The organism is Amycolatopsis sp. NPDC001319 (assembly GCF_042896185.1).
In the GTDB taxonomy this organism is placed as follows: Bacteria; Actinomycetota; Actinomycetes; order Mycobacteriales; family Pseudonocardiaceae; genus Amycolatopsis.
On record NZ_JBIAWY010000004.1, the window covers coordinates 1 to 55,096 of the forward strand.

General features: G+C 71.1%; 62 protein-coding genes (1 of these 62 cut by a window edge). 32 read left to right on the forward strand and 30 right to left on the reverse strand.

The genetic code is table 11. The features are described 5' to 3' along the window. Together ACFY1H_RS15060 and ACFY1H_RS15065 are read right to left on the reverse strand one after the other, a co-directional pair. Nucleotides 1-272 (reverse strand): hypothetical protein (locus ACFY1H_RS15060; RefSeq protein WP_386946909.1); only part of this gene is annotated, 272 nt, incomplete at its 3' end. Between the two features lie 1,009 nt (nt 273-1,281). After that, entirely contained in the window at nt 1,282-1,767 is a 486-nt protein-coding gene (locus ACFY1H_RS15065; RefSeq protein ID WP_386946910.1) for an Lrp/AsnC family transcriptional regulator, read from the reverse strand. A 60-nt stretch (nt 1,768-1,827) separates the two neighbouring features. Between ACFY1H_RS15065 and ACFY1H_RS15070 the strand changes: the two genes are divergently transcribed. Then, a complete protein-coding gene (locus tag ACFY1H_RS15070) occupies nt 1,828-2,940 on the forward strand; it encodes a trans-sulfuration enzyme family protein (RefSeq protein WP_386946912.1) in 1,113 nt (370 codons plus the stop codon). A gap of 3 nt (nt 2,941-2,943) precedes the next feature. Here ACFY1H_RS15070 and ACFY1H_RS15075 read toward each other — a convergent pair whose 3' ends face one another. Next, nucleotides 2,944-3,147, reverse strand: a complete 204-nt coding sequence (locus ACFY1H_RS15075) for a zinc ribbon domain-containing protein (protein ID WP_285972878.1) — start codon at nt 3,145-3,147, stop codon at nt 2,944-2,946. 44 nt (nt 3,148-3,191) lie between these two features. Between ACFY1H_RS15075 and ACFY1H_RS15080 the strand changes: the two genes are divergently transcribed. Then, nucleotides 3,192-4,313, forward strand: a complete 1,122-nt coding sequence (locus tag ACFY1H_RS15080) for a nucleotide pyrophosphatase/phosphodiesterase family protein (protein WP_366587614.1) — start codon at nt 3,192-3,194, stop codon at nt 4,311-4,313. 445 nt (nt 4,314-4,758) lie between these two features. Beyond that, a complete protein-coding gene (locus tag ACFY1H_RS15085; protein WP_366587616.1) occupies nt 4,759-5,064 on the forward strand; it encodes a hypothetical protein in 306 nt (101 codons plus the stop codon). Nucleotides 5,065-5,466: 402 nt separating this feature from the next. On the opposite strand, the gene ACFY1H_RS15090 is transcribed toward ACFY1H_RS15085, so the two are convergent. Continuing rightward, nucleotides 5,467-6,006, reverse strand: a complete 540-nt coding sequence (locus ACFY1H_RS15090; protein ID WP_366587618.1) for a GNAT family N-acetyltransferase — start codon at nt 6,004-6,006, stop codon at nt 5,467-5,469. On the opposite strand from ACFY1H_RS15090, the gene ACFY1H_RS15095 reads away from it, so the two are divergent. After that, on the forward strand, nt 6,005-6,733 hold the full coding sequence (locus ACFY1H_RS15095; RefSeq protein WP_386946916.1) for an alpha/beta fold hydrolase: 729 nt from the start codon (nt 6,005-6,007) through the stop codon (nt 6,731-6,733). The genes ACFY1H_RS15090 and ACFY1H_RS15095 overlap by 2 nt on opposite strands. Here ACFY1H_RS15095 and ACFY1H_RS15100 read toward each other — a convergent pair. After that, entirely contained in the window at nt 6,730-7,557 is an 828-nt protein-coding gene (locus tag ACFY1H_RS15100; protein ID WP_386946918.1) for a phosphotransferase, read from the reverse strand. The two genes, ACFY1H_RS15095 and ACFY1H_RS15100, sit on opposite strands and share 4 nt — an antisense overlap. 136 nt (nt 7,558-7,693) lie before the next feature. Between ACFY1H_RS15100 and ctaD the strand changes: the two genes are divergently transcribed. Further along, nucleotides 7,694-9,466: a cytochrome c oxidase subunit I gene (gene ctaD / locus ACFY1H_RS15105; RefSeq protein WP_360594725.1), complete on the forward strand. Its 1,773-nt coding sequence runs from the start codon at nt 7,694-7,696 to the stop codon at nt 9,464-9,466. A gap of 80 nt (nt 9,467-9,546) precedes the next feature. Here the strand turns inward: ctaD and ACFY1H_RS15110 are convergent, their stop codons facing one another. After that, nucleotides 9,547-9,930 carry a hypothetical protein gene (locus ACFY1H_RS15110; RefSeq protein WP_366587624.1) on the reverse strand — a complete coding sequence of 128 codons (384 nt, stop codon included), beginning with the start codon at nt 9,928-9,930 and terminating at the stop codon, nt 9,547-9,549. A gap of 274 nt (nt 9,931-10,204) precedes the next feature. On the opposite strand from ACFY1H_RS15110, the gene serB reads away from it, so the two are divergent. The 3 genes from serB (at nt 10,205) to ACFY1H_RS15125 (ending at nt 12,678) form a co-directional block, all read left to right on the forward strand. Further along, the gene (gene serB, locus ACFY1H_RS15115) at nt 10,205-11,434 is read left to right on the forward strand and encodes a phosphoserine phosphatase SerB (RefSeq protein WP_366587626.1); all 1,230 of its coding nucleotides are present in this window, start codon (nt 10,205-10,207) and stop codon (nt 11,432-11,434) included. Beyond that, complete coding sequence (locus ACFY1H_RS15120; RefSeq protein ID WP_366587628.1) at nt 11,431-12,195, forward strand: peptidyl-tRNA hydrolase; 765 nt, start codon at nt 11,431-11,433, stop codon at nt 12,193-12,195. Before serB ends, ACFY1H_RS15120 begins: the two co-directional genes overlap by 4 nt. A 78-nt stretch (nt 12,196-12,273) precedes the next feature. Next, the gene (locus ACFY1H_RS15125) at nt 12,274-12,678 is read left to right on the forward strand and encodes an OsmC family protein (protein ID WP_366587631.1); all 405 of its coding nucleotides are present in this window, start codon (nt 12,274-12,276) and stop codon (nt 12,676-12,678) included. A 57-nt stretch (nt 12,679-12,735) separates the two neighbouring features. Here the strand turns inward: ACFY1H_RS15125 and ACFY1H_RS15130 are convergent, their stop codons facing one another. From ACFY1H_RS15130 to ACFY1H_RS15140, 3 genes are all read right to left on the reverse strand, one after another. Then, a complete protein-coding gene (locus ACFY1H_RS15130) occupies nt 12,736-13,068 on the reverse strand; it encodes a hypothetical protein (protein ID WP_285972889.1) in 333 nt (110 codons plus the stop codon). A 58-nt stretch (nt 13,069-13,126) separates the two neighbouring features. Beyond that, complete coding sequence (locus ACFY1H_RS15135; protein WP_386946921.1) at nt 13,127-15,178, reverse strand: ATP-dependent DNA helicase; 2,052 nt, start codon at nt 15,176-15,178, stop codon at nt 13,127-13,129. Nucleotides 15,179-15,258: 80 nt separating this feature from the next. Next, entirely contained in the window at nt 15,259-15,849 is a 591-nt protein-coding gene (locus tag ACFY1H_RS15140) for a biotin transporter BioY (RefSeq protein WP_386946923.1), read from the reverse strand. 178 nt (nt 15,850-16,027) lie between these two features. On the opposite strand from ACFY1H_RS15140, the gene ACFY1H_RS15145 reads away from it, so the two are divergent. Next, complete coding sequence (locus ACFY1H_RS15145) at nt 16,028-16,687, forward strand: hypothetical protein (RefSeq protein ID WP_386946925.1); 660 nt, start codon at nt 16,028-16,030, stop codon at nt 16,685-16,687. A 52-nt stretch (nt 16,688-16,739) separates the two neighbouring features. Here the strand turns inward: ACFY1H_RS15145 and ACFY1H_RS15150 are convergent, their stop codons facing one another. Further along, complete coding sequence (locus ACFY1H_RS15150; RefSeq protein ID WP_386946927.1) at nt 16,740-17,324, reverse strand: isochorismatase family protein; 585 nt, start codon at nt 17,322-17,324, stop codon at nt 16,740-16,742. A gap of 13 nt (nt 17,325-17,337) precedes the next feature. Next, complete coding sequence (locus ACFY1H_RS15155; protein WP_366587642.1) at nt 17,338-18,642, reverse strand: nicotinate phosphoribosyltransferase; 1,305 nt, start codon at nt 18,640-18,642, stop codon at nt 17,338-17,340. Between the two features lie 74 nt (nt 18,643-18,716). On the opposite strand from ACFY1H_RS15155, the gene clpS reads away from it, so the two are divergent. Genes clpS through ACFY1H_RS15170 form a run of 3 tightly spaced genes read left to right on the forward strand, consistent with a single transcriptional unit; the run spans nt 18,717 to nt 20,559 of the window. Next, nucleotides 18,717-19,016 (forward strand): ATP-dependent Clp protease adapter ClpS, encoded by a 300-nt coding sequence (clpS, locus tag ACFY1H_RS15160; RefSeq protein WP_220243765.1) that lies wholly within the window; start codon nt 18,717-18,719, stop codon nt 19,014-19,016. Beyond that, entirely contained in the window at nt 19,013-19,570 is a 558-nt protein-coding gene (locus tag ACFY1H_RS15165) for a DUF2017 domain-containing protein (protein WP_285972895.1), read from the forward strand. The genes clpS and ACFY1H_RS15165 overlap by 4 nt, the downstream gene beginning before the upstream one ends. After that, complete coding sequence (locus tag ACFY1H_RS15170; RefSeq protein ID WP_366587644.1) at nt 19,567-20,559, forward strand: P1 family peptidase; 993 nt, start codon at nt 19,567-19,569, stop codon at nt 20,557-20,559. The genes ACFY1H_RS15165 and ACFY1H_RS15170 overlap by 4 nt, the downstream gene beginning before the upstream one ends. On the opposite strand, the gene ACFY1H_RS15175 is transcribed toward ACFY1H_RS15170, so the two are convergent. Further along, nucleotides 20,556-20,936, reverse strand: a complete 381-nt coding sequence (locus tag ACFY1H_RS15175; protein ID WP_386946930.1) for a hypothetical protein — start codon at nt 20,934-20,936, stop codon at nt 20,556-20,558. The two genes, ACFY1H_RS15170 and ACFY1H_RS15175, sit on opposite strands and share 4 nt — an antisense overlap. 83 nt (nt 20,937-21,019) lie before the next feature. Between ACFY1H_RS15175 and ACFY1H_RS15180 the strand changes: the two genes are divergently transcribed. From ACFY1H_RS15180 to rdgB, 11 genes are all read left to right on the forward strand, one after another. Continuing rightward, on the forward strand, nt 21,020-21,427 hold the full coding sequence (locus ACFY1H_RS15180; protein ID WP_366587650.1) for a M67 family metallopeptidase: 408 nt from the start codon (nt 21,020-21,022) through the stop codon (nt 21,425-21,427). A 66-nt stretch (nt 21,428-21,493) separates the two neighbouring features. Next, a complete protein-coding gene (locus tag ACFY1H_RS15185) occupies nt 21,494-21,772 on the forward strand; it encodes a MoaD/ThiS family protein (protein ID WP_386946932.1) in 279 nt (92 codons plus the stop codon). 4 nt (nt 21,773-21,776) lie between these two features. Continuing rightward, nucleotides 21,777-22,727: a PLP-dependent cysteine synthase family protein gene (locus tag ACFY1H_RS15190; protein WP_386946933.1), complete on the forward strand. Its 951-nt coding sequence runs from the start codon at nt 21,777-21,779 to the stop codon at nt 22,725-22,727. Beyond that, the gene (locus ACFY1H_RS15195) at nt 22,724-23,434 is read left to right on the forward strand and encodes an aspartate/glutamate racemase family protein (RefSeq protein ID WP_386946935.1); all 711 of its coding nucleotides are present in this window, start codon (nt 22,724-22,726) and stop codon (nt 23,432-23,434) included. The genes ACFY1H_RS15190 and ACFY1H_RS15195 overlap by 4 nt, the downstream gene beginning before the upstream one ends. Nucleotides 23,435-23,564: 130 nt before the next feature. Then, nucleotides 23,565-24,725, forward strand: a complete 1,161-nt coding sequence (locus ACFY1H_RS15200; RefSeq protein ID WP_386946937.1) for an FAD-dependent oxidoreductase — start codon at nt 23,565-23,567, stop codon at nt 24,723-24,725. A 10-nt stretch (nt 24,726-24,735) separates the two neighbouring features. Beyond that, a complete protein-coding gene (locus ACFY1H_RS15205; protein ID WP_386946938.1) occupies nt 24,736-25,074 on the forward strand; it encodes a HEAT repeat domain-containing protein in 339 nt (112 codons plus the stop codon). Nucleotides 25,075-25,531: 457 nt separating this feature from the next. Beyond that, entirely contained in the window at nt 25,532-26,188 is a 657-nt protein-coding gene (locus ACFY1H_RS15210) for a rhomboid family intramembrane serine protease (protein WP_386947900.1), read from the forward strand. Beyond that, complete coding sequence (gene murI / locus ACFY1H_RS15215; protein WP_386946940.1) at nt 26,185-26,991, forward strand: glutamate racemase; 807 nt, start codon at nt 26,185-26,187, stop codon at nt 26,989-26,991. Before ACFY1H_RS15210 ends, murI begins: the two co-directional genes overlap by 4 nt. A gap of 29 nt (nt 26,992-27,020) precedes the next feature. Next, nucleotides 27,021-27,788 (forward strand): MBL fold metallo-hydrolase, encoded by a 768-nt coding sequence (locus tag ACFY1H_RS15220; protein ID WP_386946942.1) that lies wholly within the window; start codon nt 27,021-27,023, stop codon nt 27,786-27,788. Nucleotides 27,789-27,880: 92 nt separating this feature from the next. After that, nucleotides 27,881-28,657 carry a ribonuclease PH gene (gene rph, locus ACFY1H_RS15225; RefSeq protein WP_285972903.1) on the forward strand — a complete coding sequence of 259 codons (777 nt, stop codon included), beginning with the start codon at nt 27,881-27,883 and terminating at the stop codon, nt 28,655-28,657. Continuing rightward, the gene (gene rdgB / locus ACFY1H_RS15230) at nt 28,654-29,262 is read left to right on the forward strand and encodes an RdgB/HAM1 family non-canonical purine NTP pyrophosphatase (RefSeq protein ID WP_386946944.1); all 609 of its coding nucleotides are present in this window, start codon (nt 28,654-28,656) and stop codon (nt 29,260-29,262) included. Before rph ends, rdgB begins: the two co-directional genes overlap by 4 nt. A gap of 107 nt (nt 29,263-29,369) precedes the next feature. On the opposite strand, the gene ACFY1H_RS15235 is transcribed toward rdgB, so the two are convergent. From ACFY1H_RS15235 to ACFY1H_RS15250, 4 genes are read right to left on the reverse strand one after another with little or no spacing between them, the layout of a single operon-like run. After that, nucleotides 29,370-29,912, reverse strand: coding sequence for a hypothetical protein (locus ACFY1H_RS15235; RefSeq protein ID WP_386946946.1), 543 nt, complete (start codon nt 29,910-29,912; stop codon nt 29,370-29,372). An 11-nt stretch (nt 29,913-29,923) separates the two neighbouring features. Next, a complete protein-coding gene (locus tag ACFY1H_RS15240; RefSeq protein ID WP_364056278.1) occupies nt 29,924-31,135 on the reverse strand; it encodes an ABC transporter permease in 1,212 nt (403 codons plus the stop codon). Further along, on the reverse strand, nt 31,132-31,815 hold the full coding sequence (locus ACFY1H_RS15245; protein WP_366588150.1) for an ABC transporter ATP-binding protein: 684 nt from the start codon (nt 31,813-31,815) through the stop codon (nt 31,132-31,134). The genes ACFY1H_RS15240 and ACFY1H_RS15245 overlap by 4 nt, the downstream gene beginning before the upstream one ends. Continuing rightward, on the reverse strand, nt 31,812-32,888 hold the full coding sequence (locus tag ACFY1H_RS15250; RefSeq protein WP_386946948.1) for a peptidoglycan-binding protein: 1,077 nt from the start codon (nt 32,886-32,888) through the stop codon (nt 31,812-31,814). Before ACFY1H_RS15250 ends, ACFY1H_RS15245 begins: the two co-directional genes overlap by 4 nt. Nucleotides 32,889-33,070: 182 nt before the next feature. Between ACFY1H_RS15250 and ACFY1H_RS15255 the strand changes: the two genes are divergently transcribed. Then, on the forward strand, nt 33,071-33,769 hold the full coding sequence (locus tag ACFY1H_RS15255) for a response regulator transcription factor (RefSeq protein ID WP_386946950.1): 699 nt from the start codon (nt 33,071-33,073) through the stop codon (nt 33,767-33,769). Continuing rightward, nucleotides 33,759-35,525, forward strand: coding sequence for a sensor histidine kinase (locus tag ACFY1H_RS15260; protein ID WP_386946952.1), 1,767 nt, complete (start codon nt 33,759-33,761; stop codon nt 35,523-35,525). Before ACFY1H_RS15255 ends, ACFY1H_RS15260 begins: the two co-directional genes overlap by 11 nt. 36 nt (nt 35,526-35,561) lie before the next feature. Here ACFY1H_RS15260 and bcp read toward each other — a convergent pair whose 3' ends face one another. From bcp to ACFY1H_RS15275, 3 genes are all read right to left on the reverse strand, one after another. After that, nucleotides 35,562-36,038, reverse strand: a complete 477-nt coding sequence (gene bcp / locus ACFY1H_RS15265; protein ID WP_366588161.1) for a thioredoxin-dependent thiol peroxidase — start codon at nt 36,036-36,038, stop codon at nt 35,562-35,564. 115 nt (nt 36,039-36,153) lie between these two features. Then, the gene (locus ACFY1H_RS15270) at nt 36,154-36,690 is read right to left on the reverse strand and encodes a hypothetical protein (RefSeq protein ID WP_366588164.1); all 537 of its coding nucleotides are present in this window, start codon (nt 36,688-36,690) and stop codon (nt 36,154-36,156) included. Between the two features lie 180 nt (nt 36,691-36,870). Next, nucleotides 36,871-37,053, reverse strand: a complete 183-nt coding sequence (locus tag ACFY1H_RS15275; protein WP_285972913.1) for a hypothetical protein — start codon at nt 37,051-37,053, stop codon at nt 36,871-36,873. A 75-nt stretch (nt 37,054-37,128) separates the two neighbouring features. Between ACFY1H_RS15275 and ACFY1H_RS15280 the strand changes: the two genes are divergently transcribed. Further along, nucleotides 37,129-38,454, forward strand: a complete 1,326-nt coding sequence (locus ACFY1H_RS15280; RefSeq protein ID WP_366588167.1) for a DUF3089 domain-containing protein — start codon at nt 37,129-37,131, stop codon at nt 38,452-38,454. A gap of 113 nt (nt 38,455-38,567) precedes the next feature. Here the strand turns inward: ACFY1H_RS15280 and ACFY1H_RS15285 are convergent, their stop codons facing one another. The 4 genes from ACFY1H_RS15285 to ACFY1H_RS15300 form a co-directional block, all read right to left on the reverse strand. Further along, nucleotides 38,568-38,942: a Fic family protein gene (locus ACFY1H_RS15285; RefSeq protein WP_366588170.1), complete on the reverse strand. Its 375-nt coding sequence runs from the start codon at nt 38,940-38,942 to the stop codon at nt 38,568-38,570. Then, the gene (locus ACFY1H_RS15290) at nt 38,939-39,142 is read right to left on the reverse strand and encodes a hypothetical protein (protein WP_366588172.1); all 204 of its coding nucleotides are present in this window, start codon (nt 39,140-39,142) and stop codon (nt 38,939-38,941) included. Before ACFY1H_RS15290 ends, ACFY1H_RS15285 begins: the two co-directional genes overlap by 4 nt. Nucleotides 39,143-39,209: 67 nt before the next feature. After that, the gene (locus ACFY1H_RS15295; RefSeq protein ID WP_386946955.1) at nt 39,210-40,205 is read right to left on the reverse strand and encodes a hypothetical protein; all 996 of its coding nucleotides are present in this window, start codon (nt 40,203-40,205) and stop codon (nt 39,210-39,212) included. 232 nt (nt 40,206-40,437) lie between these two features. Next, nucleotides 40,438-41,343 (reverse strand): LysR family transcriptional regulator, encoded by a 906-nt coding sequence (locus tag ACFY1H_RS15300; protein WP_366588178.1) that lies wholly within the window; start codon nt 41,341-41,343, stop codon nt 40,438-40,440. A gap of 107 nt (nt 41,344-41,450) precedes the next feature. On the opposite strand from ACFY1H_RS15300, the gene ACFY1H_RS15305 reads away from it, so the two are divergent. Beyond that, nucleotides 41,451-42,194 carry an SDR family oxidoreductase gene (locus ACFY1H_RS15305; protein ID WP_366588180.1) on the forward strand — a complete coding sequence of 248 codons (744 nt, stop codon included), beginning with the start codon at nt 41,451-41,453 and terminating at the stop codon, nt 42,192-42,194. Nucleotides 42,195-42,217: 23 nt separating this feature from the next. Continuing rightward, the gene (locus ACFY1H_RS15310) at nt 42,218-43,228 is read left to right on the forward strand and encodes an alcohol dehydrogenase catalytic domain-containing protein (RefSeq protein ID WP_366588183.1); all 1,011 of its coding nucleotides are present in this window, start codon (nt 42,218-42,220) and stop codon (nt 43,226-43,228) included. A gap of 51 nt (nt 43,229-43,279) precedes the next feature. Here the strand turns inward: ACFY1H_RS15310 and ACFY1H_RS15315 are convergent, their stop codons facing one another. Continuing rightward, entirely contained in the window at nt 43,280-44,221 is a 942-nt protein-coding gene (locus ACFY1H_RS15315) for a TetR/AcrR family transcriptional regulator C-terminal domain-containing protein (RefSeq protein WP_366588186.1), read from the reverse strand. Nucleotides 44,222-44,305: 84 nt separating this feature from the next. Between ACFY1H_RS15315 and ACFY1H_RS15320 the strand changes: the two genes are divergently transcribed. From ACFY1H_RS15320 to ACFY1H_RS15335, 4 genes are all read left to right on the forward strand, one after another. Next, nucleotides 44,306-45,409, forward strand: a complete 1,104-nt coding sequence (locus ACFY1H_RS15320; protein WP_386946958.1) for an FAD-dependent monooxygenase — start codon at nt 44,306-44,308, stop codon at nt 45,407-45,409. A 119-nt stretch (nt 45,410-45,528) separates the two neighbouring features. Further along, the gene (locus tag ACFY1H_RS15325) at nt 45,529-47,706 is read left to right on the forward strand and encodes a PQQ-binding-like beta-propeller repeat protein (protein WP_366588193.1); all 2,178 of its coding nucleotides are present in this window, start codon (nt 45,529-45,531) and stop codon (nt 47,704-47,706) included. 60 nt (nt 47,707-47,766) lie between these two features. Then, nucleotides 47,767-50,226, forward strand: coding sequence for a CehA/McbA family metallohydrolase (locus ACFY1H_RS15330; RefSeq protein WP_386946959.1), 2,460 nt, complete (start codon nt 47,767-47,769; stop codon nt 50,224-50,226). Between the two features lie 432 nt (nt 50,227-50,658). Beyond that, on the forward strand, nt 50,659-50,856 hold the full coding sequence (locus tag ACFY1H_RS15335; protein ID WP_386946961.1) for a hypothetical protein: 198 nt from the start codon (nt 50,659-50,661) through the stop codon (nt 50,854-50,856). On the opposite strand, the gene ACFY1H_RS15340 is transcribed toward ACFY1H_RS15335, so the two are convergent. The 6 genes from ACFY1H_RS15340 to ACFY1H_RS15365 form a co-directional block, all read right to left on the reverse strand. Further along, nucleotides 50,851-51,273 (reverse strand): hypothetical protein, encoded by a 423-nt coding sequence (locus ACFY1H_RS15340; protein ID WP_386946962.1) that lies wholly within the window; start codon nt 51,271-51,273, stop codon nt 50,851-50,853. The two genes, ACFY1H_RS15335 and ACFY1H_RS15340, sit on opposite strands and share 6 nt — an antisense overlap. Nucleotides 51,274-51,595: 322 nt before the next feature. Continuing rightward, entirely contained in the window at nt 51,596-51,889 is a 294-nt protein-coding gene (locus ACFY1H_RS15345) for a hypothetical protein (protein ID WP_386946964.1), read from the reverse strand. 269 nt (nt 51,890-52,158) lie between these two features. Then, entirely contained in the window at nt 52,159-52,866 is a 708-nt protein-coding gene (locus ACFY1H_RS15350) for a vWA domain-containing protein (RefSeq protein ID WP_386946966.1), read from the reverse strand. Continuing rightward, nucleotides 52,863-53,813, reverse strand: coding sequence for a protein kinase (locus ACFY1H_RS15355; RefSeq protein WP_386946968.1), 951 nt, complete (start codon nt 53,811-53,813; stop codon nt 52,863-52,865). The genes ACFY1H_RS15350 and ACFY1H_RS15355 overlap by 4 nt, the downstream gene beginning before the upstream one ends. Next, nucleotides 53,810-54,829 (reverse strand): serine/threonine protein phosphatase, encoded by a 1,020-nt coding sequence (locus ACFY1H_RS15360; RefSeq protein ID WP_386946970.1) that lies wholly within the window; start codon nt 54,827-54,829, stop codon nt 53,810-53,812. The genes ACFY1H_RS15355 and ACFY1H_RS15360 overlap by 4 nt, the downstream gene beginning before the upstream one ends. 10 nt (nt 54,830-54,839) lie before the next feature. Then, nucleotides 54,840-55,096, reverse strand: partial view of a hypothetical protein gene (locus tag ACFY1H_RS15365; RefSeq protein WP_386946972.1) — the final stretch only. It continues 745 nt past the right edge of the window; the window shows 257 of its 1,002 coding nt (coding positions 746-1,002); the start codon falls outside the window, past its right edge; its stop codon occupies nt 54,840-54,842.

Consider the following 55,096-nt stretch of genomic DNA (forward strand, 5'->3'; position numbering starts at 1 on the left):
CGGTCCATGAACCAGCGCATGATCTCGTAGGGGATGGCGTGCTCATCGTGGCTGTGGATGTGGACGGTCGGCTCCAGGTCCGGATCCTCGTCAGGTACCACTGCCACAAGGAAGGCAGCGCCAGGCAGGTGCGTCGCGGCGTTGGGGATCTCAGACCACGCCTCTGGCGCTGGGACGGCCTCGCTCAGCTCCAGACACCAGGCATCGTCCGGCAAGGCGTAGTGGAACTGGATGGCGTAGTGACGACCGGCATGAACACGCACCTCTGGCATGTCCGCAGACTGTCACAGCCCCGCGTCGGAGTCCCGCGAGTATCCCGCTCAGCACCTGGCGCGGGCCAGCCAGCCTTTTGCGGGACAGCCCTAAAGGGGGCGTGCCCATGTCCATTCTATCGGCCCACCCCGACGAAATCGGTGGCCGAGCGCCGGATCGCCTCAGTTGTCCACAACTCGGCATTCCTGTGGACAACCGAGGCAATCCCGCCGCCGCGAGGCGCAAACCACGCGCGCGGCTGGTCAGGAGCCAGGAGCCCCGTGGTTCGGACCCTGGTGCCCGGCCGCCCGGGACGGTCGTACCGGCAGCCTGGCGTCTGCATGGTGAAGCCCCAGGTCAGAGCGAGAGCGTCGCGCTGTGGTGCCGAAGCCCCGGTGCCCGGAGCCGGGGAGCAACGAACGCAGCCGCAGCCCAGAACGAGGCGCCTTGGCCCCCCGGAAGCCTGCCATCTGCAGCGTGACACCCGAGGCCGAAGCACTTCTGGCTTCAGCGAGCGAACCTTGCCGCCGGGCGTCGGAAACTGTCCACCATGGACGCAAAGCAGCCCAGCCACTTCGCTTCCCTGTCAGCCTGATGGACGGCGGCGGATCACCGTTCTCCGCCACCGCCCACTCGCGCATTCCGGCAATTCACAAACCGAAACACCCTCACGCCGCCAGTGCGATCCCCAGCCAGATCGCCCCGATCACGGCCGCCCCGCACAGCGCGGCGAGCAGCAGCATCACCGTGCTGATCTGACCCCGTTGGCGCGGCAGTCGCATCGGTTCCGTCGGTGGGCCCCAGTAATCCCGGGAATTGTGTGCGGCCGGTCCGGTCGTGCTCGTCATGGCGCTACCTCCGTCCCTCGACCGGCAAATCCTTTGTGGTCCGGACGTCGGGTCGGCCGCGTGCTCCGTTACCGGAATCGGCGGCCGGGTTTTTGACCGATTTCCGATCGAAAGGAATCGTCGCGGTCGGTATTCGCGCTGTTCTCTGGAGTCGCCGGGCCAGCGGTTCGTGCCAACCCCGTCAAGACGCGGACGGAGCAGGCGGCAACAACGGCCCCCCGCTCCAATGCTGGAACACCAGGTTCGTGTGCACGCGCGCGACCTCGTCGCGGGCCGTGAGTTCGTCCAGCACCAGCCGCTGGAGTTCGGCGGCGGAGCTGGTGGCCACGTGGGCCAGGAAGTCGTCCGGGCCGGTGAGGTGGTAGACGGCGCGCACCTCGGGCAGGGCGAGCAGGTCGGCGACGAAGGGGTCCACCAGCTGGCGCCGGTGGGGGCGGACCTGCACGAACAGGAACGCCTCCAGCGGCCGCCCGAGTTTCGCGGCGTCGACCTGCGCGTGCTGGCCCGTGATCACGCCCGTCGAGCGCAAGCGCGCTACGTGGTCCAGGCACGTGGACGGCGCGATGCCGACTGCGGCGGCGAGGTCCTTGTTCGACGTCCGGGCATCGTTCTGCAGCACCCGCAGAATCTCGAGGTCCACCGCGCTCAGTTCGACGGATCCAGCCATAAAGCGAATGATATCCGAAAGCATTGCGCCGAATCCGCACAATGACCGAACCTTCGTGCCATGACGAACGCGCTGCGCACCCGAGCCGTCCACGCCGGCCGCGACGACCTGACCGACCTGGGCCTGCACGCCGTACCCCTCGACTTCTCGACGACGTACCCGTCCCGCGACAGCGCGGCCGAAGCCCGGCGGATCGACGAGTTCTCGGCCGGCGGTGAGGTTTCCGGCATCTACGGCCGCGTCGGCAACCCGACCGTCGAGCGGTTCGAGCGCGCGCTGGCCGAGCTGGAGGGGTTCGAGCACGCGGTGGCGTTCGCGAGCGGGATGGCGGCGGTGTCCGCGTGCCTGCTTTCCGCCGCGGCGCAAGGAAAGCGGCACGTCGTCGGCGTCCGGCCGCTGTACGGGTCGACCGACCACCTGCTGACGTCCGGGCTGCTCGGCACCGAGGTCACGTGGGCGGTACCCGGCGAGGTGGCGGCGGCGCTGAGGCCCGATACCGGCCTCGTCTTCGTCGAAACGCCCGCCAACCCGACACTCACCGAGCTCGACATCAAAGCCCTCGTCGACGCGTGCGGCGACGTGCCCGTGCTCGTCGACAACACCTTCGCCACGCCGGTCTTGCAACGCCCTGGCCGCCACGGCGCACGCCTCGTCCTGCACAGCGCGACGAAGTTCCTCGGCGGCCACGGCGACGTGATGGGCGGCGTCGTCGCGTGCGACGCGGAGGAAGCCGCGCGGCTGCGCGGAATCCGCTTCGCGACGGGCGCCGTGCTGCACCCGCTGGCGGGATACCTGTTGCTGCGCGGGCTTTCGACGCTCCCGTTGCGCGTCACCGCCGCGTCGGCGACCGCGGCCGTGCTGGCCGAGCGGCTCGCGCAGCACGAAGCGGTGACCGCCGTGCACTACCCGAAGCTGGGTGGCCCGCTCGTCGCGTTCGAGGTGGCGGGCGATCCGCACGCGCTGATCGCCGCCGTCCGGCTGATCACGCCGGCGGTGAGCCTCGGCAGCGTCGACACGCTCATCCAGCACCCGGCTTCGCTCACGCACCGGGTCGTCGCCGAGACCGACCGCGAGGAGAACGGCATCACCCACGGGCTGATCCGGCTTTCGGCCGGGCTCGAGGACGTCGAGGACCTGTGGCACGACCTCGACCAGGCGCTGAAGGCCTGCTGACCGTCAGCCGCCGCAGCACCCGCCGCCGCAGCAGCCACCCGACGGCGCGGGGCTCGCGGCAGCGCCGGTGAGCGCGACGGTGGTCAGCAGCTTCACGGTGTCGGTGTGCCCCTCGGGACACGGCGCCGGCGCGCCGGACTCGCTCATCGGCCGTTGCAGCTCGAACGTGTCGGTGCAGTCGCGGCAACGGTAGGCGTAAGTGGGCATGCGTCGATTATCGCTGCCGCGCGAGCGGGTGGGAAGCTGTCTTCGTGGACGTTCCCCAGATCACGGACCTCCCGCACCTCGGACAGGTCGTCCCCGCGGTGCTGGGCGCGCTCGGCGTGCCGGGCGAGACGGGTTCGCTGGCGCTGCCGGAGGCGCGCAGCGCGTGCGTGCTGCTCATCGACGGTCTCGGCTGGCAGCTCCTCGCCGAGCACGCGGCCGACGCGCCGGTGCTCACGGAGCTCGCGAAGAGCCCGCTGCGCGTCGGCTTCCCGTCGACCACGGCGGCCGGCGTCGCCGCGATCGGCACCGGCCTGGCGTCGGGGGAGCACGGGATGGTCGGGTACACGTTCGAGGTGCCGGGCGCGGGCGTGCTCAACGCCCTGCGCTGGCGCTCCCACGATGACGGCAGCGACCTGCGCGGCGCCCTCCCTCCCCGCTCGGTGCAGCCCTTGCCGACGACCTTCGAACGCGCCGTCGCCGCCGGCCTCGACGCCGCCGTCGTGTCGTCGGCCCAGTTCTCCGACACCGCCCTCACCCGCGCCACCCAGAGCGGCGCGCGCTACGCCGGCGTCCACGCCCTCGGCGACCTCGCCGCGCGGACGCTGGAGGTGCTCGCGTCGCGGTCGTTCTGCTACGCCTACCACAGCGAACTCGACCTGCTCGGCCACCTCTACGGCCCCGGCTCCACCGCCTGGCGCATGCAGCTGCGGCAGGTCGACCGACTCGTGGAGTCCATTGTGGACGGCCTCCCCGCGGGCGCGCTGCTGGCGGTCGTCGCCGACCACGGCATGGTGACCGTGGACGACAAACTCGACCTCGAGGACACCCCGTCGCTGCTCGCGGGCGTCCGCGCCTTCGGCGGCGAGGTCCGCGCCCGCCACGTCTACACCGAGCCGGGCGCGGCCGCCGACGTCCTGGCCGCCTGGCAGTCCGTCCTCGGCCCGCGCGCCTGGGTGCTGCCCCGCGACGAGGCCATCGCCGCCGGCTGGTTCGGCACCGTGAGCGACCGCGTGCGCCCCCGCATCGGCGACGTCGTCGCCGCGGCCCAGGGCACGTTCGGCATGGTCCGCGGCCTGGCCGAAGCGGTCGAGACGTCGCTCATCGGCCAGCACGGCTCGCTGACGGAAGCCGAGCAACTGGTGCCGCTGGCCCTCGCACAGGGCTGACCCGGTTCGCAGCCTTCGCGCGCGGGCCGGGCGATCGGCTGGTGGCCGTGGTCCGTGCGCGGCTGAGCCGGCACGGTCCGGGTTTCCGCCGGCGGCGCAATCCTGAACCGACCCGGTCCTGCAACCTGACCCGAGCGCCGAAGCTCGCCGCCGGACCTCGATCGGGGAATCCGGCGATGTGGATCGGACCCAGCTTCTCTTGCCGGCCCGGCCGGCAATTCGCTTGTCGCGCGGATCGAATCCAGCCTCGGTCGGTGGCCGAGTTCGGCGAGCGCCGTTCGACCGGCACATGCCAAGCCGGTGAGATCGAACGGATCTGACCCGCAGCGACCAGACCCGGCGGGTGCGGATCGCATCGAGTCGCCGCTTGGTTGCGACCCGTGCCACAGCGGCAAGGCGGACCACTCTCTGCGGCCCACCGATCCCTCCGGTTAACGTGTTTCCCGTGCCCCGACACAATCGCCCCGGCCGAGACCGGCACGGTCGTGCCGAGCAGCCCGACCTCGGCGCAGCCAGCGGCTGGGCACACTCCGAGTCCGGCCCCGACGGTGACTGGCTGGTGCGCACCGTCCCCGGCTCCCACGCGACCAAGACCTACCGCTGCCCCGGCTGCGATCACGAGATCCGCCCCGGCACGCCCCACGTGGTCGTCTGGCCCGCCGACGAAACCGGTTCTGTCGCCGACCGCCGCCACTGGCACCGCCCCTGCTGGGACGCCCGCACCCGCCGCCGCCCGAACCGCCGCTGGTAGCCCGAGGACGGGACGCGGCCGAAGGTGGGTGCGCTGTGCTCTCACGCCGCCAAGGGAAACCCGCCTGCCTGACCTGCTGCGACGTGTGCGGCCGAACTGCTCCTGGTGGCGCGGGCGGGTGCGTTGGCGCGCGAGAGGCGGTGGCAGAGGAAATCAGCCTGCGTGACTTGCTTCGACAGGTGTCGACGAATCGCCGCTGACAGCTCGCGAGGGCTGCGGCCAGCTGGCGGGTGAGCTGTTCCCCGGCATGTGCCAAGCCGCACCCACGAATTCGTATCGGCATCGACAAAGGCCGGAGCGGGCGAGCCTGATGCGAGCCGTGGGCCAAGCCAGCGCTGAATCGGCCGAGCGCCGGTGCCCGCACCCCGCCCGCAGAGCGCGAATCGGCGCGCCGCCCCAAGCTCAGCGGCGGAAATGTCGCGAAACCGCCCCCTCGTACACCTCCTCCTCGAACCGTGTGAATCCCAGCCGGTCCACCACCCGGAGTGACGGTGCGTTCGTCGCGTTCACGCTGATCAGCACCGGCAGCGACGGCAGTTCCCGCTCGGCCCACTCCACGGCGGCGCCCGCGGCCTCCGCGGCGTACCCCCGGCCCCACGCCGAGGGGGCGAAGCGGTAGGCCAGGTTCAGCACCCGTTCGCCGCGGAACAGACGCAGGCGCACGCCCGTCAGGCCGAGCACCTCGGGGCTGCCGTGCGACCGGACGGCGCAGTAGCCGAAACCGTGCTCGGCCCAGTGGGCGAGCCACGAGTCGAACAGCAGGTCGCCGGCCGGGGTGCCGGGTGGGTCGGGGTTGAAGCGGTTCGTCGCCGGGTCGGTCTGGATGGCGACGACGGCGGCGCGGTCCTCCTCGGTGAACGGGTGCAGCACCAGCCGCGAAGTCACGATCTCCCTCAGCACACCCCGCACGCTAGCGGCGGGGTCCGACAGAATCGCCCCCATGACCGAACTGCCGCTCCTCCTGCTGCATGCCTTCCCCCTCGACGCCCGCATGTGGGACCCCGTCCGCGCGCCCCTGGCCGAGCGCCTGCGGCTGATCACGCCGGACCAGCGCGGCCTGGGCCGCAGCCCGCTGCCGGAGACGGACCGCGAGCCGAGCCTCGACGACGCCGCGCGGGACGTCGTCGCGCTGCTCGACCGGCTGGAGATCGACGAAGTGGTGCTGGGCGGCTGTTCCATGGGCGGCTACCTCGCCCTCGCCGTCCTGAAAGCAGCCCCCGAACGCGTTGCCGGGCTCGTGCTCATCGACACCAAGGCCACCGCCGACACGCCCGAAGCGGCCCAGAACCGCCTCAAGGTGGCCGAACGCGCCGAGGCCGAGGGCGTCCAGGGCTGGCTGGCCGACGCGAACCTCCCGAACCTCCTGCACAACCAGGAACCCGCCGAACGCGTGCGCGAGCTCATCGACGCCCAGCCGCCCGCCGGGGTCGCCTGGGCGGCGCGCGCCATGCGCAACCGGCCGGATTCGCTCGACGTGCTGCGGAAGTCCGACGTGCCCGCACTGGTCATCGTCGGCGCGGAGGACAAGCTCACCCCCGTCGAGGAGGCCGGCAAGATGGTCGACGCCCTCGACGAGGCCACGCTCGTCGTCCTGCCCGGCGCCGGGCACCTCACGCCGCTCGAAGACCCGGCGGGCGTCGTCGAAGCGATCCTCGGGTGGCTGGCCTAGAAGTAGTCCGCCAGCGCCGCCCGCGCCTCGCCCAGCCGCGCGGGCCAGCGCAGCGCGAGCAAATACCGCCACACCACCACGAACAGCTCACGCAACCGCAGGCACGCCTCGACCGAAGCCGAATCCACCACGTCCGGATACGCCGCCAGAAAATCGGGTCCGCCCTGTTTCGCCAGGATCGCGAGGTCCCAGGCGAGCGGTCCGCGCCAGGTGTCCTCGAAATCCAGCCAGCACGGGCCTTCCGCGGTCGCGATGACGTTGCCCGGGTGCGCATCGCCGTGCAGGGCCTGGATCCGGTCCTCCGGCAGCGCGGCCGCGAGCCGCAAGACCTCCGCGCGCAACGAAGGAGCGGCACCGTCCATCGTGGCCCCGTGCCGGTCGAGCGCGCCCAGCAGCTCGTCGACGGGCCCGCGCACGGGAAGTTCACCCGGATAGGCAAGCAGTGCCGCGTGGACGGTCGCGAGTGAACTCGCGACTTCGCCCGGCGTGTGCCGATGGTCCGGATCGTGCGGCGTCCAGTGCCAGAGCGTCACCGGCAGCCCGTTCGCGAAATGGGGCCCGGCCGGGGGATCCGTGGTGGGTGAGACGACGAGCACACCACTCTGCGTGAGGTGCCGGGAAACGGCGACGTCGCGCTCGAGCCAGGCCGTCGCGTCGGGCCGCAGCAGGCGGGTCGTCCCGGGCACCCGCGCGACGACGGAACCCAGTCTCACCAGCACGTTCGAGCGTTCGTGGAGGACCTCGGCCGGCCCCGTCGCGAGGCCGAGGCGGCGGGCCACCGAGAGGGCCGCGTCGAGCGCGGAAGCCGTGTACGGGTCGGCCATGCGGTGATCTAACCAGCCGGTGCGAGCGACGGTGGGTAGCGAGGGCTACGATCCCTCTAGCCGTCGGATCGGGCCCGTCCCGACCCCCGGCGACCCGGACGATGACCACCACAAGGTTTCAGTGTTGGAGGCAGGAGTGACGGCCGTAGCCCCCAAGCCGATCGCAACGCGCCCATACCCCGCGCGCGAGACGGTTAAGGGTTCGTACCTGCTGCGGTTGTTCCGCACGACGGACCACAAGCAGATCGGCATCATGTACCTGGTCACCTCGTTCGCCTTCTTCATGGCGGGCGGAGCGATGGCCATGCTGATCCGCACGGAGCTGGCCCGCCCGGGCCAGCAGTTCCTGTCGCAGGAGCAGTACAACCAGCTGTTCACCATGCACGGCACGGTGATGCTGCTGCTGTACGCGACCCCGATCCTCTTCGGGTTCGCCAACTTCGTGCTGCCGCTGCAGATCGGTTCGCCCGACGTCGCGTTCCCGCGGCTCAACGCGTTCTCGTACTGGCTCTACCTCTTCGGTGGGCTGATCGTCCTTTCCGGATTCCTGACGCCGGGTGGCGCCGCCGACTTCGGCTGGTTCGCCTACACCCCGCTGTCGGACGCGATCCACTCGCCGGGCGTCGGCGCCGACCTCTGGATCTCGGGCCTGATCGTCTCCGGTCTGGGCACGATCCTCGGTGCGGTCAACATGGTCACCACCGTGGTCTGCCTCCGCGCGCCGGGCATGACGATGTACCGGATGCCGATCTTCACCTGGAACATCCTGGTCACGAGCATCCTGATCCTGCTCGCGTTCCCGATCCTGACCGCGGCCCTGTTCGGCCTGCTGGCGGACCGGCACCTCGGGGCACACGTCTTCGACCCGGCCAACGGCGGGGTGATCCTCTGGCAACACCTGTTCTGGTTCTTCGGTCACCCAGAGGTGTACATCGTCGCCCTACCGTTCTTCGGGATCGTGTCGGAGATCTTCCCGGTCTTCAGCCGCAAGCCGGTGTTCGGTTACAAGGGCCTGGTCTTCGCGACGCTGGCGATCGCGGCCCTGTCCGTGGCGGTGTGGGCGCACCACATGTACGCCACCGGTGCCGTGCTGCTGCCGTTCTTCTCCTTCATGACGTTCCTGATCGCGGTTCCGACCGGCGTGAAGTTCTTCAACTGGATCGGCACGATGTGGAAAGGTCAGCTGTCCTTCGAGACGCCGATGATCTTCTCGATGGGTTTCATCGTCACGTTCCTCTTCGGCGGTCTGACCGGCATCCTGCTGGCCGCGCCGGCCATCGACTTCCACGTGTCGGACAGCTACTTCGTGGTGGCGCACTTCCACTACGTCCTCTACGGCACGATCGTGTTCGCGACCTTCGCCGGCATCTACTTCTGGTTCCCGAAGATCACGGGCCGGATGATGGACGAGAAGCTCGGCAAGTGGCACTTCTGGACCACGTTCATCGGCTTCCACGGCACGTTCCTGGTCCAGCACTGGCTCGGCGCCGAAGGCATGCCGCGCCGCTACGCCGACTACCTGGCCAGCGACGGGTTCACCACACTGAACACGATCTCCACGATCGGCGCGTACATCCTGGGCGCGTCCACGCTGCCGTTCATCTGGAACGTGTTCAAGAGCTACCGCTACGGCGAAATCGTCACGGTCGACGACCCGTGGGGCTACGGCAACTCCCTCGAATGGGCCACGTCGTGCCCGCCGCCGCGGCACAACTTCACCGAGCTGCCGCGGATCCGGTCCGAGCGCCCCGCGTTCGAGCTGCACTACCCGCACATGGTGGAGCGCATGCACGCCGAAGGTGAGATCGGCTTCTTCGGCAAGCCGCGCCACCAGGCCGCGCCCTCGCAGAAACTGGTCGACGCGACCATGCCGGGCGACCACAGCAACGACAACTCGGGCGAGCAGTAAAGCCCGTTCGACCACCAGGGGCGCGTGCCCGGCTCGTCTGAAGCCGGGCACGCGCCCTTTTTGCTGGTCATGGGGTCGAGCTACTCGCCGGCCCCAGCCAACGCCGCGCGGGCCTGATCGCGCAGCGCAGCGGGGAGCACCTCCGTCTCCGCCGCCAGTTTCAGCAGGTCGGAGACAAGGCGGGCGTCGAAGTGCGGCAGCGACGCCATCCGGACCAACCAAGCCACGGCCAGCGCCATCCAATACGGCCGACGGCGCTTGCACGCGGAGGCCACAGTCAGCTCGACCAACCGCTGCGGACTGGAGACTCCATGCCCGCCCAGAAGGTGCCAGGAGCGCGAAAATTCGTCGAGACATGCCTCGAGACTCGTCTCCAGGAACGGCCACATCGCCACGTAGCCAGACCTCTCCAGCGTGGCCCTGGCTTCGTCCGCCGTGCCGATGCCGAGCGTTCCCTCCGGCATGACGCCCAGCCATGCGCCACAGCACCTGCTCAGGACTGGTTTCCACTCAATCCCGGCAACCCGGGGATCGGTACACGAATCGGACTCTACGCTCGGGGTCCAATGCAATTTCGGTCTTCGGCCTCGGTGAAGCGGACAGGTCCTCCACACCGGCGGAACCCACGTCCCTCGTTCGGGCCTGGTTGTGTGAAGCCGGGCACGCGCCCTTTTTGCGCCCGGACTTCCGGGCCAGACTGATCGTGCTCGCACAGCGCCGAACGAGGGATAGAGCCCAGTGACCCAGACGCCCGTCCTGATCACCACGACCGGTCCCGACAAGCCCGGTGTGTCCTCCGTGCTGTTCGCCGTGCTCACCCGCCACGACGTCGACGTGCTCGACGTCGAGCAGGTCGTGATCCGCGGACAGCTCGTGCTGGGGGTCCTCGCCGGCGTCTACCGCGACCCGGAGGGCCTGCAGGAGTCCGTGGAGCAGGCGATGGCGACCGTCGGCATGCAGGTGGAGGTGAAGATCGGCGACGCCATCGGCGCCGACCCGTTCGCCCTCGGCAAGCAGGACTCGTCGCACGTGCTGGTGATGCTGGGCCGTCCGGTGACGGCGCGGTCGTTCTCCGAGGTGGCGGCGCGGCTGGCCGCGCTCGGCGCGAACATCGACTCGATCCGCAGCGTCGCCGACTACCCGGTGACCGGGCTTGAGCTCTACGTCTCGGTCCGCGAGGACACCGAGGCCGCCGACGCCGAGCTGCGGTCGGTGCTGGCCGACGCCGCGTCGACCGCCAATGTGGACGTCGCGGTGGAGCGCGCGGGCATCAGCCGGCGCGCGAAGCGGCTGGTGGTGTTCGACGTCGACTCCACGCTGGTGCAGGGCGAGGTCATCGAGATGCTCGGCGCGCACGCCGGCGTCGAGCCGCAGGTCCGCGAGATCACCGAGGCCGCGATGCGCGGCGAGCTGAACTTCACCGAATCGCTCGAACGGCGCGTCTCGCTGCTGGCCGGGCTACCCGCGACGGTGCTCGACGAGGTCGCGGCCTCGATCGAACTCACGCCGGGTGCGCGCACGACCGTGCGCACGCTCAAGCGCATGGGCTTCCGCTGCGGCGTCGTCTCGGGCGGGTTCACGCAGGTCATCGACCACCTCGTGGACGAGCTCGGTCTCGACTTCGCGGCGGCCAACGAGCTGGAGATCGTCGACGGCAAGCTCACCGGCCGGGTCGTCGGCGAGGTCGTGGACCGCGCCGGCAAGGCGACGGCACTTCGCCGCTTCGCCGACGACTACGGCATCCCGCTGGGCCAGTGCGTTGCCGTCGGCGACGGGGCCAACGACATCGACATGCTCTCGGCCGCAGGCATGGGCGTGGCGTTCAACGCGAAGCCCGCCCTGCGCGAGGTCGCGGACACCGCGCTTTCGCACCCCTACCTCGACGCCGTGCTGTTCGTCCTGGGCGTCACGCGCGCCGAGGTCGAGGCGGCCGACGCCGCCGACGGACTGGAGCTGGTCAGGCCGTGAGCCACGTGCTGGAGCCGCTGGGCAGCCGCTACGCCTACTGGCTGGGGCTGCCCGCCCAGGACACGTCCGACACCTCGGACGAAGACCCGGCGCAGGTGCGCGCGATGCCGGTCATCCTGCGCATCGAACGCGCCGAGCCGCCCGGCCGCACGCCCCTGCTCGAAGCGGCGGCCGCCGCGGCGGTGGCCGTGTGCCTCGACGAACGCTCCGAGCCCGGCGGCGAATGGGCCGAGCCGATGCACGCGTGGCTGGACAACCGCATCCGCAAGGTCGCGCGGCGGGCCCGGGGCACGCACTGGCAGGCCGTGCTGGACCTGCCGGGCATCACCGTCGAGGTCGACGGCGCCGAAGCCAGGGCGCTCGTGCCCGGGCTGGTCAGCGAGACACCGAAAGAGGTCTCGCGCCTGCAGATCTCCGGCAGCGAGCTGCCGCCCGACACCCCGGGCCCGGCGCCCGAGGGCGTGCCGCTGCTGCTGCTCAACCCCGAGGTGCCGATGACCGTCGGCAAGGCCTCCGCGCAGGTCGGGCACGGCACGATGATCCTGGCCTCGCTGCTGTCGGACGCCGAGCTGGCGGCGTGGGCGGCGCAGGACTACCGCGTGGCCGTGCGCACGCCGTCGCCCGCGCGGTGGAAGGAACTCTGCCCGGTGGACGACCCCGAGGCCGGCTGGCGCGAGGACCGCGTGATCGCCGTCCGGGACGCGGGCTTCACCGAGGTCGATCCCGGCACGATCACGGTACTGGCCCAATATCCGGCGTGAGTGTGGTGCGTCTCGGCGCGGAACACCGGTGTGCCGCTTGCGGTTTTGCTCAGTAGACGACATCGGGAGGAGCGGGCGATGACCCTGGAAGTGCAGCGCGAAGGCGAGCACCAGTTCGTGGGACGCAACGAGCGCGGCGCGGAGGTGCGAATCGGGCGCACAGGCGCGGAAGGTGCGTTCTCGCCGTCCGAGCTGCTGCAGATCGCGACAGCGGGCTGCTCCGCCGTGACCGCGGAGAACCTGATCACCCGCCGCGTCGGCGAGGACTCGAAGTTCCGCGTCGGCGTCACTGCCGACCGCCGCGAAGGCGCTTCGGAGCTGGACGGTGTGCACGTGACCTTCGACGTCGACGTGTCTTCGCTCGACGCTCAGCAGCGCGAGGACCTCGCCGCGGCCGTGGATCGCGCGATCGACCGCCTGTGCACCGTGAGCCGGACGCTCAAGAAGGCCATCCCCGTCACGGAGTCCTTCCCGACCGCCTGACGCAGCAAGAGCCGAGGCCCCACGCGGGGGCCTCGGCTCTGCTCTGTGCGCGGAAAGTCAGCTCTGCCAGACCACGTACGCCTGGTCGGCGTCGGTGGTCATGGCCTCGATGAACTTCTCGTTGTCGAATCCCGGCAGCGACTGCAGGCGCTCGATGAGGGCGTCGGCGGCCGGGTCTCCACTCGGGACGGCCGTGCCCTTGCCGTCGTGGCCGACGAGCATGAAGAACACGTCCTCGTTCCACGGGCCGTCCGGGATCACTCTGACCATCACGGACGAGAGCTCCGCCCACTGGACGGCCTCTTCGCTGCCATCGGCGAGGCGGCGCCGCACCCCGGTGTCGTCGACACTGACGGTCCGGGATCGTGCGCTGGACGAATCCTGGGTCAACCGGTGCTCCCTGTCGTGTTCGTTCTCTTCACCGTACCCGCCCGGGTTGTGCGCGCCGTCACGCGGGCGCCGCCGCGTCGAGCCGCTTGAGCGCGTCGCGTGCGACCTGCGGATCCGTGGTGGGCCAGAAGGGCGGCAGCGACGAGCGCAGGAATCCGCCGTACCGTGCGGTGGCCAGGCGGGAGTCCAGCACGGCGACCACGCCGCGGTCGGAGATCGACCGGTGCAGCCGGCCCGTGCCCTGGGCGAGCAGCAGTGCCGCGTGGGTGGCCGCGACGGTGAGGAACCCGTTGCCACCACGGGCTTCCACGGCCCGCTGGCGGGCCGACAGCACCGGGTCGTCGGGGCGCGGGAACGGGATCCGGTCCACCACCACGAGCTGCAGCGACGGCCCCGGCACGTCGACGCCCTGCCACAGCGTGAGCGTGCCGAACAAGCACGTGCGCGGCTCGTCGGTGAACTGGCGTACCAGCGTGGGCATCGAGTCGTCGCCCTGGCACAGGATCGGGTAGTCGAGCCGCTCGCGCATCGCCTCCGCGGCCTGCTTGGCCGCGCGCATCGACGAGAACAGCCCCAGCGTACGGCCGCCCGCGGCCTCGACCAATCCGGCGAGTTCGTCCATTGTGGACTCCGCCAGCCCGTCGCGGCCCGGCGGCGGCAGGTGCTTGGCCAGGTAGAGGATCCCGTTGCGCCGGTGGTCGAAGGGCGAGCCGACGTCGAGGCCCGTCCACTTCGGTCCCTTGTCCTCGTCGGCCGGCGCTTCCTTGTCCGTGGCCGCACCGGGCGCCTTGGTGACGCGCGCGCCGCCCGGCGGCAGGCCCCACTGGCGCGCCATGGTGTCGAACTCGCCGCCCAGCGTCAGCGTCGCCGAGGTGAGCACGGTGGTGTTGAGGTTGAACACGCGCTCGCGCAGCAGGCCCGCGACGCCCAGCGGCGCCACCTTCAGCGCCGGCGGTCGCGGGTTGGCCGAGTAGCGGTCGCCCGTGAGCCACACGACGTCGCGCTGGTGGGCCAGATCCTCGTCGTAGGCGTCGAGCAGGCGTGCGGCGGTGTCGTGCACCTCTTCGAGCAGCGAGCGCGCCAGCTTGCGTGCGGTGGCCCCGTCGACGTCTTCCTTGCGGTCGGAACCCAGCGCCGTCAGGCAGGCCTTCGCGGCGTCGCGCACCGCGGGAATCGCGCCCTTCAGCGCCTGCGGCAGCGAATCCAGCCGTCCGGCCGGGAGGTCGTCGAGGATCAGCGCGAGGCCGTCGCCGGCTTCCAGCAGGCGGTCGGCGATGTCGGCGTCGATCAGCCGCCCGCAGCGGCGCGCGGCGGCGGAGACCATGGCGCTGGTCAGCTCGCCCGTGGCGACGGACGTGACGCGGTCGACCAGGTCGTGGGCCTCGTCGATGATCACGAGGTCGTGGTCGGGCAGCACCTGGTAGCCCTGCAACGCGTCGATCGCCAGCAGCGCGTGGTTGGTCACGACCACGTCCGCGCGCCCGGCCTCGGCCCGCGCGCGTTCGGCGAAGCAGTCGGTGCCGATCGGGCAGCGCGCCGCGCCGAGGCATTCCCTGGCGGTGACGGAAACCTGGCGCCACGCCTGGTCCGAAACACCGGGCACGAGCTCGTCGCGGTCGCCGGTCTCGGTGTCCGAAGACCACTCGTGCAGCCGCGTGACCTCCTTGCCCAGCCGGGAAACGGCGAACGGGTCGAACAGCTGCGCGTCCTCCGGCTCGTCGGGCGCGCCCGTGTCGAGCCGGTGCAGGCACAGGTAGTTGCGGCGGCCCTTGAGGATCGCGAAGGTCGGTTCGCGGCCCAGCGGCTTCTTCAGCGCCTTCGCCAGGCGCGGCAGGTCGCGGTCCACGAGCTGGCGCTGCAGCGCGATCGTGGCCGTGGAGACGACGACGGTGGCTTCCTTCTCCACCGCGTGGCGGATCGCGGGCACCAGGTATGCCAGCGACTTCCCGGTTCCCGTACCCGCCTGCACGGCGAGGTGTTCACCGGTGCGGATGGCGTGGCCGACGGCGTCGGCCATCTTCACCTGGCCCGGCCGCTCGGCTCCGCCCACGGACTCCACAGCGTGGGTGAGGAGTTCGAGGACGCCGGGGAAATCAGTTCGAGCGGGCACAGCGATACACGATAGCCGCCGGGGCCGACAGGATCGGCGTTCCGGCACGAACGGGCCGCTCGTGCCGGAACGCCGGGTGCTCAGTCTTCCTTGCGCACGCGAGCCACCGCGGCCCACGCGAGCGGCAGGACCCCCGCCGCCACCACGATCTTCAGCGCGTCACCGATCAGGAACGGCACCACGCCCTTGGCGAACGCCGTCGAGAAGTCGAAGCCGGCGGCGGCCATCAGCCACGGCACGCCGAACGCGTAGATCACGACGTTGCCGAGCACCATGGTCCCCACCGTGCGCAGCGGAGTTCGGTCACCGCCGCGACGGGCGAGCGCGCCCACGAGCGCACCGGCGAACACGAACCCGACGACGTACCCGGCCGAAGCGCCGGACAGCCCCGACGTCGCACCCTGGAACCACGGCACGCCGGCCGCGCCGACGAGCAGGTACAGCAGCATCGAAGCGGCGCCGCGGCGCATGCCGAGCGAGGCGCCCACGAGCAGCGCGGCGAACGTCTGGCCGGTCATCGGCACCGGGCTGCCCGGGACGGGGATGACCAGCTGCGCGGCCGCGCCGGTGAGCAGGGCGCCGCCGGCGACCAGCGTCAGGTCGCGCACCAGGGCGCCGGGCACGAGGTCGGCCAGCACCTGGCGGCGGCCGGTGAGGGACAGCGACGACACGGAGACCTCCCACGATCGAAAACGGACGTCCGAGGAGGTTAACGCTCGTTACCCCCGGTTTCCCCGACAAGTTGCGTTCCTCACCACACCACTCGTCCGGGTGGTGTAGGGGTTGTGACGTTTCGCGGGGGTGCCTCGCTGCCGAGGATGCAACCACAGGTCGAAGGGAGCACGGGTGATGCGCGGACGGGTCTTGGTCACGGCGACGGCACTGCTGGGCGCGGCCGCGGCGGGACTACCGGCCCCGGCGCTCGCCGACGGCCCCACCTCCACGGGCTGGGGCTCCTCGGGCAGCGTCGACGTGCTGGTGGACAACCAGCACGTGGTCACCGGCGACCTCGCCCGCTGCGACGCCGATGGTCCCACCGCCGCGCGCACCACGGGCGGCGACACCGGCGACGTCGCGGTGTTCGGCCTCGGCGCCACCACGTGCGGCCGCAACGGCACCACGGCCACCGTGGCGGCGGGCGGCCAGCGGTTCGAGGCCGACGTGCTCAAGCGCTTCGGCGGCCCGGCGATCACCGTGCGCACGTACTCCGCGGGCTGCTCGACCACGAAGAACGGCAGCAGCGGCACGGTCTCGATCGGCGAGGTCGGCGGGTTCACCGTGCCGTCGTCGATCCCCGCGAACTACCGCGTGCTGATCCCCGGCGGCGAAGCGGGCACGGCGCTGGCGGCGATCACGATCAACGAAACCGTGACTCCGCAGCCCGCCGACGGCAGCCTCGTCACGCACGCCGTGCACATCCAGCTGTTCCCTCAGGGCGGCCCGGCCGGCGGCGACATCTACCTCGGCACCGCCGCCTGCAACCCGTTCGGCAAAGGCGGCGCGCCGTAGCCGCCGGCCTGAACGCACCCGACGCCGCGTTGGGATGGTCTATTGAGGACGGTCAGGACGCGGCGGGCGGCGGCACCACGGCGGTGCCGGTGTAGGTGACCCCGGCCTTGTCGAAGTCGGCCAGCGTCGCGTCCACCGTCGGCTGCGAGCCGCCGACGGTGAGGTCCAGCAGCACCTTCACGCCGAAGCCGGCCTGCGCGGCGTCGAGCGCCGTGGCGCGCACGCAGAAGTCCGTGGCGATGCCGACGACCTCGACGTCGGTCACGTCGTGGGCGCGCAGCCACTCCTCCAGCGACCGGCCGTCGCCCGACTTGCCCTCGAAGCCGGAGTACGCCGCGGTGTACTCGCCCTTCGAGAACACGGCCGTGATCGGCACGACGTCGAGCGACGGGTGGAACGACGCGCCCGCGGTGCCCGCGACGCAGTGGCGCGGCCAGCTCGTGGAGAAGTTCGGCGTGTCGCTGAAGTGGTCACCCGGGTCGACGTGGTGGTCGCGCGTGGCGACCACGTGGTCGTAGCCCCCTTCGGCGGCGTGGCGCGAGATGGCCTCCGCCGCGGCGGCGCCGCCGGGCAGGCCCAGCGAGCCGCCTTCGCAGAAGTCGTTCTGCACGTCCACCACGATCAGCGCGGTTCCCATGTCTCGGCTCCCTCTACAGAAACGTCGTCGGTATCGCGGGCTCGCCGTGCGAGAGCTTGAGCCCTTCCCACGGCAGGCTGACCTGGGCGCGCCGCAACCGGGCGCGCGCGTCGTCCAGCGTGGGCAGATCATCCACCGCGCGGCCGCCGCGCACCAGGGGGATCTGCAGGTCGAGATCGTGCTCCTCGGGCTTCGGCCGGCCCGACGCCTCCGTCCACACGAGCTCCTCCACGGCCGTGCCGGTGGAGCGGTGCCGCCGTAGCGAGTGCTTGCGCCCGCCGCGGGATTCCTTGTGGGCACTGCGTTTCGCGACGGGCCGGCCGTCGACCTCCACCAGCTTGTAGACCATGCCGGCGGTCGGCGCGCCCGAGCCGGTGACCACGGACGTGCCCACGCCGTACGCGTCCACGGGCTCCGCGCGCAGCGCCGCGATGGCGTGCTCGTCGAGGTCGCCCGAGACGACGATGCGCGTGTCCTTCGCGCCGAGGGAGTCGAGCTGGTCCCGCGCCTTGCGGGCGAGCGGGCCGACGTCGCCCGAGTCGATGCGGATCGCGCCGAGCTCGGAGCCGGCCACGCGCACGGCGGTCTCGATGCCGGCGGTGATGTCGTAGGTGTCCACGAGCAGCGTCGTGTCCGGGCCCATCTTGTCCACCTGGGCGCGGAACGCCTGCTCCTCGCTGTCGTGGAGCAGCATGAAGGCGTGCGCGACCGTGCCGCGCGTGGGAATGCCGTAGCGGCGTCCGGCCTCGAGGTTCGACGTGGTCGCGAAGCCGGCGATGTACGCGGCGCGCGCGGCGGCGACGGCGGCGTACTCGTGGGTGCGCCGCCCGCCCATCTCGATGATCGGCCGCCCGTGGGCCGCGCCGGCCATGCGGGCGGCGGCCGACGCGATGGCGCTGTCGTGGTTGAGGATCGACAGCACCAGCGTCTCCAGCACCACGGCCTCGGCGAACGTGCCGCTCACGGTGAGGATCGGCGAGCCGGGGAAGTACAGCTCGCCCTCGGGGTAGCCCTCGATGTCGCCGGAGAACTCGTAGCCGGCCAGCCACGACAGCGTGGCGTCGTCGACCACGGCCGTCTGCTCCAGCACGGTCAGCTCGGCGTCGGTGAACCGGAAGTCGGCGATCGCGTCGAGGACGCGCGCGGTTCCGGCGACGACGCCGTAGCGCCGCCCGTCGGGCAGCCGGCGCGCGAAGACCTCGAACACGCAGGGCCGCTCGGCGGTCCCGTCGGCCAGCGCGCTGCCCAGCATGGTCAGCTCGTAGTGGTCGGTGAGCAGCGCCGTGCTGGCGCTGGTGACCGGCTCGGGTGCACCCATGGGGCCAGCCTATTCACCCACATGGCCGGACCTGGCGCGGCGTACCCCGTGACCCCCGTGACACCATGGGGTGCATGTCCACGCCTGTCGCATCCGAACAGACGCAGGTTGATCCACTCGGGGCAGAGGTCGCCGAGGAGGACAAGCCCTGGCGGACCGTCGTGTGGAACGATCCGGTCAACCTGATGTCGTACGTGACGTATGTGTTCCAGAAGCTGTTCGGCTACAGCCGGGACCACGCCACGAAACTGATGCTCGACGTGCACCACAAGGGCAAGGCGATCGTGTCGTCGGGGTCCAAGGAGAAGGTGGAGACGGACGTGGCGAAGCTGCACGCCGCCGGCCTGTGGGCGACGATGGAACAGCCCTCGTGAAGGCGTGGCGGCGCAAGGGCGACGTGATCCTCGCGGGGTTCGAGCAGCAGGAAGCTGCCGTGCTGCGCGGCCTGGTCAGCCAGCTCGAGGACATGCTGCGCGCGCGGGCCGAGGAGGCTCCGCAGGACGAGCTGGCCGAGCTCACCGGCATCCGCACCGGCCCGTCGGAGTCGCCGGACGACCCGGTGCTCTCGCGGCTGCTGCCCGATTTTCACAAGCTCGACCCCGACAACCCCTCCCGCGAGGACCTCGACTCCGCGGCGGCCATGCGCTCGCTGCACGAGCCCGAGCTGCTGGAGACGAAGGTCGGCGTGGCCAAGGTCGTGCTCGACACGCTGCCGCGCGACGGCGGCGACGTGCACCTGGACGTCGAGCAGGCCGACGCGTGGCTGGGCGCGCTCAACGACGTGCGCCTCGCGCTGGGCACGGCGCTGGACGTCACCGAGGACATGCCCGACGAGCTGCCGGACGACGACCCGCGCGCCCCGCACCTGGGCGTGTACCACTGGCTGACCTGGGTGCAGGAGACGCTGATCCAGGCGCTGACCGCGTGATCACCGACGTTCCGGGTGTCCTCGTCGGGCACCACCACCGCCTCGGCGACGGCTGGGCCACCGGCACCACCGTGGTCCTCGTGCCGGACGGCGCGACGGGCGCGGTCGACCAGCGCGGCGGCGCGCCCGGCACGCGCGAGACGAACCTGCTGGAGCCGGAGAACCTGGTGCAGCGCGTGAACGCCGTGTGCCTCTCCGGCGGCAGCGCGTACGGGCTGGCCGCGGCCGACGGCGTGATGCGCTGGCTTTCGGAGCGCAACCTGGGTTTCCCCGTCGGGCCCGAGCCGCACCAGGTCGTGCCGATCGTGCCCGGCGCGGTCCTGTTCGATCTTCCCCGCAGCGAGTGGGGCAACCGGCCGGACGCGGCTTTCGGTTACGCAGCTTGCGAAGCAGCGTCGAAGACGTTCGCGTCGGGCACGGTCGGCGCCGGCACCGGGGCCGTGGTCGGGTCGCTCAAGGGCGGCATCGGCTCGGCGAGCGAGGTCGTCGACGGCGTGACCGTCGGGGCGCTGGCGGCCGTGAACGCCGGGGGCGAGGCCGTGGACTTCGCGACCGGGCGGGCGTTCGCCGCGGACCACGAGGTGGCGGGCGAGTTCGGTGTCCGCTGGCCTTCGCGGCCGGGTGAGGTGCCGCCGGCGCGGACGGACTTGAACACCACGATCGGCGTGGTCGCGTGCGACGCGGCGCTGTCGAAGGCCGAGGCGCGCCGGCTCGCGGTCGCCGCGCAGGACGGCCTGGCCCGCGCCGTGCGCCCGGCCCACACGATGTTCGACGGCGACACCGTCTTCGCGCTGGCCACGGGCGCGCACGAGCTGCCCGCCGGCATCGGCACGTTCGCCGACGGCCAGCGGGCCGCCGCGCTCGACGCGTTGTGCTCGGCCGCCGCGCGGGTGTTCGCCCGCGCGATGGTCCACGGGCTGCTCACAGCCACCGCGGCCGGCGGGGTGGCGGCGTACCGGGACGTGTGGCCCGAGGCGTTCGAGGGTTAGAGGTCCGGCAGCGGGTCCTGCGGGGCCCACGCGCCGTCGCGTTCGAGGTCGGCGGCGCGGATCGCGACGATGTCGGCCTCGTCGATCTCCAGCACGAGGTCCGCGAACGAGATCGTCGGCCCCAGGGACGGGTGCTCCTCCACCGGTCCCAGCTCGGTCGAGCGCGGCAGGACCTCCCACACCGCCTTCGGCCGCAGCCGCCGGAACCGGCCGCAGGCGAGCACGACCAGGCGCCGGTCGGTGACCACCACCAGGAAGCCGTAGAGCGCCGCCATCCCGTTGAGGTAGAGCGAGTTGCCGGCGAACACGTACTGGATCCGGTCGCCGTCGGGCAGGAACGGCAGGCAGCGGTCGCGGACCTTCGTCGGCACAGGCACGCCCGAAATTGTCCCCGACCAGGTGCCTGAGCGGAAGGTCTCACAGTCTGGACAGGGTGGGCCCACCACCTAAGATGTCGGGTGTGCTCCGGATCCGCCGTGAATTCGTCGACGAGATCGTCGCCCACGCCCGCCGTGACCACCCCGACGAGGCGTGTGGGGTGATCGCGGGTCCCGTGGGCTCCGACAGCCCCGAACGGTTCATCCCGATGCTGAACGCGGCGCGGTCACCGACGTTCTACGAGTTCGACTCGGGTGACCTGCTCAAGCTCTACCGCGAGATGGACGCGAACGACGAGGTGCCCGTGGTGATCTACCACTCGCACACCGCGACGGAGGCCTACCCGTCGCGCACCGACGCGAACATCGCCGCCGAACCCGACGCGCACTACGTGCTCGTCTCCACGAAGGACCCCGATTCGCACGAGTTCCGCTCGTACCGGATCGTGGACGCCGAGATCACCGAGGAGCCGGTCGAGATCGTCGACTGAGCTGCCGGAATAAGGGCTGCGTCCCGCGCGTCAGCTTCTCAGAACCCACTTCGGAGGTAGAAAACCATGGCCGTGACCGTCTCCATCCCGACCATCCTGCGCACGCACACCGGCGGCGAGAAGTCCGTCGAGGCGGCGGGCAAGACCGTCCTCGAGGTGATCGACGACGTCGAGTCGCGCCACTCCGGGCTGAAGGCGCGCCTGGTCAAGGAGGAGAAGCTGCACCGCTTCATCAACGTCTACGTCAACGACGAGGACGTGCGCTTCGCCGGTGGCCTCACGGCCGAGGTGAAGGACGGCGACACGCTCACCATCCTGCCCGCCGTCGCCGGCGGCGCGCGCTAAACCGATGGCCCGCTACGAGTCCCTGCTCGACGCGCTCGGCGGCACGCCGCTCGTGGGGCTGCCCCGGCTCTCGCCCACCCACGACGTGCGGTTGTGGGCGAAGCTCGAGGACCGCAACCCGACCGGTTCGATCAAGGACCGGCCGGCGCTGGCCATGATCGAGGCCGCCGAGCGTGAGGGCCGCCTGCGGCGCGGCTCGACGATCCTCGAGCCGACCTCGGGCAACACCGGCATCTCGCTCGCCATGGCCGCGAAGCTCAAGGGCTACGGCCTGGTGTGCGTGATGCCGGAGAACACCTCCACCGAGCGCAAGCAGCTGCTGCAGGCCTACGGCGCGCGGATCGTGTTCTCGCCCGCGGCGGGCGGCTCGAACGAAGCCGTGCGGCGGGCCAAAGAGCTGGCCGAGCAGAACCCCGACTGGGTGATGCTCTACCAGTACGGCAACCCGGCCAACGCGGACGCGCACTACCGCGGCACCGGTCCCGAGCTGCTGAAGGACCTGCCGACGATCACCCACTTCGTCGGCGGCCTCGGCACGACGGGGACTCTGGTGGGCGTCGGGCGGTACCTGCACGAGGCGAAGCCCGGCGTGCAGATCATCGCGGCCGAACCGCGGTACGGCGAGCTGGTGTACGGCCTGCGCAACCTCGACGAGGGGTTCGTGCCGGAGCTGTACGACCCCAGCGTGCTCAACGGCCGGTACTCCGTCGGCGCGTACGACGCGCTTCGCCGGACGCGGGAACTGCTGGAGAACGAAGGCATTTTCGCGGGTATCTCGACGGGCGCGGTGCTGCACGCCGCGCTGGCCGTCGCCGAGAAGGTCGCCGCTCGCGGGGAGACCGCGGACGTGGCCTTCGTCGTCGCGGACGCGGGCTGGAAGTACCTGTCCACGGGCGCGTACGCGGGTTCGCTCGACGAAGCCGCCGCGCGGCTGGACGGGCAGCTCTGGGCGTGAGGACGATCGGGCTCCTGGGCGGCATGAGCTGGGAGTCTTCGGCGGAGTACTACCGCCTGGTGAACTCGCGGGTGCGAGACGCCCTGGGCGGCTACCACTCCGCGCGGGTGGTGCTGTACTCCGTGGACTTCGCGGAGATCGAGGCGCTGCAGGCTTCGGGTGACTGGGCGGCGGCGGGCGAGGTGCTGGCCGCCGCCGCTTCAGCCTTGGAAGCGGCGGGCGCGGACGTGATCGTGTTGTGCACCAACACGATGCACAAGGTGGCTTCGGCGTTGCGGCTGCGGGTGCCGTTCCTGCACCTGGGGGACACGACGGCCGCGGCCGTGCGGTCGGCCGGCGTTTCGTCAGTGGGCCTGCTGGGGACGGCGTTCACGATGAGCCAGCCGTTCTACCGCGAACGCCTTGCGGCGCACGGGCTTTCGGTGCTGGTTCCGTCCGAAGTGGACCAGGAGCTGGTGCACCGGGTGATCTACGACGAGCTGGTGCACGGTGTGGTCCGGCCGGCTTCGCGGGCGGCCTATCGCGAGGTGATCGCGCGGCTGGTTCTTGCGGGAGCCGAGGGCGTGATCTACGGGTGCACGGAGATCGAGCTGCTCGTCGATCAGTCCGACAGCTCGGTCCCGGTGTTCCCGACCACGCGGCTCCACGCGGAGGCCGCGGTGGACTGGGCGCTGGGGCTGCCGGAGCTGCCGCCGGCTCCGGCCTGAGCTTCTGGCAGCGGGCTGGCAGGCCGTGCCAGGCGGGTGGCAGCGCGGTGTGCGCGCCGTGCCAGCGGATCACGGCAACCTTCGGTTCGAGAGCGGCTCACCGGGCCGCTCCGAACCCGAAGGAGCCACCATGAACACCGTCACGATCATCGGCGCCGGCCTCGGCGGCCTCACCCTCGCCCGTGTCCTGCACGTCCACGGCATTCCCGCCACCGTCTACGAAGCCGAGGCGTCCGCGGGTGCGCGGGCGCAAGGCGGGATGCTCGATATCCACGACTACAACGGCCAGATCGCCGTCGAAGCCGCGGAGCTCATGGCCGAATTCTCCGGTCTGATCCTCGAAGGCCGCCAGCAGACGCGGTTCCTGGACCGCGAGGGCACCGTGCTGTTCGACAAGGCCGACGACGGCACCGGAGGCCGGCCCGAAGTCCAACGCGGGGAGCTGCGGCAGCTGCTGCTCGACTCGCTCCCCGCCGGCACGGTTCGCTGGGGCCACAAGGTTCTCGACGCGCGCTCCGTGGGCGCCGGCCGCCACGAGGTGACCTTCGCCGACGGCAGCGTGGTCGTGACCGACCTGCTGGTCGGCGCCGACGGCGCCTGGTCGCGCGTGCGGCCGTTGCTGTCGGGCGCGGTTCCCTCGTACGCCGGCACGGCCATGGTCGAGACCTACCTGTACGACGTCGAGACCCGCCACCCCGCCACCGCCAAGGCCGTCGGCGGCGGCTCGATGGGCGCGGTCGGATCGGACAAGGGCATCATGGCCCACCGCGAAAGCGGGGACACGATTCACACGTACGTGTCGCTGACGCGGCCGCTGGACTGGTTCGCGGCCATCGACTTCACCGACCCGGCCGGCGCTGCCGCCCGCGTCGCGCAGGAATTCACCGGCTGGGCCCCGGAACTCACGGCCCTCATCACCGACGCCGACACCGCACCCGTGCTGCGCCCGCACTACGTCCTGCCACTCGAGCACCGCTGGGACCGCGTCCCCGGCGCGACCCTCGTCGGCGACGCGGCCCACCTCATGCCCCCGAACGGCGAAGGCGCCAACCTCGCCATGCTCGACGCCGCCGAACTCGGCCAGGCCCTCGCCGCCCACCCGGACGACGTCGAGGCCGCGCTGTCCGAGTACGAGCACGCGATGTTCCCGCGCAGCGCCCACATCGCGATCACCAGCGCCGAGTTCGAGGCCGCCACGGCCGGCCAGAGCGAGGAGGCCACGGCGGAGCACCTCATCAAGATCTTCTCGGAACTCACGCCGGGACAGGGCCCGTTCGACGCCGGCCACTAGGCTCGATCCCGTGGCCGACACCTTCGACACCGCCCTGCGGATGATGCGGCGCGCTGACAGGCAAACCCGGGAAGACGGCTTTCAGCTGCTGCTCGCCTCCGCCGCCGAGCACGTCGGCGAGCTCATCGCGGAGTTCGAGCGGGAAACCGAGGACCACGGCCTGCGCTGCTGGCTGCTGGAACTGATCGGCGCGGCGGCGTCCCCGGAGGCGCTGCCCGTCCTCGCCGCCCAGCTCGACAGTCCCGACGAAGCCTTGCGCTCGTGGGCAATCCGCGGCCTGGAACGCCTGAACACCCCCGAGGCCCGGACGGCTTTGTGGCGAGCCAGGGCCAACGGGACCATCACGTAGGTCTCGGCTTCGAGCCGACGGCGCGGGCGTGGTTCGGGTCGGACAGTCGACCGCTTTCCCTGGCACCCGTGCCTCCGCGCGGCGCGGCGGAGCCGGGGTGTCGGCGGTCGGCGATGGAGGCTGCGACTGGCCGCGGCCGGCCGTGCCCGTGCGCGGTTTGGCCGGGGCCGGCCTGAGCAGCGGTCGGATGGTTGGGCTGCGGCGGAGGTGCGGATGGCGGCCGTGCCTGTGCGCGGTGCGGCGGCCAGGGGCGGTCGCAACGTCTGCCGCTGGGCCGGGGCCGCGCCGCCGGGTGCGTGCGTGGCGTGGGGCAGTGCGGCTGCGCGAGCCGCCCCCGGCACCGTCGCGGCCCGTCGTCGGGAGCGGCCCTGAACTCGAACATCAGGGAATTCACCCGAGGCCACCCGCACCGGACGGACGTAGCCTGGAACCCGTGAGCACACTCCCACCGCAGCCCATGCCGTTCGGGGACCAGCCGGCGGACAAGGCGAAGGCCACCGGCACGTCGAACCCGGCGAAGCGCATCCTGCCGCCCAATCCCAAGGCGGCGGCGATCGTCGCGGTGGGGTTCACGCTCGTGCTCTACCTGGTGGAGCTGCTGGACGTGATCCTGCCGGCGGACCTCGACCACGGGGGCATCGTGTCGAGGCAGCTGTCGGGGCTCGACGGGATCCTGTGGGCGCCGCTGCTGCACGCCGGCTGGGGGCACCTGTTCTCGAACACCGTGCCGGTGCTCGTGCTGTCGTTCCTGGCGATGGCGGCGGGGATCGGGCGCTGGGCGGTGGTCACGGCGATCATCTGGATCGTGTCGGGCGTGGGGGTGTGGCTGGTCGGGCCGTCGAACGCGTACACGGTGGGCGCGTCCGGGCTGGCGTTCGGGTGGCTGGCGTTCCTGCTGGTCCGCGGCATCTTCAACCGGGCGTTCGGGCAGATCGTGGTCGCCGTGGTGCTGCTGGGTGTGTGGAGCGGGATGCTGTGGGGCCTGCTGCCGGGCAACCCCGGCATCTCCTGGCAGGGCCACCTGTTCGGCGCGCTGGCCGGTGTCCTCGCGGCCTGGCTGACGGCGCGGGGCGACCGTCCCAAGAAGAAGGCGGCCGGTAGCCTCGAGGTGTGAGCACCCCGACCGCCGACGCGCCCATCGGGGTTTTCGATTCCGGCGTCGGCGGTCTCACCGTCGCCCGGTCGATCCTCGAGCTGCTGCCGGCCGAGCAGCTCCGCTACGTCGGCGACACCGCCCGCAACCCCTACGGCCCCCTCCCCATCGCGACGGCCCGCCAGTACGCCCTCGAAGCCCTCGACGAACTCGTCGAAGGCGGCGTGAAAGCCCTGGTCATCGCCTGCAACACGGCCTCGGCCGCCTGCCTGCGCGACGCCCGTGAGCGCTACGACGTCCCCGTCATCGAGGTGGTCCTGCCCGCCGCACGCCGCGCCGCCTCGGTCACGCACAGTGGCCGGGTGGGCGTGATCGGGACCGAGGGGACCGTTCGTTCCCGGGCCTACGACGACGCTTTCGCCGCGGCGCCCGACGTCCAGCTCACGAGCGTCGCGTGCCACCGGTTCGTCGACTTCGTGGAGCGCGGCATCACGTCCGGGCGCCAGATCCTGGGTCTCGCGCAGGGTTATCTGCAGCCGCTGCTCGAAGCCGAGGTCGACACGCTCGTGCTCGGTTGCACGCACTACCCGTTGCTTTCCGGCGTGCTGCAGATCGTGATGGGCCAGGACGTCACGCTCGTCTCCAGCGCCGACGAGACGGCCAAGGACCTCTACCGCGTGCTCACCGAGCTCGATCTGCTGGCCGAACGCGACACGCCGCCGCGGCACGAGTTCCTGGCCACCGGCTCGCCGGAGCCGTTCACGCGGCTGGCGGCGCGGTTCATGGGGTTCGCGCCGGGTGTCCTCGCTCCCACGAGCGCGTAAGACCGCCCCGGCACACTTAGGGTGATGGGGTGCGACTGACGATCCTCGGGTGCTCGGGCAGCGTCCCCGGGCCGAACTCCGCCGCGTCCGGGTACCTGCTGGAGGCGGAGGGGTTCCGGCTGGGCCTCGAGCTCGGCAACGGCGCGTTCGCCCAGCTCCAGACGGTGTGCGACCCGTTCGACCTCGACGCGCTCGTGTTGTCGCACCTGCACTCGGACCACTGCGCCGACGTCAACTCGCTCACGGTGCTGCGCCGCTACCACCCGGCGCCGCCGTACCCGGCCCGGCCGCGGCAGCTGCCGCTCTACGCCCCGGCCGACGCGCCGACGCGGCTGGCCCACGCGTACGCCGCCGACGCCGACGAGCGCGCCGCCGTGGACCTGTCCGACGTCTACGCCTTCCACACGCTGCGTGAGGAAACCGTGCGGATCGGGCCGTTCGACGTGACGGCCGCCGTGGTGCGGCACCCGACGCCGGCGTTCGGCCTGCGGATCTCCTACGGCGGCGCCCTCCTCGCCTACACCGGCGACACCGGCCCGTGCCCCGCGCTGGGCGAGCTGGCCGACGGCGTCGACGTGCTCCTGTCGGAGGCCTCGTGGACGGACGCGGCCGACCGGCCCGACGGCGTGCACCTGTCCGGAAAACAGGCCGGTGAGCTGGCGAAGGACGCCGACGTCGGGCGGCTGCTGCTCACCCACATCGCGCCGTGGACCGACAGCCGCGCGGTGCTCGCGGAGGCCGCGGCGGTGTTCCCGGACAGTGAGCTCGTGACGCAGGGCGCCGTCTACGAGATCTGAGCGGCGGACTGTCGGGGCGAGGCCTTAAACTCCGCCTTCCTCCCCTCCACCGCCCTCAACGGAGTGGCAGGCCACGCAGTATCTTCTCAGGCGTGACGAGGAAAGATGGCAGGAACGACGACCAGCTCCGCGACATCAAGATCACCCGCGGGTTCCAGAAGTGGCCTGCCGGTTCGGTGCTCATCGAGTTCGGCAACACGCGCGTGCTGTGCGCGGCCAGCGTCACCGAGGGTGTGCCGCGCTGGCGGGCGGGCTCCGGGCTCGGGTGGGTCACGGCCGAGTACGCGATGCTCCCGTCGGCCACCAACACCCGCGGCGACCGCGAAGCCGTGAAGGGCCGCATCGGCGGCCGCACCCACGAGATCTCCCGGCTGATCGGCCGGTCGCTGCGCGCGTGCATCGACCTCGCGGCGCTGGGCGAGAACACGATCGTGATCGACTGCGACGTGATCCAGGCCGACGGCGGCACCCGCACCGCCGCGGTCACCGGCGGCTACGTCGCCCTGCGCGACGCCATCACGTGGCTCGGCGCGGCCAACCGGCTCAACGACCCGCAGCCGCTGTCGTCCTCGGTCGCCGCGGTGAGCGTCGGCGTGGTCGACGGGCGCGTACGCCTGGACCTGCCGTACGAGGAGGACTCGCGCGCGGAGGTCGACATGAACGTGGTCGCCACCGACGCCGGCACACTCATCGAGGTGCAGGGCACGGGCGAGGGCGCCACGTTCGCGCGGTCCACTTTGGACACCATGCTCGACCTGGCGCTCGCCGGCTGCGCGACGCTCACGCAGCTGCAGAACGAGGCACTGGCGCTGCCGTACCCGGGTGAGCTGCCGCAGCCGCGCCCGGACAAGAAGAAGGGCGCCAAGTGACAAAACTGCTGCTGGCCACGCGCAACCAGAAGAAGCTCGGCGAGCTGCGCCGCATCCTCGAGGCCGAGGGTATCGCCGGCATCGAGGTGCTGGGCCTCGCCGACGTCGACGAGTTCCCCGAAGCACCGGAAACCGCGCCGGACTTCGAGGGCAACGCCGTCGCCAAGGCCCGCGACGCCGTGGCGGCCACGGGTTTGCCCGCCGTCGCCGACGACTCCGGCCTGGCGGTCGACGCGCTGAACGGCATGCCCGGCATCCTGTCCGCCCGCTGGTCCGGGCGCCACGGCGACGACGACGCCAACCTCGACCTGGTACTCGCCCAGCTCACCGACACCCCCGACGACCGCCGCGGCGCGGCCTTCGTCTGCGCCGCCGCCCTCGTTCTCCCGTCCGGCGAGGAAACCATCGTCCGCGGCGAATGGCGCGGCACGCTGCTCCGCGAACGCCGCGGCACCCACGGCTTCGGCTACGACCCGATCTTCGTGCCCGACGGCGAGACGCGCTCGTCCGCGGAGCTGGAACCGTCCGAAAAGGACGCGGCTTCCCACCGCGGCCGCGCCTTGCGCGCGCTCCTCCCGGCCCTGCGCGACCTCGCCAACGCCTGACACGGCTCGGTCCCCAGCACCCCCATGTGGCGTTCGGTGCACTGAGCGCACCGAACGCCGCATGGGGTGCGTCGAACGCAACCAACGCCGCATCGGGGCGGGGGCGGCTACTTGTCGCTCGGGCCCATCACCTGGACTTCGCACCCCTGCTCGATCTTGTCCGAGTTCGGCGGCTGGTTGTTGCTCGTGTAGTGCCACGGGGACTCGTCGTCGTCCGGGTCTTCGGCGACGTGCATGCCTTGCGACGTCATGCAAGAGACCCAGCGGTGCAGGTTGTCCTTGTACGCCGGGTTCGCCGGGTCCTCGCCCCACGGCAGCAGGGGCAGCTTGGACCGGCACGAGTCGCCGGCGGCCTGGTGGTCCTTGGACCACTGTTCGGCGCCCGCGATGTTGTGGGGCTGCTGGTCGACGTCCGCGTCGTGGTCCTTCATGCAGGTGCGCCACGGTTCGATGAGCCGCTGGGAGTCCTCCGGCGACTCGTCGACGCGGTGGCGGGGGCGGCCGCCGTCGGCGTCCGTCGAAGCAGGCGCCGAGGAGGGCGCCGAAACCGAAGGCGTACCCAGCGAAGCGACCTGAGGGCTGGGATCAGCCGGCGACGAACACGCCGCCAGCACCAGCACCAACCCCGCGAGCCAGACCACTTTGGACATTCGAAGCCCCCTCATGTCGTTGCCAGCGCCTGCGTCGGCGTGAGCCGCGACGCGCGGATCGACGGGTGGATCCCCGCCAGCGCCCCCACCACCAGCGCGCCCGCCACGCCGCCGGCCACGGACAGCGGCGGGATGACCGGCGGCCACCCTTGGTACGTCGTGTAAAGCAGCGTCACGACGATCCCCAGCACCGTCCCCGCCAAACCGCCGAGACCCGACAGCGCCACGGCCTCCGTGAGGAACTGCCCGCGGATCTGCCCCCGCGTCGCCCCCAACGCGCGGCGCAGGCCGATTTCGCGGCGGCGTTCCAGCACCGAGATGAACATCGTGTTGGCCACGCCGACCCCACCGACCAGCAGCGCGACACCCGCCAGCCCGAGGAACAACGCGGAGAACGTCGTCTGGCTCGCCTGCTTCGCCGCCAACGCATCCGACGGCCGGCTCACCGACACCAGCCCTGGCAGCTGCGGGTACAACGTCGCGGGCAAAACCGCGCGTACGTCGGGAATCGCGTCCTCGCGGGCCTTCACGTAGATCACCGTCGGGTGACCGTCGAAGCCGAGGAACTGCTTCGCCGAGCCCCAGCCCACGAGCACCGCGCGCTCGATGTCCGGTGCGAGCGGCATCGGCGCCAGCACCCCCGTCACGGTGTACCACTGCTTGCCGATCATCACGATCGGCGCGGGCCGCCCGGGCGTCACCGCGGGGATTCCGAGCCGCGAAGCCGCGACGTAGCCGAGCACGACCGCGGGCAGGTTTTGCGTTGCCGCGTCGAGGAACTTGCCGCTCTGCACGGTGCCGTTGAGCGCGGACAGCAGGTCCGGGCTGCTCGCCAGCACGGCGAGACCCGAGCCGTCCAGCGGGTCGGTCAGATCGGAACGCCGCACGGTCTGGTGCGTGTTCGCGACGGCCGCCGCCGTCGTCACCGGGCCGATCCGGGCGACGCTGCCGACGGACGACTCCGGCAGCAGCACCGGCGGCGTCTGGTTCGGCTGCGGTTCGGCGCGCAGCATGTTCGTGCCCAGCGCCGTCAGCTTGTCCAGCAACGCGGCCTGACTGGAGGCGGGAATGCCGGTGACCACGATCATCGTGGCGATGCCGAGTGAAATCCCGAGCGCCGACAGGGTCGCGCGCAGCCGCCGGGTGCTGATGCCGAGCAGGCCGAGCCGCAGGACGTCGCGCAGGCCCAGGCGCACCGGGCGCGTGTCGAGTGCGGTGCTCACGCGGCACTCACCACGAGGTCCTGCACGATCCGGCCGTCGCGGAACTCGATGCGCCGCGGCAGGCTCGCCGCGATGTCGCGGTCGTGCGTGATGATCGCGATGGTCGTTCCTTCGGCGTTGAGGCCGTGGAGCAGCTCCAGCACGGCGCGGCCGTTGGCGGTGTCGAGCGCGCCCGTCGGCTCGTCGGCGAGCACGAGCGCGGGGTCGTTCACCACGGCCCGCGCGATGGCGACCCGCTGGCGTTCACCACCGGAGAGCTCGTGCGGCCGGTGGTCCACGCGGTGCGCGAGCCCGACCCGCCCGAGCGCCTCCAAAGCCAGCGGACGACGTTGCCTGCGCGGCACCCCCGCGTACAGCAGGCCGGTGGCCACGTTCTCCGCCGCGCTGAGGCCGTCGGTGAGGTGGAACTGCTGGAACACGAACCCGAGCCACCGCCCGCGCAGCGCGGACAGCCGCCGGTCGCTCAGCTGCGTCACGTCCTGGCCGCCGAGCTCGACGGTGCCGGAAGTCGGCAGGTCGAGCGTGCCGACGATGTTCAGCAGCGTCGACTTGCCCGAACCGGACGGTCCCACGATCGCCAGCAGCTCGCCCTCGGCGACGGCGAGCGACACGTCGTCGAGCGCCTTCACGCCCCCGGGGTAGTGCTTGCTCACCCCGCGCAGGGCCAGCACCGGCGTCACGAGGTCGTCACCACCCGCAGGCCCTCGGTGATGCCCGGGCCGCTGATCTCCACCTGGTCGCGGGCGAACATGCCCGTCTTCACCGGCACGAGCTTCCCGCCCTGCAGCTGCACGGCGTACCCGCCTTCGCGCAACGCGACCAGCGCGCCGAGCGGAACGGCCAGCACCCCGGCGTGGGTCTCCGTGGCCACCTCGACCTGCACCGAAGCCGAGTCGAGGTCGGCGACGTCGGACGCGTTCACGGGCACCACGGTCACGTTGATCTTCGGCGGCCCCTGGGTCGGGTCGCCGCCCGACGCGTCGCCACCGGTCACGGCGGTGCTGACCGAAGACACCTTCGCCGGGATCTCCTTGCCGTCGGGGCGCACCATCATCACGGCCATGCCGGTCTTGACCGAGCCGACCTCCGCCGCGTCGACGGGCGCGACCACGACCTTGGTCGTCGGCGTCGTGGTGAGCAGCGGGCCCGCGGCGGGGTCGCCGAGCTGGGCCGTCACGCTGTTCACGCGCGCCTCGCCGGGCAGCACCACGACCTGGCCGACGTCGAGCGTGCCCGTGTCTGGCAGGCCGGCTTTCTTCTCCCACTTCTTCAACGCGTCGGCGAACGTGAACTTCGCCTTCTGCGGGTCCTTCGCGCGAGCGCCGACGGAGTAGCCGAGGCGGGCGAGGTTGTCGGCCACCGTGGCGACGTCGGGGCCGGTCAGGTCGGGGTTGTCGAGCTTGCGGAACAGCGGGGTGTCGCCGAAGAACACCGGCACATCCACGCCGTTCACGGAGTACAGCGGCTTCCCGCGCTGGGCCACGGTGCCGATGTCCGGCAGCTGCGTGACCACGCCGGCACCCGCGCCCTTGAGCGGCTCCGGCGTGCCGAAGCCGAGGGTGCCGGTGAACGTCCGCGTGTTCGACAGATCGGTCTTGGCCACCGCCACGGTGGTCACGGCCGGTGGGGGAGCCGCGGCTTCCGCCGTGCCGCGGCCGTGGTCGATGGCCACGTACGCGGCGACGCCGAGCAGCACCACCACGGCGGCCGAGGCTGAGACGGCGATCGCGCGCCGCCGGGACTTACCGGCCACTGACGGCCTCCATCATCGCTTCTCCGATTTCGCTCACCCGGCGCGTCCGAAGTGGACTGAGCCGGCGGGTCCGGAGGCCACTATCGCGGCGAATTGTCAGGAAGCCGTCAGGAAGCGGTGCTGATCCGGTGTTCCCGCGGCGCTGGGTCGCCCGCACCGGCGGAGATCCTTATGCTCGCAGCATGTGCGCAGACATCGTGCTCGCGGAGGACGACCCGAAGCAAGCGGAGCTCGTCCGCCGCTACCTCGAGCGGGAACGCCACTCGGTGGTGGTCGTGCCCGACGGCCGCGAGACGCTCGACCTCGTCCGCCGCCGCCCGCCGGACCTGCTCGTGCTCGACGTCATGCTGCCCGGCATGGACGGGCTCGAGGTGTGCCGGATCCTGCGCGCCGAGTCCGACGTGCCCGTGCTGATGCTGACCGCACGGTCCACAGAGGACGATCTGCTGCGTGGCCTGGATCTCGGGGCGGACGACTACATCACCAAGCCGTACAGCCCGCGCGAACTGATGGCCCGCGTGCGGACTTTGTTGCGCCGCACCAAAAGCGTCGTACCCTCGGGTGGTCCGCTGTGCGTCGGCGCGCTGACGGTGGACGTCGGCCGGCACGAGGTGGCGGTGTCGGGGCAGCTGGTCGAGACCACGCCCGGCGAGTTCCGGCTGCTCGAGGTGATGGCCGCGCACCCGGACCAGGTCTTCACGCGCGGGCAGCTGCTGGAACACCTGCACGGCTTCGACCGCTACATCACCCAGCGCGCGATCGACGTCCACGTGATGAACCTGCGCAAGAAGATCGAGGCGGCGCCGCGCAAGCCCAAGCGGCTGCTGACCGTGTACGGCGTCGGCTACAAGCTCACGGCGGGACCGCCTGATGCGGCGTAGCCTGCTCGTCCGGCTGATCGCGGTGTCGGCGCTGGTCGCGGTGTGCGCGATCGCGGCCACGGCGTGGCTGGCCGCGCGCACCACCACGGGAGCGATCCGTCAGGAGCAGGGCCAGGTCTTCGCCGACGACGGCACCATTTACCAGGGCCTGCTCGGCTACGCGGCCACGCACCCGAACTGGGACGGCGTCGGCAAGGTCGTGCGCACCTACGCGGAAGCCACCGGCCGGCGTGTGGTGCTGGCGACGCCCAAGGGCCAGGTGATCGCGAGCTCCGACGCCGATCCGGGCCGGTTGCCGCCGCAGCCGTCGGTGGTGATCGACCCGTTGTCGGTCGACCCAGGGCTGGGCGTGCAGTCCACCCCGGACCGGATCGATCCCGAGGCGGTGGGCCCGTATGCCTTGCCGCAGAACGAAAAAACGGATCTTTCGGCCATCGCGCAGCGGGTGCTCCGGTGTGTGCAGGAGCGCGGGAGCCTCGGCAGCATCGAGAGATCGCCCGCTGGGCACCCGCGCGTGGTGGCTCAGGACCCGTTCGCGCTGTCGCGCTGCAACGGCGCGACCCTGGAGCAGCCCACCGACACCGAGCAGGCCGCGCTCGACAAGCTGTCGGATCTCGTGAACGCCTGCCTCGGCCGCAGCGACCAGAGCGCGCCGGCGGCGCAGCTGTCGCTGTCGTGGACGTTCATCGGGCCCGAGACCGGCGCGACGGACACCGTCACACAGAACTGCGTGACCTCCGCGCGTCGCGAGCAGCTGACGCCCTACGTCGCGCCCGCGGCGTGGCTCTACATCACCGAAAAGGGCAGTGACCAGCCGCCGAGCGGATTCACGCTGTCGGCGGACAACCAGCTGCGCCTGGCCGAGGTGGCGGGCGCGATCCTCGTGCTCACGGTCGTGGCCACCGGGCTCGCGTCGATCCGGCTCATCCGGCCGCTGCACGCGCTCACGGGCGCGGCCCAGCGCATGGAGGCGGGCGAGGCCGGTGCGCGCGTGAAGGTGAAGGGCAAGGACGAGATCGCGCGGCTGGCGCGGGCGTTCAACGACATGTCGGAGGCGCGCGAGAAGCTGGAGACCGCGCGCAAGGCCATGGTCAGCGACATTGCGCACGAGCTGCGCACGCCGCTGTCCAACATCCGCGGCTGGCTGGAGGCGACACAGGACGGCGTGAGCCGCCTCGACGACGAGCTCGTCGCGTCGCTGCTCGAAGAGGCGCTGCACCTGCAGCACATCGTCGACGACCTGCAGGACCTCGCCCTCGCCGACGCCGGAGCCCTGCGCGTGCACCCCGAGCCCATCGACGCCAACTCCCTGCTCACCCAGCTCGCCGCGGCCCACACCGCCCGCGCCGACGCGGCGGGCGTCCGGCTGGTCGTGCAGCCGATGGCCGACCCGGCCGTCACGGCGGACCCGGTGCGCCTGCGGCAGGCCATCGACAACTTCGTGTCCAACGCCGTCCGCCACACCCCTCGCGGCGGCACCGTCACGGTGAGCGCCGCCCGCGTCGACGCGGACGTCGTGTTCTCCGTCGCAGACACCGGCATCGGCATCGCCGCCGACGACCTGCCGCACGTCTTCGACCGTTTCTGGCGCGCCGACAAGGCCCGCACCCGCGGCGCGAGCGGCGGCAGCGGCCTGGGGCTCGCCATCGTCCGCAACCTGGCGGCAGCCCACGGCGGGACGGTCTCCGTGGAGAGCACGCTGGGTGAGGGGTCGACGTTCACGCTGCGCTTCCCCGCGGCCGGCCCGCCAGAGTGAACCCCTCGCCCGGGCGGCTGGTGCGCGTCAGGCAGCTCAGGCAGCGATGCCGAGGTCGCGGATCAGCTTCGCGACGTGACCGGTCGCGCGGACGTTGTAGAAGGCGTGCGCGATCTTGCCGTCCGCGTCGACGATGAAGGTGGAGCGGATGACGCCCTGGTAGACGCGGCCGTAGTTCTTCTTCTCACCGAAGGCGCCCCACGCGGTGAGGACGTGCTTGTCCTCGTCGGAGAGCAGGGGGAAGGTCAGCTGCTCGTTCTCGACGAACTTCGCGAGCTTCGCCGGCTTGTCCGGGGAGATGCCGAGGACCTGGTAGCCGGCGTCGTTGAGCTGGGCGAGGCTGTCGCGGAAGTCGCAGGCCTGCTTGGTGCAGCCGGGCGTGCCGGCGTTCGGGTAGAAGTACACGACGACGGACTGGCCGCGGAAGTCACTGAGGGAGACGCTCTTGCCCGTGCTGTCGGGCAGGGTGAAGTCGGGGGCGGCGTCGCCGGGGGAGAGTCGCTGCTCGGTCATGAACGCAGCGTACTGTGCCGATCGTTGCCAATCCGACCACAGCCACGGCCGAATGGCCTCGTGGCAACGGTTACGTGCCACGTGGGCGCCAGGCGGCTTTTGGCCGGGTTGGTGATCAGACGGCGCCGCAGTACGTGGCCACGGCGGGCTCGCTCGCGCTGGGTCGCAGCTGCACCGTGAGCTGCGTGGTGCGGTCGGGCACGGCGAACGCGAGCGTCAGCTGCGCCGAGCGGCCCTGCTGCAGGTCTTTGCCCGCGTCGGTGATGCCGCCGAGGCCCTGGGTGGCGTCGACGACCTGTTTGGTCGGGCGTCCGTTGATCATCGCGACGACCGTGAGGCCGGACAAGCGGTAGGAATCCGCGCCGTTGTTGGTGATCTCGATGCCGAACGACGCCGCGCGCGAGCTGCGCGGGTACGCCGCGGGGCTGGGCTGGAACGACTGCGGGGCGGACACCGAGATCGTGAGGCCGCTGGCGAACCGGTGTTCCGCGCCGAACTGCAGGTCACGCGGAGTCTGCGCGGCCGCGGCCTTCGCGGGGGCGCCGCCACCGCCGAGCGCCGCCGTGCCTTCCTGCGCGTCGACCCCGCAGGCCGCCACCGCCATCAGCAAACAGGCGGAGAGCAACAGCTGGGGGGTGCGCGCGGGCGCCATCTCGGTTTACTCCAGTCGGGGCGGGGTCTCGGGCCGTTCGGCGTAGTGACCGAAGTCGACCCGCTCCACTGTCCCTGCATGTGCACGTGCGCGCGCACGAAGACGCGGACCTGGTGTACAGCCGTGGCCGATCCGTGACCGAAAGGGCACTCCGGGTGACAGTCGTCACCGATGTGCCACTTAAACGGCGAAGGCGAACAAGAGGATGAAGATCGCCACGCCGGCGCCCCACGCGACCATGAGCCACCCGAAGTCACGCACCGGGTCGACCGCGCGGCTCTCCTCGCCGGGGATGTACACGCCGCGGTTTTCGAACCAGTCCGTCCACTTGCGCAGCAGGCGCAACGGATTGAGTGACGGCACGACTCACCTCCCGGATCGGCTTCGCTCCTGCCAGCCTACGGGGGACCCGTCCACCCGGTGAAGGAGCGTTCGAGCGTGCGGAAAAGCGTGATCCTGCTGGCACTCACGACCGTGTTCGGCCTCGCGGCCGCCGTCCCGGCCGCCGCCGCTGCGCCACCGCCGGGCACGGCGCCGCTCGACCACCCGGTGTGGGTGTGCCTGCCGGGGATGGCCGCGAACCCGTGCAACCAGAACCTGGCGGGTGACCCGCAGATCGCGACGCCCGGCGGCAGCTTCACGGCCGGCTACCCCGCGTCGCCCGGCCGGGTGACGTTCGACACCACTCGGGTGGAGCCCGGTGCGAGTGTGGTGGAACCGTTCGAGCCGCCGGCGGCCCCTCCGGTGGACTGTTTTTACGTCTACCCGACCGTCGACTTGCTCTCGAACCCGGCGCTGCAGATCGGCTCGCTGCCACCCGGCCCGGACGACGCCGCGGCCGCCGTCACCTACGCCCAGGTGGGTCCGCTGCTCAGCCACTGCCGCATGTTCGTGCCCGAGTACCGGCAGGCCCCGCTGGCCGCGCACATCGTCGGCGTGCTCACCGGCACGGACCCCGACTACGCGCTGGGCCTCGAAGACGTCGAACAGGCGTGGGACACCTACTGGCGCGACTACAACATCGACCCGGTCACGCACCGTCGCCGCGGGGTGGTCGTGATCGGCCACTCGCAGGGAGCCGCCGACGCGGCCTCGCTCCTGCGCGACCGCGTGGACGGCCACCCCGACGTACAGCCTTCGTTGGTGAGCGCGCTGCTTCTCGGCGGCAACGTCCAGGTCCCCACCGACCGCCCCTCCGGCGGCGGCTCCGACCCGGACGCGGCTTTCCAGCACCTGCCGGTGTGCTCGCGCGCGTCGGCTGCCGTGCCGGCGCCGGTCGGCTGCGTGGCCGGTTACTCGTCGTACAAGCAACCCGCGGGAACGGTCCCGCCGCCCGGCTCCACCTTCGGCCTCTCCTCGACGCCCGGCCACCGCATCCTCTGCACCAACCCCGCCGCCCTGCTCGCCGGCACCGCTCCCGACGCGACCACCCCACTCGACACCCGGCTCCCGACCCGGACTTTGGTGCAGGGCAACGCTCTTCTCCCCAACGGCCACCTCACCGCCGTCCTCCTCGGCGCCTCTCTGCCGACGTTCCCCACCGGCTTTGCCCGCTACCCCGGCGAGTTCTCCGGAGCCTGCACCTTCCGCCCCGTCCCCGGCGGCACCGCCTCCTGGCTCCAACTCACCGGCGGCGACACCCTGGTCGGCCCCCCGTCCAGCGGCGGCCTCGGCCTCCACGTCGACGACTTCTCCCTGACGTTGGGCAACTTGACGGCTTTGGTCGACGCGCAGACGGCACAGTGGGAGGCCGGCGCTCGGTGACACTTCGCCCGGGCCCACGGCAGGGTGCGTCCGGCCACGAGAGGTTCGGTCTCTCTCGGTGGAGTTCCCGCCTTCGAGCCGATGGGCGACGTCGGTGAGACGTGGCCGCGTGGCTAGGCGAAGTCGGCCAGGCGGGACGCGATTCGGGGCAGGTCGAGGTTGCCCTGGACGACGTCGTGGACAAAGGGTTCGGCGGCGTCCTCGTCGAGGGGCGTGCGGAGGGGTTTGTCGTTGAGGCCGAGGAAGAACCAGGTGGCGGTCCAGGCGAGGCGTTTGTTGCCGTCGATGAGGGGGTGGCCGCGGCCGAGCGACTCCATGAGGGCGGCCGCCTTCTCCCACACGCCGGGGTAGGCGTCCTCGCCGAACACCGACGTGCGCGGGCGCGCTGCGGCGGCCGCCAGGATGCCCGTGTCGCGCACCGCGAGCTCGCCGCGCACCACCCGCCGCGCGACGACCATCAGGTCGTGGATCGTCAGGTACTCGGTCATCGCGCCAGCCGCTCGTTGAGGCCCGCGCTCGCGTCCAGCACGTGGTCGAGCACCGTCGCACGCTGCTGCGCGCGCGACGTCACGGCGGCCATCAGCGTCTCCCGCACGTACTCCTGCAGGCTCCGCCCCTCGGCGGCCGCCTGCCGCTCGATCTCGCGCACCTCGCCGTCACTGAACTCGACCGGCAACACCTGACCCATGCCTGGAACCTTAAGGCCTCACCCCGCCCGGCGAACCCCGGTTTTTCCGCCCCCGCCCGGACGCCGCTCAGCGCGACGCCGGCGGATACGGCCCGGGCGGCGGGTACTGCTGCTGCGGTGCTGCTGGCGCGCCGGACCCCGGCACCTGCGGTCCTGGCGGCACCGAGCCGACCCACTCCGGACCGGGTGGCACCAACCCCTGTGATGCCGGCCCGGCCGGCATTGCGCCGCCCGGCCAGGCTTGCCCACCTCCACCGGCGCCGGGCCATTGCTGTCCTGGAACGGAGCCCGGCATTGCGCCTTCAGGGACCTGCCCCGGTATCGCGCCGCCCGGCCACGCTTGCCGCGCACCGCCGGGGCCGGGCCATTGCTGTCCAGGAGCGGAGCCCGGCATTGCGGCTCCGGGAATCTGTCCCGGGACCGCGCTCGGCCACGCATACCCGGCACCAGCGGCGCCCGGCCACTGTTGCCCAGGAACCGGCCCGGCCATCGCCTGCCCGGGAACCCCTTGCCACTGTTGCCCAACAACCGGCCCGGCCATCGTCTGCCCCGGAACCCCTTGCCACTGCTGGCCAGGAACCGCCCCCGGCATCCCCGCGCCCGGCCAACCTGCCGGACCGCCGCCGTACCCCGGCTGCCAGCCCGGCCCGCCGGCGAAGCGTGGCATGACCTCCGGCAGAGTCACCGCCACGGCGGGCACCCACAGCAGCACCGCGATCACCGCGGCCAACCCGGCCGGCAGGAACACGTCGTCGAAGGCACTTGCCCGCCGGATCCCCAGGATCCGCATCGAGCCGGGTACCGCGAGGACCACCTGCACGACCGCGCCCAGCATCAACACCCGCGCCACCCGTGGCCGGCGCGCGGCCAGTAGCGCCGCGCCCAGAAGCACGCCGAGGCCGAGCAAAGCGATCACCAGGTGGAAATAGGGCCCGGGGTTTAAATCAAAGTTGTAGCTCAGCTCCGCGATCTCGTTCCACACCAGCAGCACTTCGCACACCCCGGCAACACCTGCGAGCACGAAAGCCAGCACGCGCCCCTGCGGCATCGGTGACTCAACCACGCCCGATCCCCCTCCGTCATCAACCGGACACACACAGCATAGAGGTCGCCCCCGACAATCCAATGTGATCACGAAGCGGCCGCGGCGACCTCATCGCCGACGTAGCGAAATCCCGGAGAACGACCGAGCCAAAGGACCACCAGCGGCTGATCACCGCCGTCAACCGACACCGGCACCTCCACGGAGACGACCGACCCGGCCCCACAGTCCGAAAAGGACCCGCGGTCCGCACTCACGCCGGAGTCGGCCGCGTCACCCGCTTGCTCTCCTCCAACAGCAGGTCCAGCAGCGGGTTCGAATTCTCCCGCAGCCAGATCAGCGCCAGCCCCAACGGCGCCGCGTCCTCCAGGGGCAGCCACACCAGCCGCGGGTACGGGAAGTACGCGGCCGTCGACGCCGGCGCGATCCACGAGCCGCGCCCGGCCGCCACGTGGTGCAGGCACTCCTCCGGCGTGCGGCCCTGCGGCCCGTAGACCGCGCGGGTGCCGTCCGGCCGCGGGTCGATGAACCAGAACTTCACCACCGCCTCGGGCATCCCGTCGCGCGGTCCGACGATCGGTTCGCACACCAGATCCGCCACCTTCAGCGACGTCCGCGTGGCCAGCGGGTGCCCGGGCGGCAGCGCGACCCAGCGCGGCTCGTCGAGCAGCCAGTGCGCGACGAACCGGCGGTCGTCGCCGATGGGGAGCCACAGGAACGCGGCGTCGGCGGTGCCCGCGGCCAGCGCGTCGAGCTCGTCGGGCAGCGTGTGGACGGCGAGGGCGTCGACCTGCACGTCGGGCGCGACGCGGCGCAGCGACGACTCGACGTCGGGCAGGAAGTGCGCGGTGCTCTGCGCCTTGAACGCGATCCGCAGCCGCCCGGACAGGCCCGAACCGACGAGCCGCGCCTCCGAGACCATCGCCGAGCAAGCGCTGAGCAGTTCGCGCCCCTGCTTCAGGAACACCTGCCCCGCCGGGGTGAGCTCGACGCCGGAGGACCGGCGCCGGACCAGCGGGGTGCCGGCCACGCGCTCGAGCTGCCGGATCTGCCCGCTGACCGCCTGCTGAGTCATCATGAGCCGCCCGGCCGCGCGAGTCATGCTGCCCTCGTCGGCCACGGCTTCGAGGGCTTTGAGCAGGCGCAGATTCAGGTCCACCGCCCGATCCTCGCCACAACGGTTCGTTGTGGCAACCACAAGGATCCGGTGTTTCCCTTTCCCGCATCCCGGCCGGACCATAGCTGTATTGACACAGGGGAGCACCTATGAGTCTGAGCGGTAAAGTGGCCCTCGTCACGGGATCGTCGAAAGGCCTGGGCAGGGCCATCGTGCTCCGGCTGGCGGAGCAGGGCGCCGACGTGGTCATCAACTACTCCCGCGACGCAACCGCCGCGGAAGAGGTGAAAAAGGCGGCCGAAGCGCACGGTGTGAAGGCGCTGGTGCACGCGGCCGATGTGTCTCAGGTGGACGGCATCGTCGACCTGTACGACGCGGCCGTGGCCGAGTTCGGCAAGATCGACATCGTCGTGGCCAACGCGGGAATGGAAAAGGTCAACATCCCCGTCACGGACGTCACGGAAGAAGACTTCGATCTCCTCTTCCGGGTGAACACCAAGGGCCCGTACTTCGTGCTGCGCGAGGCCGCCCGCCGCATCGCCGACGGTGGCCGCATCATCACCATCTCCTCGAACACCACCACGGTTCCGCAGCTGGGCGTCGGCCTCTACGGCACCAGCAAGGTCGCCACCGGATACCTGGTGAAGGTGCTCGCGATGGAGCTCGGCCCGCGCCGCGTCACCGTGAACACGGTGGTGCCCGGCCCGATCGACGGCGCCGGGATTTTCACCGACCCGGCCAACGACGAATACAAGCGCAGTTTGATCGAAATGGTCCCGATCGGGCGATTGGGCACCACGGAAGACGTCGCGGGTGTGACGGCATTTCTCGCCGGAGACGAAGCCGCGTTGATCACCGGACAGCAGCTCGTCTGCGACGGCGGAATGCACTGACCACCGAAAGGAATTGTGGGAAAATGACAGGGACAATGCGCGCGGCTCAGGTTCAGCAACCGGGTGGCCCGTTCGTGCAGGTCGAACTGCCGATCCCCGAGCCGAAGCCCAACCAGGTGCGGGTGAAGGTGCACACGTGCGGCGTGTGCGGCGGCGAGATCATCCCCCGCATGGCGCTGTTCGGCACCAAGTTGCCGCGCGTGCCCGGGCACGAGATCGCGGGTGTCGTCGACGCGGTCGGCGACGCCGTGACCCTGTGGAAGGTCGGCGACAAGGTCGGGGTGGGCTGGTCCGGCGGGGTCGACTTCACGTGTGAGTACTGCCGCCGCGGCGACTTCGTCAACTGCGACAGCCGCACGATCACGGGCACGTCCTTCGACGGCGGTTATGCCGAGTACATGGTCGCCCCCGAGGACGCGGTCGCCCGGATCCCCGAAGGCCTCACGTTCGCCGAGGCCTCGCCGCTGATGTGCGCCGGCATCACCGCCTTCAACGCGTTGCGCCACGCCAAGGCCGGCCCCGGTGATCTCGTCGCCGTGCAAGGTGTGGGTGGCGTCGGCCACCTCGCCGTGCAGTTCGCCAACAAGATGGGCTTCCGCACCGTCGCGATCAACCGCGGCCGCGCCAAGGAGGAGCTGGCCCGCAATCTCGGCGCGGACGAGTACATCGACAGCAACGAAGGCAGCGTCGGCGAGTCCCTGAAGAAGATGGGCGGCGCCTCGGTGATCCTCGGCACGGTCGACCGCGCCGAGATGCAGTCGGAGCTGATCAACGGCATCCGCCCCAACGGCCAGGTGATCGTGCTCGAAGGCCAGAACCCGATCCAGGTCACCGGCCACACGCTGGCGGACTACCGGCTGAACCTCTCCGGCTGGTACAGCGGCGTGGCCCGCGACAGCGAGGACACGCTGAACTTCGCCGTGCTGCGTGGCATCCGGCCCGTGTACGAGGTGTTCCCCCTGGAGAAGGCCGAGGAGGCCTACCAGCACATGCCGAAGGCCAACATCCGCGTGGTGCTCCAGATCGCGGACTGACGCCTCGGTCCGGGAAAACGCGCCCACCTACCCCGAGGTGGGCGCGTTTTCTCATGCCAGCCGCAGCGAGACGCCGTCGAGCAGCGAGCGCAGCCCGAGCTCGAAAAGCTCGTCGAGATCCAGGTCGTAACCGTCCTCTTCCAGCGTCGTGAGCATCCGCGTGAAGACGGGATGGCGCCCGCCGGCCATGATCGCCGTGTGGCCGGGCGCCTGCGTGGCCAGCCATTCGTCCTCGGTCAGCCCCGACGTGCCGGCCGCGTGCCGCTCGCGTTCGAGATGGACGGCGACGCCCTGGATGTAGCTGAAGAACAGCACGTGCAGGTCGCACAGCTGCTTGGCGGACAGACCGAAGCCGTCGAGCGCCGACAGCGCCTGCTCCGCGTGCGTGGCCAGGTTGGCCAGCGGCAGCGGGCGCGTGATCGGCGACAGCTGCGCGAGCCACGGGTGCCGCCGGTACAGCGCCCACAGGGTGCGACCGGTCAGTTCGAGCCGCGTCCGCCAGTCGCCCGACGGCCGCGCGGGGTAGCCGCGTTCGCCGAAGGCCGCGTCGGCCATGAGCAGTACCAGCTCGTCGCGGCCGCCGACGTAGCGGTACGGCGCCATCGCCGCCACGCCCAGCCGCGCCGCCACTCCCCGCATGGACAACGCGGCGAGGCCCTCTTCGTCGGCGATCGTGATGGCCGTCCGCACGATCCGCTCGCGCGACAGGCCCGGTGGCCGCGGGCGTGCCCTCGGCTCGGCTTTCCGGCCCGCGACGACGGTGCCGGACCGCGGTTCGGCCCGCACCAGCCCTTCCTGGCCGAGTGTGGCGAGCGCCTTGGCCGCGGTGGCCGTCGCGACGCCCCATTCGACGGCGATCCGGCGCGTCGAGGGCACCTTCGCACCCGGCACGAGCTCCCCGTCGGCGATCCGGCGGCGCAGCTCCGCGGCGATCTCCAGGTAACGCTGCTCGGCGATCCCTCGGCTCCGATCTGTACCAGTACAGCTGACCATCTGTACTAGGTCAGTTTTGGCATGTTTCCCTGGCCGAAGCCAGTGTGTGGTCCGTAAGGATACGACGAACACCTGGAGGAAACCATGCGTAACGTCCTCGTCTCCGGCGCCGGCATCGGCGGTCCGACGCTGGCCTACTGGCTCCGCCGGGCCGGGTTCTCGGTGACCGTCGTCGAGCGCTCGCCCGGCCTGCGGGAGGGCGGCCAGGCGGTCGACGTGCGCGGGGTGGCGCTCGACGTGGTCGACCGGATGGGGCTCGGTGAGCAGGTGCGCGCGGTGCGGACGCGGATGCGCGGAATGTCCGTGGTGGACGGTTCCGGTGCCGAGCTGTTCCGCTCGGAGGAGCAGACCTACAGCAGCGGCCGCCTGGACAGCCCCGACGTGGAACTGGTCCGCGACGACCTGGTTTCCCTGCTGTACAAGGCAACCGCGGCCGACGTCGAGTACGTCTTCGACGATTCCGTCACCGCCTTGCGGCAGGACGAACACGGCGTACGGGTGGAGTTCGAGCGCGGTGGCTTCCGCACGTTCGACCTCGTCGTCGGTGCCGATGGCCTGCACTCCGCCGTCCGGCGGCTGGCGTTCGGCCCGGAGGAGCGGTTCGCGCAGCACCTCGGGCAGTACCTGGCGATCTTCCCGACGCCCAACCTCCTCGGTCTGGACAACTGGCAGGTCTGGTTCCGCGACGGCGAAACCGGCGGCGCCGTGTACCCGGTGCACGACAACGCCGAGCTTCGGGTGACGCTCGGGTTCGCGTCCGCGCCGCTGTCGTACGACCACCGCGATGTCTTGGCGCAGAAGGAAATCGTGGCGAAGAAGCTGGCGGGCACGGGCTGGGAGGTGCCGCGCCTGCTGTCCGAAATGACCGGTGCGTCCCACTTCTACTTCGACGCCATGCAACAGATCCACCTCGACTCCTGGAGCACCGGCCGCGTGACGCTGCTCGGGGACGCGGGCTATTGCGCGTCGCCGCTCTCGGGCCAGGGCACCAGCCTCGCCCTCGTCGGCGCGTACGTGCTCGCCGACGAGCTCGCCCGCCACGACGACCACACCGCCGCGTTCGCCGCCTACGAGAGCCGGTTGCGCCCGTTCGTCGCCGCGAACCAGGCGCTGGCGACCGAGAACCCCGGCGGTCCGGCGGCCGAGGAGTCGGTGGACCGAGCGAAAAACGCGATCAGTCTCACGTAACGCCGCACGGCCCGGCAGAGCTTGGTCCGTCGTTCAGCCTCCCCACGGCGGTGCGTCAGTTCGGCGTTACCCAATCGGGTGAAGGTTGGCAGGTTCAGCTTCACGAATGGAGGAACCTGATGGTCGACGAGCCCTGCCGCCACGACGGACTGCACCGAAGGGCGTTCTTCGGGCTTGCCGCGGGGGCGGTGGCGGCCCCGGCGCTGGCCACGCTGCTCGGCGCCGCACCGGCGGACGCCACGCCGGGCCGGCCCGGAAACCGCCTGAAGTTCGCCGCCGTTTCCGACACGCACGTGAACACCACGAGCCCGCAGTCGACCACGTGGCTGACCCAGGTGTACGCCTCGATCGCGCGCCGCGACCCGGACCTCGTGCTGCACTGCGGCGACATCACCGACACCGGCCTGCCCGACGAGTACGAGCAGTACGGCAAGGTGCTGCCCGCCGCGCTGCGCGGCAAGATCCACTACTCGCCGGGCAACCACGAGACGCGGTGGGACCCGTCGGCCAAGGAGGAGTTCCACAGCCACTTCGGGCCGACGCCGTACTCGTTCGACGCCGGCGGCGTCCACTTCGTCGGTTTCGACCCGACGCAGGTGCTGCAGGAGCCCGGGCACTACGGGCCCGCCGGCCTCGACTGGCTCGAGCGCGACCTGCGTCGCGTGCACCGGGACACGCCCGTGGTGCTGTTCCAGCACTTCCCGTTCGGCAACCAGTTCTACTACGTCGACGACCAGCCGGCGGTGCTCGACGTGCTGGCGGAGCACAACCTGCGCGGGGTCATCGCCGGTCACGTCCACCGCGAGGACGTCACCCGCTTCAACGGCCTCACCCAGGTGACGCTGAACGCCGTGCGCAACGGCCCGTTCTACTACTGGGCCGAGAAGACGACGGCCGCCGACGGCACCGCGGTGCTGGACGTCAAGCGGGTCACCGTGGCCGCGGACGGGACCGACACCGAGGCGCCGTTCGCGACCGTGCCGCTGACCGGGGGCGGGCAGGGTCGCGAGCAGCGGCCGCGATACGTCCACGTGGGCAAGGTTTCCGGTGGCTCGCTGCCGGTCGAGGTGCGCGCGTCGGCCACGCAGCAGGTCGGCGTGCAGCCGTATCCGCAGGCCGTGTTCGGCGGCACGAGCCCCGGCGCGTGGTTGCCGCTCAGGGGTTCGGGGGACCGCTGGACCGGCAGCGTCGACGTCTCGGCGCTGGCTCCGGGCCGGCAGCGCCTTCAGGTGCGCGTGAACGCGGCCGACGGCAGCTGGTGGGAGCAGGTCGCGCTGTTCACCGTGCCCGCGGTGGCCGGCGACCCCGTCGACCGGTGGCAGGAGCAGCTTCCGGGTTCGGTGCAGGGCGGCGTGACCCTCGCCGCGGACGGCTTGGTGCTCGCCGCTTCTTCGGCCGGTGAGGTGACGGCGTTGCGCCGCGGCGGGAAGCGGGCGTGGCGCACGCAGCTCGGCCCGGTCTACCGGCGCCCGGCAGTCCACGGCACGCTGGCCTTCGTCCCGTCGGTCGACCACCACCTGTACGCGCTGGACGTGCACAGTGGACGCCGGGTGTGGACGTTCGACGCGAACGCCCCGGTCCTGAGCGCACCGCTGGTCTCCACTGTGGACGGCCACGAGCAGGTCGTGTTCTCGGCGGGGCAGGCGCTGTTCGCGGTCGGTACCGACGGCCGGCGCCGCTGGTCCGTGCCGGCGCGCGGATTCTCATCCGGGCAGGCCGCGAGCGATGGCGAGCGCGTGTACACCTCGGCGGCCGACGGTTACGCGCGGGCGCACGACGCGCGTACGGGCAAGGAACTGTGGGCCTACCAGATGGTGTCCGGTGTCGAGAACCACATCGCGCTGTACAGCGGCTGGGACACCGTGGCGGCGCTCGGCGGTGACGTGGTCGTCTTCGCCACCGTGTCGAGTGCGATCGCTCTGGACCGCGCCACCGGCGCCCTGCGCTGGACCGTCGCCGGCAGCGCGATGTACGCGCCCGCGCTGGTCGTCGGCTCCAGCGTGCTGCTGACCACCGAGTGGGGTGTGCTGACGCTGGTCGACCTCGCCACCGGGAAACCGTTGTGGACGACCAATCTCGCGCTGCGCGTGTTCAACGCGGGCGTGGCGATCAGCGACGGCACGGCGTGGGTGCTGACCGTCGACGGCAAGGTCATCGGCGTGCGGCTCTCCGACGGCGCCCGGCTGGGCTGGCTGCAGCAGAGCCTCGTCTACACGTTCGGCCGGCCGGTGATCGACGGCCGCACGCTCGTGGTCGGCGACCAGAACGGTGTCGTCCACGGGATTTCCCTCCCCTGAGTTCCCCTTGAGTTCCACCGCGCCGAACCACCGGCGCCGGTGCCCGGAAGAAGGACAGAGATGGGCCTCACTCGAAGACAGTTCATGGTGGCCGGCGGCGCGATCGCGGCGTCCGGCCTCGTGGCCACGCCGGCCGTCGCCGCGACCCATGGACTCCCGCTCGGCGGCTTTCCCTTCGGTGGCAGCCGCGAACCCCAGGGCCAGTGGCTCGTCGGCGACACACACGTGCACGACGACCACTCGTCCGACGGCAGCCTGCCGCGCCAGACGTCGAAGCAGACGCTGCCGGGCAACCTGCCCGTCGGCGACCAGATCGGCCAGGCCGAGAAGACCGGGCTGGACTTCCTGCCGCTGACCGACCACCGCACGTACGACCAGCACTGGGATCCACAGTGGACCTCCGACCGGCTGCTGCTGATCCCCGGCGAAGAGGCGAACGGCTCGCCGCACGCGATCGTGCTCGGCGCGGTGGACAACGTCGTCGACGGCGCGAACCCGCCCGGCTCGGCGGCGTTCCGGCACGTGCAGCAGTCCATTTGGGACGCTCGGTCGCAGGACGCGGTGTGGCACGTGGCCCATCCCGACGACGGTGAGTACAGCGCCGCGGGCGGACCCAACGACAACGCCAGCGTGCAGGGCGTGCACAACATCGAGGTGCTCAACATCGCCTCGGACCCCGACCTGGAGATCGAGTACGCCGAGAACCGCTGGAACCGCGGCTTCGTCACCGGCGTCAGCGCCGCCAGCGACTGCCACTTCCGCGAGCTGTGGGACATCGCCGGTCCCGGCCAGCCGGCCACCCGCGTGTTCGCCGCCGACCGCAGCGTCCGCGCGATCCTCGACGGCCTGAAGGCCGGCCGCACCTCGGTGTCCTCCGGCGTTTCCGGCCCGTTCGTCACGATCGAGGCCGACCTCGACGGCGATGGCCGCTTCGAGGCGATGGGTGGTGACGAGACCGTGGTCGGCTCCCGGAAGCTGCCGAAGCGCGCTTCGCTGCGGGTGCGGGTCCGCCAGGGCGCCGGCACGCGGCTGCTCGTGTACGGCTCCCCGGGCCGCTCGGCGCAGGCTCTGCTCGACACCACCGTACGCGGCACCGACGACACGCGCACGCTGCCGTTGAGCCTGTCCGGTGACCACGTGTGGTTCCGCGCCGAGGTGCGCTCGCCCGGCGGCGTGTCCGGCCAGAACGCCGACCCGACCCTGCCCGACCAGTTGCGCGCGGCGACTTCGCCGGTCTTCGTCTCCGTCGGCCGCGTGGCCACGCCCACGCCGGAGATCCCGTTGCCCGCCATGCAGTCCGGGCACGACAACGCGATGGCGGTGCTCGGCGGGACCGGTGAGTTCACGGGGTTCGCCGACGTCGCGGTCAGCGGCAACGACGTGCACGCAGTGGCGCAGCGCCATTCCGACGGCCGCAGCCGGATCGTCTACAAGCGAGTGGACCGTCGCGGCTTCGGGCTCTTCGAGGTCGAGCTCTCCGGCGGCTCGGGCACGGCCACGGCCCCGCGCGTCGCCGCTTCCGGGCGCGACGTGTGGGTGGTCTGGCAGGACGAGCGCGGCCACGAACAACCGCACCGCCCCGCGATCTACCTGCGCCACAGCAGCACGGGCGGCCTGCTCTTCGGCCCCGCCGTGCGTCTGGACGCGGGCACCGGCCGGGCCATACATCCGGCGATCGCGCTGCTTTCCGGCGGACAGCCCGTCGTCACCTGGGCCGACAACACCGGCGGCGCGTTCGACGTCTACGCGCAGGTCGTCGGTGTCGACCGGAAGCCGGTCAACCTGTCGGCCGCGGGCAAGACGGTCAGCGCCGGCAACCGGGCCGTCGACTCCCGCTCGCCGCGCTACCCGGCCTCGGTGTTCCCGACCGTCGCGGTGGGCCACGGCGACCGCATTCTCGTTGCGTGGCAAGACGACCGGTACGACCCGGATCCACTGTGGACGGGCCACACCCCGCCCGCCGGCCAGGCCGCGTCGGGCGGCACGGACCCGGACAACTGGCAGATCCTGGCCGCCACCCGCGCGGGCACCCGCGGCGGCTGGGACGCGTCGGCGCAGGTCAGCGCCGCCACTGACCGCGCCGACCGCCACCCGAGCGCGGCCGTCGACCACTCGGGCGCCTTCGTCGTCGCCTGGGACAGCGGCGCCCTCCAGAGCTCGGGCGCGAACCTGTCCCTGCGCTCGGCCCGCTCGACCGACGGCCGCACCTGGTCGGCAGCCACGCCGTTCGCGGTCGAGCCGGCCGCGATGAGCCAGCGGCCCCGCCTGAGCCACGACCCGGACGGCACCGTCCGCGCCGTCTGGTACGACTCCCGCGCCGCGGACTGGCGCTGGAAGGTCTTCACGTCGCGCCTCACGCCGGCCGGCTGGTCGGCCCCGGCCCAGCTCACGAAACCGGGCAACGCCACGTACCCCGCGGTGTCCGCCGGCGTCGTGGCCTTCGTCACGGACCGTAACGCCACCCGGGGCCAACGCGACACCACGCAACAGATCTACCTCGTGGACACAGGCGGCCGCTGACGTGGCCCCCGGCCCGGCCGCCGGTGCTCGGCGGCCGGGCCCGCCACGTCGTCCTCGCCGAGCGAGGGGAGGGGTTCACTTGTGGCTCTGACGAGACGTAGTCACTCAGCGTGACGTGATTCCCGGCGGCCGGGGGCGTTGGGGCCGACCAGGCAACTCAGATCAGCCCGACGTGTCCCCGCCGGCTCCCCGCGCCTTAACGGGGTATGTCCGTTGCGGCCGCCGCGACGTGGCGGAGTGTCCGATCCGTCGGGCGACCAGACGCGGTTCGACTCTCGCGCCCGAGGTCGTCGCGGAACTGCTGGTGCAGCCTGTGTTCTCTCGTTGCAACGCCACGAAGGAAACAGGAAACCACTGTCGTGACGTTGTTGCCGGACGGGATTCTGAATGGGCCGGATCTCCCGGCATTCGTTTCTCGGAAGGCGGAGACAGATGAAACTCGTCGTCAGCGTGGCTGGCCTTGCGAAGTTCCTGTTTTGGCTCATCGCTGTCGTTGCTGTGGTTGGGTTTGCCGCCGGTGCCGGCGGCGCTACGGCCGAGCACCCCGCATCTCCTGGTCACAGCGTCACAGCTCAGGCGGATCCCGAATCCGCCACCACGCAGATGGATTCGCTCGCTCGAAGGTCATGACGGTATCGGCGTGAGGTGCATTTCGCTGAGTACTTTTCCCCGGTAGCTGACGGTCAGGTCCGGTCCGGTGATCACGTAGCGGTAGTCGCCGTTGACAGCGGTGAATCCGTTTGAGGTGCGCTCGGCGGCCAGCGAGATGTGGTTGTCCGCAGTGACCGGTTTGCCCTTCAGTTGGCCGTCGTAGTGGTACGAACCCATGTAGTCGCGGCAGATCGTCACAACGTGCTCGCCAGTGTCATACCTCGCGACCAGCTCAGCGCCCTCGCCGTCGCTCGGTAGCCAGCGCGCAGCTTCATCCGGACAGGCTGGAGCCGTGCTGCCGGTTACGCTCGCCTCGTCGGATCTGATCGACGAACCGACGCGGGCGACGAGGCCGAGCATGAAGACGAATCCGATGATCAGCGGAGACCAGCGCACGACCCGCCAGAAGGTACGGCGGGACCGAGGCCGCCGTGCTGCCCGGGGACGTAGGGGAGGTGGCGGGAACATCGGTGCGCTCGGGGGCTTCGGCTTTGCCGGAGCAGGCCGTTTCGGTGGTACCGGAGCCAGTGCGATCATCGGGCGTGCAGCCTCCTTGTGCCGAGATTCGACGAATGACGGAGTCTTTTCGCGTGCGACAGTGACTGGCCGGTGTTGCGGGGAAACCAGCACCCCCGTTGCGCTCCCGGGCTCTCGCCCGCAGATGTGACAGGTCGGTTCGGACGCGAGGTTGTTCGCGTGACACGAGTCGCACGACCAGTCAGCCTTGTCGTTCATCGTTCACCACCTCGTCGTCAGTACATCCCTCAAGCACATCGGTGTCGTTGCCGGGGCGGAACACGACCCATTCGCGGGTGTCCGGTGCCCGCCGCACACGCAACGGCCTGAGCACCGGACCACTTGGGGCCGCAGACTGCGGAGGCGGGGGCGGCGGGCCGCCACCGGAGACGGCCCGCGCCGTCACTTCGTCGACGAGTCGCTGGAGGAAGACCCGGCCTTGCGCCGGGAACCAGAGCGGCAGCTCGACCTGTGCCGTCCGGCCCAGGGTCACCACCAGGGTGAGTCGCAGGAGCTCTGCACCTGGAAGCCCGGGCTCTGTGGCCAACCGTGCCGCGACACAACTCTCGACGGGAATCCGCAAGTCGGCGGGCGGAGTCCCGGGGCGAGGTCTTTCGCGGATGACGAGGACCGCACGATGCCGTGCCAACATGACGTCGGGGCCGAAGACGGCCGGGGGCCGCGGTGCTCGTGCAACCGGCGCCGGCTGGGGCACGGTTGCTGCGTGCGGCGGCCGTTTGCGCGGCAACCAGGGGAATCGCGACCTCAAAGACTGCTCGCGATGGTTGCGATGATCTCGTTCATCTCCCATTCTTCAAGCCCTTCTCCTGCTGTCGACGGGAAGAAGAGCGTGTTGTTCCAGTCATCGGCGATGTCCGCCCACGGGTACTCCTCGGGTGCGAAGATCAGGAGCCGCTTGGCGGAGTTCTCCATGAGCGACTCCCGGCTCTGCGCGTGCCCCCACAGCGCGAAGAGATCGTCGAGCGAACCAGGCACAACCCGTGGGTAGGTGTTCGCCTGGGTTTGCCGGGAGTCGCCAAGTCGGTGTGCCGGTGCGTCGGTGAAGATGACGATCACGTGCCGGCGGCGATCGAGCCCGGTTTCCCAGTCGGAGTGCATCGCGACAGCGAGCGCCTCGAGCCCGGATTCGGGCACGTCACCGCCACCGCTCGGCTCGAGCGACCGGACAGCGCCTTCGAACTCGTCGACCTGGGCGGGAATTCGCAGGAATCCGCTGTCGGACAACGCGTCGTCGGCTCGGTCGCCGAAATCGCGGAACGCGAGCACTTTGAGACGCAGGCTGCGGATCCCACGGCCCTTGGACTTCATCTCCTCGACGAGACGGCCGGGAAAGGACAGCGCGTTGTCTTTCACGTTGTCCAGCGTCGGCTTCATGCTCGCTGTGGCATCGATGCACAACACGATGTCGACGGCGTAGCCGAGGTCGGTTCCGGGCTGCTGATCGACGGTCATCGGGCTCCTTCCGCCGGCGTCTGGCCGGTGAGGTTGATACGGACACGGCTACGGGGCACTCGAGATGGCGGCCGGAGTGAGGCGAGCAGCGACAGGACGTCGCCGATTCCGGGCCTGGCCGTCGGATCGGCCCTCGTCATGGCGGCCAGGAGGGGCGCCCACCCAGAGGGAAGATTCGGGTGGAGTTGTAGGTCTTCGCCCGCCAGAACCGCGGCCGCCGGTGATTCGAACTGTGCTGGGAAAGCCGGTGGGGCACCGGTGAGGTACCCGTGGACGAGCAGCCCGAGGGCGAAGAGATCAACGGCCGTGGTCAGTTCCTTGGCCCTGCTTCCCTTGTCGCCGCGGAGGTAGCCGAGCCACTCGGGAGCCCCGTAGTACGGATTACCTCCGAGGACGTCTGCTGCCGGCGGGTCTCCGGAGACGTACGCGTCGTCGAAGTCGATCAGTTTCGCGACGCACAAGTCGCTGCGCTCGGGGGAGTGGAACAGGATGTTTTCCGGCTTGAGGTCTCCGTGAACGATCTTGCAGTCGTGGAGCAGCGCGACGCTCTCACACAAGGTGTGCAGCAGGATGTTGCGGTACTGCGGAGGCAGATCGGCCGGGTTCGTTTCCTTTGGCCGGATCCGGTCGGTCACTTTGTAGTACCGGGTGCCCTCGGCGAAGAAGTCTTTTGTCAGCACCAGGTTCCCGGCGCGCCGGTGGTCTGCGCGCAGCAACCGGGACAGCTTCTCGTGGTGGCGCTCGAAGCGTCGGCACTCGGCGAGCCGTCGCTTCTTGTCCGCCACGCTGCCCATCGAGTCGGGGCGAGGTCGTTTGGGATCGAGATACTCCTTGATGAAGAAGTCCGAGCCGTCCTTCCGGGCGAATGCCCACACGCATTTCCCGGCGTTGGTGTTCGACGGGCGTGTGATGATCTCGTAGCCGTTGACGATTTCTCCCTTCTTCACGAATCACCCTTTCCGTGCTGGGGAAGTCGTCGTTCGTAGTCGTCGCGGTAGGTGAGCCACGAGCGCGTCCTGGTCTCGACGAGCGCCGCACGTCCGCTTGCGGTCGCGCGGCGCATCGGTTCTGCGTGTTCCTCGCGCAGTCGGTCGAACCGCTGGCGGAAACTCGCCCGTAGTGCTGAGAAGTCCTCGAAGCCGAGTGCGACTATCGCGATGGAGGCGTCGTCTTTTGTGTACGACACCACTTGTTCCGACAGCAGGACCGACCAGTGCATCGCGTCTTGCGCCGCGAGCAACGTTTCCCACAGCTTGTATTCGAACTCTGCGGGAGTTCCGACGTAGCCGAAGAAGCCGTCCGTGGCCGTGACGAGGATGCACGGGAACCGGGCACCACCTCGCCACCCATTGACCGTGAACCTGCCGCCCGCATGAACCATGTTGGTCATCGGCGGGTCCTGGAGCAGGAGGTACAGGGCGTCGCCGGACTCGGTGTCGTCGACGCTCAGTTGCTGCAGGCCCACTCGTGGTTCCGCCACGTAGCATCGTGAATCCCCTGCCCACAGCACCTGCCACGCGACCTCGCCGGGGGAGAGATCGAACGCGAGACCGGCGAACGTGCTCGGGAGCTCGCGACGCAACCGGCCGCGCATCCTCTGGTTCTGGAGGACGCCTGCCGGCAGCCGGACGCTGATGTGCGCCGCGAGGGCCTCGGCAGAGGCGTCCGCCGAGTTGTCCGTGAACCACTCCTCGACGAGTCCTCGAACGCGACGGGATGCCAGCCACGCCTGGGTCCGCGTCTGTCCGGACTGCGTGCGCCCGACCGCGGCGCGGCCGGCGCCGCCCACTCCGTCGAAGACAGCGAGTAGACCGGACGCGCTCGGCCGGTGGTAGAGCACGAGGGGATCGGCGTCCTCGCCTTCGCCGACGATCCGCTCAGTCCATACCGCGACGGCCGTGAACGCATCGTCGACGTGGTGCCAGAGGCGGGCATTGCCTCGGGCACCCGGGTGGATGTCCATCGGATCTGCCTCAGCCTTCGCTCTCCGAGGCGGACGGGCGCATGGTCCCTCGCACTCGGCCGGAGACCTTCGGGCTTGGCGAGGGTTCGGCCGACGCAGGGGGCGGCTCTTCGGCCTTCTCAGCGGGTTGCGGAACGTTCCCCTCGACCACTTTGGCCTCTTCGATCGCTGCCTTGGCGCGGGACTCGATCCCATCGCGAAGCTTGCGCCGCTTGCCGGGTCCGGCCTTGCTGCGGTCGAAGAACTCGCCGAGTACCTGTTCGCGTA

Bases quoted from the DNA above. Each gene is read 5' to 3' on its own strand.
- ACFY1H_RS15255 (WP_386946950.1), top strand. From the start codon at position 33,071: ATGTGCGCAGACATCGTGCTCGCGGAGGACGACCCGAAGCAAGCGGAG.
- ACFY1H_RS15110 (WP_366587624.1), bottom strand. From the start codon at position 9,930: ATGCCGGAGGGAACGCTCGGCATCGGCACGGCGGACGAAGCCAGGGCC.
- ACFY1H_RS15210 (WP_386947900.1), top strand. From the start codon at position 25,532: ATGCCGTTCGGGGACCAGCCGGCGGACAAGGCGAAGGCCACCGGCACG.
- clpS (WP_220243765.1), top strand. From the start codon at position 18,717: ATGTCCACGCCTGTCGCATCCGAACAGACGCAGGTTGATCCACTCGGG.
- ACFY1H_RS15075 (WP_285972878.1), bottom strand. From the start codon at position 3,147: ATGCCCACTTACGCCTACCGTTGCCGCGACTGCACCGACACGTTCGAG.
- ACFY1H_RS15320 (WP_386946958.1), top strand. From the start codon at position 44,306: ATGCGTAACGTCCTCGTCTCCGGCGCCGGCATCGGCGGTCCGACGCTG.
- ACFY1H_RS15360 (WP_386946970.1), bottom strand. From the start codon at position 54,829: ATGGACATCCACCCGGGTGCCCGAGGCAATGCCCGCCTCTGGCACCAC.
- ACFY1H_RS15155 (WP_366587642.1), bottom strand. From the start codon at position 18,642: ATGGGTGCACCCGAGCCGGTCACCAGCGCCAGCACGGCGCTGCTCACC.
- ACFY1H_RS15315 (WP_366588186.1), bottom strand. From the start codon at position 44,221: ATGGTCAGCTGTACTGGTACAGATCGGAGCCGAGGGATCGCCGAGCAG.
- ACFY1H_RS15310 (WP_366588183.1), top strand. From the start codon at position 42,218: ATGACAGGGACAATGCGCGCGGCTCAGGTTCAGCAACCGGGTGGCCCG.
- ACFY1H_RS15325 (WP_366588193.1), top strand. From the start codon at position 45,529: ATGGTCGACGAGCCCTGCCGCCACGACGGACTGCACCGAAGGGCGTTC.
- ACFY1H_RS15335 (WP_386946961.1), top strand. From the start codon at position 50,659: ATGAAACTCGTCGTCAGCGTGGCTGGCCTTGCGAAGTTCCTGTTTTGG.
- ACFY1H_RS15090 (WP_366587618.1), bottom strand. From the start codon at position 6,006: ATGGGGGCGATTCTGTCGGACCCCGCCGCTAGCGTGCGGGGTGTGCTG.
- ACFY1H_RS15285 (WP_366588170.1), bottom strand. From the start codon at position 38,942: ATGACCGAGTACCTGACGATCCACGACCTGATGGTCGTCGCGCGGCGG.
- ACFY1H_RS15100 (WP_386946918.1), bottom strand. From the start codon at position 7,557: ATGGCCGACCCGTACACGGCTTCCGCGCTCGACGCGGCCCTCTCGGTG.
- bcp (WP_366588161.1), bottom strand. From the start codon at position 36,038: ATGACCGAGCAGCGACTCTCCCCCGGCGACGCCGCCCCCGACTTCACC.
- ACFY1H_RS15185 (WP_386946932.1), top strand. From the start codon at position 21,494: ATGGCCGTGACCGTCTCCATCCCGACCATCCTGCGCACGCACACCGGC.
- ACFY1H_RS15260 (WP_386946952.1), top strand. From the start codon at position 33,759: ATGCGGCGTAGCCTGCTCGTCCGGCTGATCGCGGTGTCGGCGCTGGTC.
- ACFY1H_RS15065 (WP_386946910.1), bottom strand. From the start codon at position 1,767: ATGGCTGGATCCGTCGAACTGAGCGCGGTGGACCTCGAGATTCTGCGG.
- ACFY1H_RS15070 (WP_386946912.1), top strand. From the start codon at position 1,828: ATGACGAACGCGCTGCGCACCCGAGCCGTCCACGCCGGCCGCGACGAC.
- ACFY1H_RS15270 (WP_366588164.1), bottom strand. From the start codon at position 36,690: ATGGCGCCCGCGCGCACCCCCCAGCTGTTGCTCTCCGCCTGTTTGCTG.
- ACFY1H_RS15190 (WP_386946933.1), top strand. From the start codon at position 21,777: ATGGCCCGCTACGAGTCCCTGCTCGACGCGCTCGGCGGCACGCCGCTC.
- ACFY1H_RS15150 (WP_386946927.1), bottom strand. From the start codon at position 17,324: ATGGGAACCGCGCTGATCGTGGTGGACGTGCAGAACGACTTCTGCGAA.
- ACFY1H_RS15145 (WP_386946925.1), top strand. From the start codon at position 16,028: ATGCGCGGACGGGTCTTGGTCACGGCGACGGCACTGCTGGGCGCGGCC.
- ACFY1H_RS15290 (WP_366588172.1), bottom strand. From the start codon at position 39,142: ATGGGTCAGGTGTTGCCGGTCGAGTTCAGTGACGGCGAGGTGCGCGAG.
- ACFY1H_RS15330 (WP_386946959.1), top strand. From the start codon at position 47,767: ATGGGCCTCACTCGAAGACAGTTCATGGTGGCCGGCGGCGCGATCGCG.
- ACFY1H_RS15095 (WP_386946916.1), top strand. From the start codon at position 6,005: ATGACCGAACTGCCGCTCCTCCTGCTGCATGCCTTCCCCCTCGACGCC.
- ACFY1H_RS15200 (WP_386946937.1), top strand. From the start codon at position 23,565: ATGAACACCGTCACGATCATCGGCGCCGGCCTCGGCGGCCTCACCCTC.
- ACFY1H_RS15305 (WP_366588180.1), top strand. From the start codon at position 41,451: ATGAGTCTGAGCGGTAAAGTGGCCCTCGTCACGGGATCGTCGAAAGGC.
- ACFY1H_RS15350 (WP_386946966.1), bottom strand. From the start codon at position 52,866: ATGACCGTCGATCAGCAGCCCGGAACCGACCTCGGCTACGCCGTCGAC.
- ACFY1H_RS15125 (WP_366587631.1), top strand. From the start codon at position 12,274: ATGACCCTGGAAGTGCAGCGCGAAGGCGAGCACCAGTTCGTGGGACGC.
- ACFY1H_RS15235 (WP_386946946.1), bottom strand. From the start codon at position 29,912: ATGTCCAAAGTGGTCTGGCTCGCGGGGTTGGTGCTGGTGCTGGCGGCG.